Origin of the sequence: Glaciecola sp. 33A, from assembly GCF_002836745.1 — a bacterium.
Taxonomy (GTDB): Bacteria; Pseudomonadota; Gammaproteobacteria; order Enterobacterales; family Alteromonadaceae; genus Glaciecola.
In genome coordinates this window covers 115,343-173,013 of record NZ_PJAR01000040.1, presented here as the reverse complement: position 1 = coordinate 173,013, position 57,671 = coordinate 115,343, and the positions used below count along the sequence as shown (strand labels likewise).

Annotated in this window: 53 protein-coding genes and 1 tRNA gene (2 of these 54 running past the window's edge); 27 read left to right on the top strand and 27 right to left on the bottom strand. The window is 41.2% G+C overall.

What is annotated here, in order from left to right; translation table 11 throughout:
• The 8 genes from hscA to trmJ all read right to left on the bottom strand — a co-directional run.
• On the bottom strand, positions 1-1,819 hold the 5' portion of the coding sequence (hscA, locus tag CXF81_RS11015; protein ID WP_101181401.1) for a Fe-S protein assembly chaperone HscA. The gene continues 50 nt to the left of window position 1, outside the view; only the first 1,819 of its 1,869 coding nucleotides appear in the window; its start codon is at positions 1,817-1,819; the stop codon falls past the left edge of the window.
• A 27-nt stretch (positions 1,820-1,846) separates the two neighbouring features.
• Entirely contained in the window at positions 1,847-2,365 is a 519-nt protein-coding gene (gene hscB, locus CXF81_RS11010; protein WP_232771893.1) for a Fe-S protein assembly co-chaperone HscB, read from the bottom strand.
• A gap of 66 nt (positions 2,366-2,431) precedes the next feature.
• The gene (gene iscA / locus CXF81_RS11005; protein WP_006009705.1) at positions 2,432-2,755 is read right to left on the bottom strand and encodes an iron-sulfur cluster assembly protein IscA; all 324 of its coding nucleotides are present in this window, start codon (positions 2,753-2,755) and stop codon (positions 2,432-2,434) included.
• A 70-nt stretch (positions 2,756-2,825) separates the two neighbouring features.
• Complete coding sequence (iscU, locus tag CXF81_RS11000) at positions 2,826-3,209, bottom strand: Fe-S cluster assembly scaffold IscU (protein WP_101181400.1); 384 nt, start codon at positions 3,207-3,209, stop codon at positions 2,826-2,828.
• Positions 3,210-3,393: 184 nt separating this feature from the next.
• Positions 3,394-4,617, bottom strand: a complete 1,224-nt coding sequence (locus CXF81_RS10995; RefSeq protein WP_101181399.1) for an IscS subfamily cysteine desulfurase — start codon at positions 4,615-4,617, stop codon at positions 3,394-3,396.
• 11 nt (positions 4,618-4,628) lie between these two features.
• Positions 4,629-5,117, bottom strand: coding sequence for a Fe-S cluster assembly transcriptional regulator IscR (gene iscR, locus CXF81_RS10990; protein ID WP_101181398.1), 489 nt, complete (start codon positions 5,115-5,117; stop codon positions 4,629-4,631).
• Positions 5,118-5,306: 189 nt separating this feature from the next.
• Complete coding sequence (cysE, locus tag CXF81_RS10985) at positions 5,307-6,128, bottom strand: serine O-acetyltransferase (protein WP_101181397.1); 822 nt, start codon at positions 6,126-6,128, stop codon at positions 5,307-5,309.
• Positions 6,128-6,859, bottom strand: coding sequence for a tRNA (cytosine(32)/uridine(32)-2'-O)-methyltransferase TrmJ (trmJ, locus tag CXF81_RS10980; RefSeq protein WP_101181396.1), 732 nt, complete (start codon positions 6,857-6,859; stop codon positions 6,128-6,130). The genes cysE and trmJ overlap by 1 nt, the downstream gene beginning before the upstream one ends.
• Positions 6,860-7,291: 432 nt before the next feature.
• Here trmJ and suhB point away from each other — a divergent pair, with 432 nt between their 5' ends.
• Entirely contained in the window at positions 7,292-8,065 is a 774-nt protein-coding gene (gene suhB / locus CXF81_RS10975; protein ID WP_101181395.1) for an inositol-1-monophosphatase, read from the top strand.
• A 79-nt stretch (positions 8,066-8,144) separates the two neighbouring features.
• Here the strand turns inward: suhB and secF are convergent, their stop codons facing one another.
• The 6 genes from secF to CXF81_RS10945 all read right to left on the bottom strand — a co-directional run bounded on the left by secF (position 8,145) and on the right by CXF81_RS10945 (position 14,427).
• Entirely contained in the window at positions 8,145-9,089 is a 945-nt protein-coding gene (gene secF / locus CXF81_RS10970) for a protein translocase subunit SecF (protein WP_101181394.1), read from the bottom strand.
• A gap of 9 nt (positions 9,090-9,098) precedes the next feature.
• A complete protein-coding gene (gene secD, locus CXF81_RS10965) occupies positions 9,099-10,946 on the bottom strand; it encodes a protein translocase subunit SecD (protein ID WP_101181393.1) in 1,848 nt (615 codons plus the stop codon).
• Positions 10,947-11,006: 60 nt separating this feature from the next.
• Positions 11,007-11,342 (bottom strand): preprotein translocase subunit YajC, encoded by a 336-nt coding sequence (yajC, locus tag CXF81_RS10960; protein WP_101181392.1) that lies wholly within the window; start codon positions 11,340-11,342, stop codon positions 11,007-11,009.
• A gap of 83 nt (positions 11,343-11,425) precedes the next feature.
• The gene (tgt, locus tag CXF81_RS10955; protein WP_101181391.1) at positions 11,426-12,544 is read right to left on the bottom strand and encodes a tRNA guanosine(34) transglycosylase Tgt; all 1,119 of its coding nucleotides are present in this window, start codon (positions 12,542-12,544) and stop codon (positions 11,426-11,428) included.
• A gap of 210 nt (positions 12,545-12,754) precedes the next feature.
• Positions 12,755-13,795, bottom strand: a complete 1,041-nt coding sequence (gene queA, locus CXF81_RS10950) for a tRNA preQ1(34) S-adenosylmethionine ribosyltransferase-isomerase QueA (protein ID WP_101181390.1) — start codon at positions 13,793-13,795, stop codon at positions 12,755-12,757.
• 374 nt (positions 13,796-14,169) lie between these two features.
• On the bottom strand, positions 14,170-14,427 hold the full coding sequence (locus CXF81_RS10945; protein WP_101181389.1) for a DUF6471 domain-containing protein: 258 nt from the start codon (positions 14,425-14,427) through the stop codon (positions 14,170-14,172).
• Between the two features lie 203 nt (positions 14,428-14,630).
• On the opposite strand from CXF81_RS10945, the gene CXF81_RS10940 reads away from it, so the two are divergent.
• The 12 genes from CXF81_RS10940 (at position 14,631) to CXF81_RS10885 (ending at position 25,802) form a co-directional block, all read left to right on the top strand.
• The gene (locus tag CXF81_RS10940; protein ID WP_101181388.1) at positions 14,631-15,026 is read left to right on the top strand and encodes a DUF2170 family protein; all 396 of its coding nucleotides are present in this window, start codon (positions 14,631-14,633) and stop codon (positions 15,024-15,026) included.
• Between the two features lie 26 nt (positions 15,027-15,052).
• Positions 15,053-15,733 carry a PspA/IM30 family protein gene (locus tag CXF81_RS10935; protein WP_101181387.1) on the top strand — a complete coding sequence of 227 codons (681 nt, stop codon included), beginning with the start codon at positions 15,053-15,055 and terminating at the stop codon, positions 15,731-15,733.
• A 72-nt stretch (positions 15,734-15,805) separates the two neighbouring features.
• Positions 15,806-16,855, top strand: coding sequence for a potassium channel family protein (locus CXF81_RS10930; RefSeq protein ID WP_101181386.1), 1,050 nt, complete (start codon positions 15,806-15,808; stop codon positions 16,853-16,855).
• A 28-nt stretch (positions 16,856-16,883) separates the two neighbouring features.
• A complete protein-coding gene (locus tag CXF81_RS10925) occupies positions 16,884-17,537 on the top strand; it encodes a YjfK family protein (protein ID WP_101181385.1) in 654 nt (217 codons plus the stop codon).
• A gap of 10 nt (positions 17,538-17,547) precedes the next feature.
• Positions 17,548-17,964: a DUF350 domain-containing protein gene (locus CXF81_RS10920; RefSeq protein ID WP_101181384.1), complete on the top strand. Its 417-nt coding sequence runs from the start codon at positions 17,548-17,550 to the stop codon at positions 17,962-17,964.
• Positions 17,965-17,978: 14 nt separating this feature from the next.
• Positions 17,979-18,596, top strand: a complete 618-nt coding sequence (locus CXF81_RS10915) for a DUF1190 domain-containing protein (protein ID WP_101181383.1) — start codon at positions 17,979-17,981, stop codon at positions 18,594-18,596.
• A complete protein-coding gene (locus CXF81_RS10910; RefSeq protein ID WP_101181382.1) occupies positions 18,597-19,772 on the top strand; it encodes a glutathionylspermidine synthase family protein in 1,176 nt (391 codons plus the stop codon).
• A gap of 25 nt (positions 19,773-19,797) precedes the next feature.
• Complete coding sequence (locus CXF81_RS10905) at positions 19,798-20,361, top strand: rhomboid family intramembrane serine protease (protein WP_101181381.1); 564 nt, start codon at positions 19,798-19,800, stop codon at positions 20,359-20,361.
• A gap of 79 nt (positions 20,362-20,440) precedes the next feature.
• Entirely contained in the window at positions 20,441-21,142 is a 702-nt protein-coding gene (locus CXF81_RS10900; RefSeq protein WP_101181380.1) for a VC0807 family protein, read from the top strand.
• 58 nt (positions 21,143-21,200) lie between these two features.
• The gene (locus tag CXF81_RS10895) at positions 21,201-21,881 is read left to right on the top strand and encodes an ABC transporter ATP-binding protein (protein ID WP_101181379.1); all 681 of its coding nucleotides are present in this window, start codon (positions 21,201-21,203) and stop codon (positions 21,879-21,881) included.
• 1 nt (position 21,882) lies between these two features.
• Positions 21,883-24,438: an ABC transporter permease gene (locus tag CXF81_RS10890; RefSeq protein ID WP_232771892.1), complete on the top strand. Its 2,556-nt coding sequence runs from the start codon at positions 21,883-21,885 to the stop codon at positions 24,436-24,438.
• A complete protein-coding gene (locus CXF81_RS10885; protein ID WP_101181378.1) occupies positions 24,426-25,802 on the top strand; it encodes a lipocalin-like domain-containing protein in 1,377 nt (458 codons plus the stop codon). The genes CXF81_RS10890 and CXF81_RS10885 overlap by 13 nt, the downstream gene beginning before the upstream one ends.
• Positions 25,803-26,064: 262 nt before the next feature.
• Here CXF81_RS10885 and CXF81_RS10880 read toward each other — a convergent pair whose 3' ends face one another.
• A complete protein-coding gene (locus CXF81_RS10880) occupies positions 26,065-27,417 on the bottom strand; it encodes an alkaline phosphatase (protein WP_101181377.1) in 1,353 nt (450 codons plus the stop codon).
• Positions 27,418-28,225: 808 nt separating this feature from the next.
• On the opposite strand from CXF81_RS10880, the gene CXF81_RS10875 reads away from it, so the two are divergent.
• The 8 genes from CXF81_RS10875 to CXF81_RS10840 all read left to right on the top strand — a co-directional run bounded on the left by CXF81_RS10875 (position 28,226) and on the right by CXF81_RS10840 (position 39,908).
• Positions 28,226-29,827, top strand: a complete 1,602-nt coding sequence (locus CXF81_RS10875; protein ID WP_101181506.1) for an isocitrate lyase — start codon at positions 28,226-28,228, stop codon at positions 29,825-29,827.
• A gap of 290 nt (positions 29,828-30,117) precedes the next feature.
• Positions 30,118-31,071, top strand: coding sequence for a LysR family transcriptional regulator (locus CXF81_RS10870; protein WP_101181376.1), 954 nt, complete (start codon positions 30,118-30,120; stop codon positions 31,069-31,071).
• A gap of 115 nt (positions 31,072-31,186) precedes the next feature.
• The gene (locus CXF81_RS10865) at positions 31,187-33,460 is read left to right on the top strand and encodes a malate synthase G (RefSeq protein WP_232771891.1); all 2,274 of its coding nucleotides are present in this window, start codon (positions 31,187-31,189) and stop codon (positions 33,458-33,460) included.
• A gap of 338 nt (positions 33,461-33,798) precedes the next feature.
• Entirely contained in the window at positions 33,799-35,376 is a 1,578-nt protein-coding gene (gene leuA, locus CXF81_RS10860; protein ID WP_101181375.1) for a 2-isopropylmalate synthase, read from the top strand.
• 1 nt (position 35,377) lies between these two features.
• Positions 35,378-36,466 carry a 3-isopropylmalate dehydrogenase gene (gene leuB / locus CXF81_RS10855; protein ID WP_101181374.1) on the top strand — a complete coding sequence of 363 codons (1,089 nt, stop codon included), beginning with the start codon at positions 35,378-35,380 and terminating at the stop codon, positions 36,464-36,466.
• Between the two features lie 20 nt (positions 36,467-36,486).
• Positions 36,487-37,887, top strand: a complete 1,401-nt coding sequence (gene leuC / locus CXF81_RS10850) for a 3-isopropylmalate dehydratase large subunit (RefSeq protein WP_101181373.1) — start codon at positions 36,487-36,489, stop codon at positions 37,885-37,887.
• 1 nt (position 37,888) lies between these two features.
• Entirely contained in the window at positions 37,889-38,488 is a 600-nt protein-coding gene (gene leuD, locus CXF81_RS10845) for a 3-isopropylmalate dehydratase small subunit (protein ID WP_101181372.1), read from the top strand.
• Positions 38,489-38,648: 160 nt separating this feature from the next.
• Positions 38,649-39,908 carry an HD domain-containing phosphohydrolase gene (locus CXF81_RS10840; protein WP_101181504.1) on the top strand — a complete coding sequence of 420 codons (1,260 nt, stop codon included), beginning with the start codon at positions 38,649-38,651 and terminating at the stop codon, positions 39,906-39,908.
• A 65-nt stretch (positions 39,909-39,973) separates the two neighbouring features.
• Here the strand turns inward: CXF81_RS10840 and CXF81_RS10835 are convergent, their stop codons facing one another.
• Both CXF81_RS10835 and CXF81_RS10830 read right to left on the bottom strand, forming a co-directional pair.
• Positions 39,974-41,137: a general secretion pathway protein GspB gene (locus CXF81_RS10835; RefSeq protein ID WP_101181371.1), complete on the bottom strand. Its 1,164-nt coding sequence runs from the start codon at positions 41,135-41,137 to the stop codon at positions 39,974-39,976.
• Positions 41,130-42,041 (bottom strand): ExeA family protein, encoded by a 912-nt coding sequence (locus CXF81_RS10830; protein ID WP_101181370.1) that lies wholly within the window; start codon positions 42,039-42,041, stop codon positions 41,130-41,132. The genes CXF81_RS10835 and CXF81_RS10830 overlap by 8 nt, the downstream gene beginning before the upstream one ends.
• Before the next feature lie 201 nt (positions 42,042-42,242).
• Here CXF81_RS10830 and srmB point away from each other — a divergent pair, with 201 nt between their 5' ends.
• Genes srmB through hemW form a run of 3 tightly spaced genes read left to right on the top strand, consistent with a single transcriptional unit; the run spans position 42,243 to position 45,298 of the window.
• Positions 42,243-43,502, top strand: a complete 1,260-nt coding sequence (gene srmB / locus CXF81_RS10825) for an ATP-dependent RNA helicase SrmB (protein ID WP_101181503.1) — start codon at positions 42,243-42,245, stop codon at positions 43,500-43,502.
• Positions 43,503-44,108, top strand: a complete 606-nt coding sequence (locus CXF81_RS10820) for an XTP/dITP diphosphatase (protein WP_101181369.1) — start codon at positions 43,503-43,505, stop codon at positions 44,106-44,108.
• Positions 44,105-45,298 (top strand): radical SAM family heme chaperone HemW, encoded by a 1,194-nt coding sequence (gene hemW, locus CXF81_RS10815; RefSeq protein ID WP_232771890.1) that lies wholly within the window; start codon positions 44,105-44,107, stop codon positions 45,296-45,298. The genes CXF81_RS10820 and hemW overlap by 4 nt, the downstream gene beginning before the upstream one ends.
• A gap of 117 nt (positions 45,299-45,415) precedes the next feature.
• On the opposite strand, the gene CXF81_RS10810 is transcribed toward hemW, so the two are convergent.
• From CXF81_RS10810 to CXF81_RS10770, 9 genes are all read right to left on the bottom strand, one after another.
• Positions 45,416-47,059 (bottom strand): long-chain-fatty-acid--CoA ligase, encoded by a 1,644-nt coding sequence (locus tag CXF81_RS10810; RefSeq protein ID WP_101181368.1) that lies wholly within the window; start codon positions 47,057-47,059, stop codon positions 45,416-45,418.
• 73 nt (positions 47,060-47,132) lie between these two features.
• Complete coding sequence (locus tag CXF81_RS10805) at positions 47,133-47,891, bottom strand: SDR family NAD(P)-dependent oxidoreductase (protein WP_101181367.1); 759 nt, start codon at positions 47,889-47,891, stop codon at positions 47,133-47,135.
• A 508-nt stretch (positions 47,892-48,399) separates the two neighbouring features.
• Positions 48,400-48,933, bottom strand: coding sequence for a DUF1566 domain-containing protein (locus CXF81_RS10800; RefSeq protein ID WP_232771889.1), 534 nt, complete (start codon positions 48,931-48,933; stop codon positions 48,400-48,402).
• Positions 48,930-50,633 (bottom strand): DUF1566 domain-containing protein, encoded by a 1,704-nt coding sequence (locus CXF81_RS10795; protein WP_198556381.1) that lies wholly within the window; start codon positions 50,631-50,633, stop codon positions 48,930-48,932. Before CXF81_RS10795 ends, CXF81_RS10800 begins: the two co-directional genes overlap by 4 nt.
• 113 nt (positions 50,634-50,746) lie before the next feature.
• Positions 50,747-51,241, bottom strand: a complete 495-nt coding sequence (locus tag CXF81_RS10790; RefSeq protein ID WP_101181366.1) for a hypothetical protein — start codon at positions 51,239-51,241, stop codon at positions 50,747-50,749.
• A gap of 3 nt (positions 51,242-51,244) precedes the next feature.
• Positions 51,245-52,231 carry a response regulator gene (locus CXF81_RS10785; RefSeq protein WP_101181365.1) on the bottom strand — a complete coding sequence of 329 codons (987 nt, stop codon included), beginning with the start codon at positions 52,229-52,231 and terminating at the stop codon, positions 51,245-51,247.
• Between the two features lie 194 nt (positions 52,232-52,425).
• Positions 52,426-53,157, bottom strand: a complete 732-nt coding sequence (locus CXF81_RS10780; RefSeq protein ID WP_101181364.1) for an LrgB family protein — start codon at positions 53,155-53,157, stop codon at positions 52,426-52,428.
• A 9-nt stretch (positions 53,158-53,166) separates the two neighbouring features.
• Positions 53,167-53,583: a CidA/LrgA family protein gene (locus CXF81_RS10775; protein ID WP_101181363.1), complete on the bottom strand. Its 417-nt coding sequence runs from the start codon at positions 53,581-53,583 to the stop codon at positions 53,167-53,169.
• A gap of 20 nt (positions 53,584-53,603) precedes the next feature.
• Positions 53,604-53,933: a hypothetical protein gene (locus CXF81_RS10770; protein WP_101181362.1), complete on the bottom strand. Its 330-nt coding sequence runs from the start codon at positions 53,931-53,933 to the stop codon at positions 53,604-53,606.
• A 290-nt stretch (positions 53,934-54,223) separates the two neighbouring features.
• On the opposite strand from CXF81_RS10770, the gene CXF81_RS10765 reads away from it, so the two are divergent.
• The 3 genes from CXF81_RS10765 to CXF81_RS10755 all read left to right on the top strand — a co-directional run bounded on the left by CXF81_RS10765 (position 54,224) and on the right by CXF81_RS10755 (position 57,105).
• Positions 54,224-54,300: transfer RNA gene (locus CXF81_RS10765), tRNA-Ile, on the top strand.
• 904 nt (positions 54,301-55,204) lie between these two features.
• Entirely contained in the window at positions 55,205-56,173 is a 969-nt protein-coding gene (locus CXF81_RS10760; protein WP_101181361.1) for a retron St85 family effector protein, read from the top strand.
• Positions 56,170-57,105 (top strand): retron St85 family RNA-directed DNA polymerase, encoded by a 936-nt coding sequence (locus CXF81_RS10755; RefSeq protein ID WP_101181360.1) that lies wholly within the window; start codon positions 56,170-56,172, stop codon positions 57,103-57,105. Before CXF81_RS10760 ends, CXF81_RS10755 begins: the two co-directional genes overlap by 4 nt.
• 376 nt (positions 57,106-57,481) lie before the next feature.
• Here the strand turns inward: CXF81_RS10755 and CXF81_RS10750 are convergent, their stop codons facing one another.
• Positions 57,482-57,671, bottom strand: the 3' portion of a protein-coding gene (locus CXF81_RS10750) for a replication endonuclease (protein ID WP_101181359.1). The gene runs 1,502 nt beyond the window's last position; 190 of the gene's 1,692 nt are visible here — the last part of the coding sequence; the start codon falls outside the window, past its right edge — the gene reads right to left on this strand; its stop codon occupies positions 57,482-57,484.

Below are 57,671 nucleotides of genomic sequence, written 5' to 3'. Positions count from 1 at the left end.
CCATCCGTCTAGCTGCAAAGTCTTGGCTTAATTTATCAACAACATCAATCGCCTGTTTAATAGCATCAACATCATTATTTGTTGCACACAGCCCCAAGCTCTGCAGAGCGTGATCTATCGCTTTTCTTTCGTTGTCCGATAATAATTCATCACCATCTTCAGCCAACGCTCCATGCATAGCTTCAAGTACTCGACTCGCATCAACTTGTTGCTCTTTTAACATTCTTGCTTGCATATCTTGTTTGGCGTTTTGCATACTAGATTGCAACATATCCAGTATTTCTGATTCTTCCAAACCATAGGAAGGCTTAACCTGCACTTCAGCTTTTACACCACTTGATTTTTCCATCGCAGTTACGTTTAACAAGCCGTCAGCGTCAACCTGAAAAGTAACTCTTATATGAGCCGCGCCTGCGGTCATTGCGGGGATACCTTTTAAAGTAAACTTAGCCAGCGAACGACAATGCTCAACCAATTCACGCTCGCCCTGTAATACATGCACCAACATCGCTGTTTGGCCGTCTTTGAAGGTAGTGAATTCTTGCGCTTTTGCAACTGGAATAGTGGTATTTCGAGGAATAATTTTCTCTACCAACCCGCCCATCGTTTCAATGCCTAAAGACAACGGAAGAACATCCAACAACAGCATATCACTGTCAGGCTTATTACCAACCAAAATATCGGCCTGTATACCTGCGCCGATGGCCACCACTTTATCTGGATCGATCGATGTCAGTGGTGCTTTTTTGAAAAATGCTTCAACTTGCTGACGCACAAGCGGTACTCGTGTCGAGCCGCCAACCATGATGACTTTGTCCACTTCCTCAAGACTAACACGAGCGTCTTTTACCGCTCTTTTACACGTACTGATGGTTTGCGTTACTAGCTCATTAATTAGTTGATTAAACTGCGCTAGCTGCATACTAACTTGTGTACTTTGCTCTGCACCTAGCAATTGAATCGACACAACGCTACTAGCGGCATTACTCAAGGATTCTTTTACTTCCTTACCCGCATTCATTAAGCGGCGATAATTTTTTTTCTCTGCAACCGCATCTAAACCAAGTTGTTGCGCTAAATGGCTGGCTAGCAGGTGATCAAAATCGTCTCCGCCTAGGGCTGAATTACCGCCTGTTGCAAGTACCTCGAATACACCTTTATTTAAACGTAGAATTGAAACATCAAAAGTACCGCCGCCCAGATCATAAACCGCAATAACGCCTTCTTCTTTGCTATCCAAACCATAAGCAATGGCGGCCGCAGTTGGCTCATTTAGCAAACGCAGTACATTCAGGCCCGCTAATTGCGCTGCATCTTTAGTACCTTGGCGCTGAGCATCATCAAAATAAGCAGGAACAGTTATAACAGCACCCGTAATTTCTTCACCCATCCGCGCCTCAGCTCGCTTTTTCAGTGCGCTTAAAATATGTGAGGAGATTTGAATTGGGTTTAACTCGCCTCTGGGCGTAATAAACCGCGGAGATAGTGACTCAGCAACAAATTGATAAGGTAATTGATCCCAATGAGCAGTCACATCCGCTAAACTTCTGCCCATGAATCGCTTAACTGACATAATCGTATTTGCAGGATCTGCATTTGAGTTATCTCTTGCATGATAGCCAACATCAATTGATGCTTCAGAATAATGCACCACCGATGGCAATAGATGTCTTTCCTGTTCGTCGGCCAAAGTCACGCATTGACCACTTTTTACAGCACTCACTAATGAATTGGTTGTACCTAAGTCAATTCCAACTCCTATTTTACGTTCATGCGGAGCTGCACTTTGGCCGGGCTCGGCAATTTGTAATAATGCCATATAACTTAAAACCTTTTAATTTATTTACTAACTATCCGTTATCCGGTCTAGTTTTGTTTCGATTTCGTCAGCAAGTTTAACCATAAACTTCATCTTGCCTAACTCTTGCGCTGCTGCTTGGTTATCTTGCTCGTTATTATGTGACAAAAAAGCTAAAATTATTTTTTCTTGCTTAACCAGAATTTCATGGTTGTCGACAACCAGTTTTTCTAGCGCTTCTGCCGAAGTAGCGTCGTCTAATGTTTCACGCCACTCCATTTGCTCCATTAAAAATTCAACGTCACCCACCGTATTTTGTTCACTAGGCAGCTCAACACCACGTACTATTAGTAAGTGTTCACCTCTAGATATAGGTGATTTAAGCACCGAATAGGCATCGTTAACTTGAGAGTTTTTGGTGAGATACATGCGCTTTTGTTGTTCACTTGCACTAGCAAAGCGATCAGGATGTGTCAATTTTTGAAGTGTTTGATAGTGCTCTTTGAGTTTTTTCAGGTCTATCTCGAACTGTTCAGGAAGGTTGTATAGCTCAAAGTAATTCATCATACAGAAGCCTTGCTTTGGAAAACGAAGAAAGCGCTAACCGAAAAAGATTAGCGCTAAAAAAAAGAGTTATACGTTGAAGCTTTCGCCACAACCACATTCGCCATTAGCATTAGGGTTGTTAAATTGAAAACCTTCATTTAGGCCCTCTTTACCAAAATCTAACTCGGTACCATCAAGGTATGCCAAGCTTTTGCCGTCGATAATGATGTTGACACCATTGTCTTCAAACATTTCATCCCCAGGATTGAGGCCATCAACAAATTCAAGTACATAAGCTAAGCCAGAGCAGCCAGTAGTCTTGACACCCAAACGCAAACCTAAGCCGGAACCACGGCTGTCTAAAAATGATTTTGCGCGAACGGCTGCAGCGTCAGTTACCTTAATACCCACTCAGATACTCCTTAATTTGTGTCATTAATATTTGTTGCTAGCAATCCTGATTAAAAACCAAACGGCAAAATTAAGCGCTATGCTTCTTTTTGTAATCTGCAACCGCGGCTTTGATAGCATCTTCTGCCAAAATTGAGCAGTGAATTTTTACTGGAGGTAACGCTAATTCTTCGGCAATATGAGTATTTTTGATCAATACGGCCTCGTCAATGCTCTTACCCTTTACCCATTCGGTGACCAAAGAACTTGAGGCAATAGCAGAACCACAACCATAGGTTTTGAACTTTGCATCTTGAATAATGCCGTCCGGGCCTATTTTAAGTTGTAGTTTCATTACATCACCACATGCGGGCGCTCCAACCATACCTGTTGCAATAGTTGGGTCGTTCTTATCAAATCCGCCAACATTACGAGGATTTTCGTAATGGTCAATTACTTTTTCACTATAAGCCATGGTTTTTACCCTTAACGTTTTGCGAAATATAAACACTTTTCAGTGTAAAGATATTTTATATTTCGCGATTTTAAACTAATTAAACTATTTTTTGTACATAAGCAACCAATTACTATTACCTAAATACCCAATATTTATGTTTCAACTAAGACGCATAACCTGCTCATCATCTTTAATCACGAACTTAGTGAGAGGCCCATTTAACGGTGCTCAAGTCGATACCTTCTTTATACATATCCCAAAGTGGCGACATGTCGCGAAGTTTATCAATTGCGTTGTGAATAACGCCAATCACGTAGTCTATTTCTTCTTCAGTAGTAAAACGCCCCAAACTAAATCGAATTGAGCTGTGCGCCAATTCATCATTCAGACCAAGTGCACGTAGAACATAAGAAGGCTCCAAACTTGCAGAAGTACATGCAGAACCTGAAGATACGGCCATGTCTTTTAGTGCCATTATCAACGATTCTCCTTCCACATATGCGAAACTTACGTTCAAGTTATGCGCAACACGTTGAACTGCGTCGCCATTTAAATAAACAGCCTCCATGTCTTTTACGCCGTTATAAAGTTTGTCACGCAACATTTTTATACGTTCGTTTTCGCTTGCCATTTCTAGTTTAGCTAGACGAAAAGCTTCACCCATTCCAACTATTTGATGGGTTGCCAGTGTACCAGAACGCATTCCACGCTCATGACCGCCACCGTGTATTTGAGCTTCAATACGAACTCTTGGCTTGCGCGACACATACAACGCGCCAATACCCTTAGGACCATAAGTTTTATGCGCACAAAATGACATTAAATCGACGTTTAATTCTTGCAGATCAATAGGTATTTTACCTGTGCTTTGAGCTGCGTCAACGTGGAACAAAATCTTACGTTCACGACATATCTTACCGATTGCACCTATGTCTTGAATTACACCAATTTCATTATTAACGTGCATAATACTAACAAGGACAGTGTCATCGCGCATTTCAGCTTGAAGTTTGTCTAAGTCTACTAAACCACTCGGTTCGGGCATCATATAGGTAACTTCAAAACCCTCACGCTCAAGTTGACGGGTCGTATCGAGCACTGCTTTGTGTTCAGTCTTAACCGTAATAATATGCTTGCCACGCTTCTGATAAAATGTAGCTGCGCCTTTTATAGCAAGGTTATTTGATTCTGTTGCGCCCGATGTAAACACGATTTCGCGTGGATCCGCATTCACAAGATCCGCAATTTGATTTCTCGCAATGTCTACCGCCTCTTCAGCAACCCAACCAAAATGGTGAGAACGTGAAGCTGGGTTACCGAAATTGCCTTCATTGGTTAGGCATTCTTTCATTTTTTCGGCGACACGAGGGTCAACTGGTGTGGTTGACGAATAATCTAAATAGATTGGTAACTTAATATTGCTCATTATCGCTCCGATTAAAGTTGCATACTGATTTCAATTTCGCTGACTAAATTTTTTGCCGTCGCTTTAGTCTCATCTTGGCGATCGGCCACTTCTTTCACTTCGTTTGTTTTCATTAACTCGCCAATACTGATACCATTTAAAAACTGACTAATCCTATCACTGAGGTCTTGCCATAAGGTATGTGTTAAGCAACGTTCACCACCTTGGCAATCAGCCAGTCCTTTACACCGTGTCGCGTCTATGGACTCATTTACAGCACGAATTACTTCGCCAACTGCAATATCGTTTGCTGGGCGACCTAGCTTATAGCCGCCGCCGGGACCTCTGACGCTGGACACTAATTGTTCTTTACGTAAACGAGCGAACAATTGTTCTAAATAAGATAACGAAATTTCTTGTCGTTCTGAAATATCGGCCAACGACACGGGTCCGTTGCGAGAATGCAAAGCTACGTCGAGCATTGCGGTGACTGCATAACGACCTTTTGATGTCAGCTTCATATGTCCCTCATTTCGGTTAACAGCCAAGCGGCATGCAGTTGGGATCGAAATTGTATATACCTGAGTAAATTTGTCAAGTATATACCCTAGCATTTTACTAGGTTATTATTTACCGCCTTGATTTTAAATGAAAAAAGCTACCTTAAGGGCAATTAAATAGACTCGATGTAGCGGCATCAAATAGTGGGATCAAATAGTAGGATCAAAGGCTTCCTCAGCCGCTTTTTTTAACACCGGTGAGATGCCGGTATCAGCAAAGTCTGTCACGTCTAACTTTGGAATTGAATCACTACAAACATCTCCGCCGAGTGATTGAATAACCCGACACATTTCTTCTACTTTAGTGTCCATTTGGTGAACATGTTCAAGCATAATTCCCATTGCATTGGCTACAGGGTCAGGATTTTCTTCACTCACCGCATAGGCATCAAAGCCATATATTTTTGCGATAGCTTGGCGCTTGTGCTTGGTTTTTATGGTCGGTTCATGAGTATTTTGTTTTTGCAGTAAATTGCGCCCCGGTATGCCAACGCACGTTGCGTTTTCAGGCACGTCCTTGACCACCACGGAATTTGAACCGATGCGAGCATTTTTGCCAACAGTAATAGGCCCGAGTACTTGCGCCCCTGCACCCACGACCGAATTATCCTCAAGTGTGGGATGGCGTTTGCCTGCTTTCCAACTGGTTCCGCCCAATGTGACCCCATGATATAAAGTCACATCATTGCCAATTACAGCGGTTTCACCAATCACGACACCCATGCCGTGGTCAATAAACACTCTGCGGCCAAATTGTGCACCCGGATGAATTTCAATGCCGGTTAAAAAACGTGAAATATTGGATAGAAAGCGCGCGAGCCAGTTAAGCTTCCATTTCCATAATTGGTGACTGATACGATGCACCCATATTGCGTGCAAGCCTGGGTAATTGAACAACACTTCCATCGTGTTCCTAGCCGCAGGATCTCGATGGAATACACTTTTAATATCTTCACGCATTAGACTAAACATTACTTTTTGTTTCCACTCGCTTTATCTATTGAAGCCAACATACCACGTAAGATATTTAACTCTTGAACTTCGGGCCTAGCCCTAGTAAATAATCGACGCAGCTTTGTCATAACCATACCGGGATGATTGGCAACGATGAAATTGACATCTTTTAAGGTTTTTTCAAGGTGCACATAAAAACGCGCTAAGTCTTCATTTAGCGGATATTCACTTTTAACCGCTGACGCATATTGCAGTGCCTCTATATCAAGATGATTAACTCTGATCTCATAACACAGCGTTTGTACCGCAGCAGCAATGTTCAATGAGCTATACTCTGGATTAGCTGGAATACATACGTGAAAGTGACATTGTTGTAATTCGTCATTGCTTAGACCGTTATTTTCGCGCCCAAATACCAACGCAACCGGGTAAGTATCAGCTTCAACAACTAATTTATGGCCACATTCTCTGGGCGTTAACATGGGCCAAGGTAACGTTCTTGAACGTGCAGAAGTGCCCACTACTAAGCCACAATCACTAACTGCTTCTTCAAGCGTGCTCACTATTATTGCGTTCGCCAGCACATCGCCCGCGCCCGCTGCTAAGGCAATTGACTTCCCATCTGGGGCCGAAATGGGGTCGACTAAATACAGTGAGTTAAGCCCCATTGTTTTCATCGCGCGAGCCGCTGAGCCAATATTACCGGTGTGACTGGTATTAACTAAAACAATGCGAATATCTGAAAGCATGAACGTATTCCGTTTAATAATAGCGTAATAAAAAATAGAGAATGGCAAAGAAATCCCATGCCGCTTTAAAACTAAGTGCACATTAAACGCTGCCTAAAGACCATACAAGGTCGGCACTCTACCTATTCGTCTTGCACATTATTTAAGCGCGCAAAGTTTATCACAACCAACAATAACTGTCTTTTGCAAAAAAGGAATAAACTTTAAACATCACGATCTCTTTGGCGCATAAAACAGATGCCGTGTGATATCACTTGCTGCGACTGCGCATACTTCTAATGACGTGCCATGAAAAACACCAATAGACCCATTCATAGGTTTCTGTTAACATACGCGCGATTTTTTAGGCATGTTCTCGACTCAAAAGCACTAAAGGTGCACTTTTCGGCGGCGTGACTCAACTGTTCTTTTTACAACTTGGTGGTTCTAACTATGCATCCTATGCTCAATATCGCTGTGCGCGCAGCTCGCTCAGCAGGAAACGTGATCGCTCGTGGATTTGAAACTTTCGACGACCTACAAATCGAACAAAAAGGCGAAAATGACTTCGTAACTAAAATTGACAGGGAAGCTGAACAAACCATTATTTACAAAATCAAGCAATCATATCCTGACCATACTTTTGTAGGCGAGGAAGGTGGCATTATGGCCGGTGACGATGACTATAAATGGATCATTGACCCACTTGATGGAACGACTAACTTCATCAAAGGTATTCCTCACTTTGCGGTCTCTATTGCGTTACAGTATAAAGGTCGCTTAGACCAAGCGGTTGTATTTGATCCTATTCGCGGTGAATTATTTACAGCAAGCCGAGGTAACGGCGCACAACTAAACGGTCACCGTATCCGCGCAAGTCAGGCAAAAGAGTTAGGTAATACAATCTTAGCCACTGCCTTTCCGTATAAGAACAAAACGTCGTTAAACGAATATATGTCAGGCTTTAATAAAATATTTGCTGAATGTGGGGATATACGCCGCGGTGGTTCTGCAGCTCTGGATATGGCTTATGTTGCTGCTGGTCGCTTTGACGGCTACTGGGAACGTGGCATTAAACCTTGGGACATCGCCGCTGGTGAATTGTTAGTGCGCGAGTCTGGCGGACTAGTCACTGATTTTGCGGGTGGTAATGACCCACTGTTAAGCGGTGAAATTGTCGCTGGCAGCCCTCGTGTTGTTCAGGCTATCGTTAAAAGACTTAAATAATATAAAAAAACCCGCTCTACAGAGCGGGTTTTTTTGTTAGTAAGTTCTTTGTAATTGATAATAAAGGAAACTTTATTGCCTATACAGGATCTTGGTCTTCCCCTTCTTTGATAATTTCTGTCGGTATTAAATCATCCCTGCTAATACCTAAAGCCAAGCCGACCGCACTTGCAATATATACTGAAGAATAGGTACCAACGATAACACCAAATAGCAATGCGGTTGCAAAACCGTGGATCAGAGCGCCGCCTTTATAAAATAAAGCGACTAGTACTAAAACAGTTGTCAAAGAAGTAATAATTGTCCGATTCAAGGTTTGCGTCAACGAAATATTAATAATCTCCACTGGCTCTTCTTTACGTATTTTTCTGAAGTTTTCACGTATCCGGTCTGACACGACAATCGTATCGTTAAGCGAATAACCAATAACGGCTAAGACGGCAGCTAATACAGTCAGGTCAAATTCAAGTTGTAACACAGAGAATAAACCCAAGGTCAAAATAACATCATGCGCCAACGCCGCAACTGACCCTAACGCAAAGCGATATTCAAAACGCATTGCCACGTAAATCAGAATACAAATCAGAGCAGCAAGCATGGCCAAACCACCTTGTTCGGTTAACTCATCACCCACATTTGGTCCAACAAATTCAATGCGACGCATGTCGACTTTAGTGCCATCGGCACGCAACGTCGCCAATACTTGATCACCAATTTCAACTGCCTTCACACCTTCTCTTGGTGCAAGGCGAATTAACACGTCTTGGCTGCTACCAAAGTTTTGCACCATAGCATCCGTGTAGCCTGCATCGAGCATAATCGTTCTGACTGCTTCGAGATCAGCTGATTGTTCATAACCGACCTCAATCAATGTTCCACCGGTGAAATCGAGACCCCAATTTAATTGGTTGACAGCAAGTGAAAAAATTGAGCCTATTATCAACAAGGTTGAAAAAATCATCGCTGGGAAACGCCACTTCATAAAGTCGACGGTTTCCTTTAGTCTTAATAATTGAAATCCCATTTGACTCTCCTATATCGCTAACTTGGTCACACGTTTACCGCCCCATATGCTATTAACTAGCAAACGAGAAACGACAATCGCGGTGAACATTGATGTAGCGATACCTATCATCAACGTAATTGAAAATCCTTTGATTGGACCTGTTCCTACAGCGAACAAGATCAAACCAGCAATGAACGTAGTAATGTTCGCATCCAAAATAGTAGAGAACGCATTGTCATAGCCAAAATGAATTGCTTGCTGCGGACTCCTGCCGTCGCGCAATTCCTCTCTAATTCTTTCGAATATAAGTACGTTAGCATCAACAGCCATACCGACGGTCAGAACAATGCCCGCCATACCTGGCAAGGTTAATGTGGCACCTGGTATCATCGACATAATTCCAACGATCATGATCAGATTTAATAACAGCGCGATATTAGCAATAACGCCAAAAGCACGGTAATAAATAAGCATGAATACAAGGACTGCGGCCAAACCCCAAATGATTGCGGTCATGCCTAATTGAATATTTTCTTTACCTAAACTGGGTCCGACCGTGCGCTCTTCAACTATTTGAATTGGCGCAATCAATGCACCCGCTCTCAACAGTAGCGCCAACTCTCTTGCTTCCGTTGGTGAATCTAGGCCGCTAATTTGGAATGAAGAGCCTAATTGTGCTTGGATAGTTGCTACACTGATGATGTCTTCTTTCTTTTCAAAAACAAGCTTACCGTCTGCGTCACGTTCACCCGTAGTTTTGTATTCAATAAACACCGTGGCCATTAGCTTTTTAATGTTTTCTTTTGTCGCCTGTGACCACTTTGCGCCGCCTTTTGAGTCAAGGTCAATGCTCACGTTGGGCACGCCATATTGATCAACACCACTATTTGCGTCAATAATGTGCGAGCCTGTTAGCATCACTTGCTTTTTCAACAGATACGGCTGGCCGTTTTTATGATAAATAACCTCAGAGCCTGCCGGCGCTCTTCCGCGCATTGCATCACGCACATCATTTATCTCATCCAGCATGCGAAACTCAAGAGTCGCTGTCGCGTTCAAAATCTCTTTTGCCTTCGCTGTGTCTTGAATTCCAGGTAATTGCACAACTATGCGTTCTTGACCCTGTTTTTGAACCAGGGGTTCTGCGACACCAAGTTGATTTATTCTGCTGCGAATTATCGTCACATTTTGGCTTACAGCAGCGTCGCGAATTTCAGCTAAGCGTTCTTCCAAAAATGCGGCCCTGAGTGTCAAATCATCACGCTCAGTGATGCTCAAAGCTCGGAACTGATTACGCAGGTAAAATTGCGCTTTTTCAAGCATTTCACCGTCGCGAAATATGACGTCTACTGAATCAAGATTTTGTACAACGGCGCGATAAAATATTCTTTCTTCACGTAGCTGTAACTTAAAATCGCCGACGACGTCTTCGTAAGCTTTAGTTGTTGCGCTGTTCATATCAACTTCCATTAGGAAGTGAACACCGCCGCGCAAGTCCAATCCTAATTTCATTGGACTAGCACCTACGGCATTTAACCAATCAGGTGTGTCCGGCGCTAGGTTCATCGCAACAACGTAGTCATCATTGTCAAGTTTGCTATCAATTAACTCTCTGGCAATAAGCTGTGTATCTGAATCCAAAAGACGAACTAAGATGCGTTCATTTTCAAGTTCAATACGTTTGATTGCTATGCCCTCTTCTTTCAAAGCGACCTCAATAGAGGTTTTCAACTCTTCGCTTACAAAGGCATTGTTACTTGCAGAAATTTGAATAGCGTGATCTTCACCATAAATATTAGGCATTGCATATAACGATGTTATTGCAACAACGAATATGACTAAAATATATTTCCAAAATGGAGTTTTATTTAACACAACGGGACCCTACAAAAGCACAATAGCAGTCTAGACGCTATTGTGCTTTTTGTTGAAAGTTTAAATTGACTTCATTGTGCCTTTCGGCAAAACGGCACTAACTGCTGATTTCTGTACAACGATGTTATTCGATTCATTGAGTGCGATTTCAATGAAATCTTTATCATCACCCACTTTCGTGATTTTGCCCACTAAACCGCCTTGCGTTAACACTTCATCACCTTTTGTAAGAGACGAAACAAGGTTTTTATGTTCTTTTACACGCTTCGCTTGTGGGCGATATAAGAGAAAATAGAAAATCAAACCAAAAACAGCCAACATAATTAACATGCCGAATTCACCACCCGGCTGACCTGCAGAGTCCTGTGCGTATGCACTAGAAATTAAAAAATTCATATAAATCCTCGTTTATTTCGTTTTTATTGTTGTTTTATTTTCCTGTTTAGTGAATACGACATTCATAAAACAAAATGCTAGTGCTAGTCCTCTAAGAGCGGAACTGGCAATCCTTTTTGCGCATAAAATTGTGCCACAAAGTCAGCTAACTCGCCGGCAACAATTGCGTTGCGCAAACCATCCATAATTCGCTGATAATATCTCAAATTATGAATAGTATTTAATCTTGAACCAAGTATCTCATTGCATTTATCTAAGTGATGTAGATATGACCGAGAATAATTTTTACAAGTGTAACAGTCACATTTCTCATCTAAAGGGCCGGTATCAGTCTTGTGCACCGCGTTGCGAATTTTTACAACGCCATCAGTCACAAACAAGTGACCATTACGCGCATTTCTTGTTGGCATCACGCAGTCAAACATATCAATACCGCGACGAACCGCTTCAACGAGATCCTCGGGCTTACCTACGCCCATTAAATAACGTGGTTTGTTTTCTGGGATTTTCGGCGCTGTATGATTGATTATGCGGATCATATCAGCTTTCGGTTCACCCACTGACAATCCACCGATAGCGTAGCCATCAAAGCCAATGTCCTCCAGTCCAGCTAGAGACGTGTCTCGCAAATGCTCATACATACCACCTTGAATAATACCAAACAATGCCGATGGGTTTTCTGCATGGGCATCTTTACTGCGTTGAGCCCAACGCAGAGACATCTCCATTGAATCAGCCGCTTCTTTTTCAGTTGCAGGATACGGTGTACACTCATCAAAAATCATAACGATATCAGAGCCTAATTCGCGCTGAACTTGCATTGACTTTTCAGGTGTCAGTAAGATTTTTTCACCATTAATAGGAGAACGAAAAGTGACACCATGCTCAGTGATTTTGCGTAAATCACCTAATGAAAATACTTGGAAGCCGCCGGAGTCAGTGAGAATGGGTTTATCCCAATTCATGAAATCGTGTAAATCACCGTGCTGTTTGATGATGCTCGTGCCGGGACGCAGCATTAAATGGAATGTGTTTCCAAGACAAATATGTGCACCAGACTCATCAAGTTCTTCTGGCGTCATGCCTTTTACGGTGCCGTATGTACCAACGGGCATAAACGCCGGAGTTTCAACGACACCACGTTCAAATATGAGTTGGCCGCGACGGGCTTTACCGTCTGTAGCCATTAAATTGAATTTCATTTATTAACCTAACCTTGGTGATTCAGTGCACTTGCCATGCCAAAATACGACTGAATCCAACGTTTTCCAAGCTTTGAACATGTTGTAAAAATAAGGGCAACAATGCATATAAGAATGAATAACGCATAATACTTTGTTATACAGTAAACAAACATACGGGCTGCTTACTGTGAATTTGCGCGCGCAGTATAACAAGAAATAGCGTTGGGCTCACGTATTTTTGCGCTCTATAAACATCGCATCACCATAACTAAAAAAGCGATATTCCTCTTGTATTGCTTGGGCATAAGCTTGCATGACATTATCGCGTCCAGCAAAGGCACTAATCAACATCATTAATGTCGATTCAGGCAAGTGAAAGTTTGTCAGCATGGCATCGATCACTTTAAAGTGATAACCCGGATATATAAAAATATTGGTATCCGACATAAATTCGCTGATCAATTCACTGCTAGCCGCCTGAGCAGCTGATTCTATGGAACGCACAGAAGTGGTTCCAACCGCAATCACACGTCCGCCAGCCGCTTTAGTTGCGAGCACTTTGTCAACCACATCTTGAGATACTTCAGCGTATTCAGCATGCATTTGGTGTTCTTCAATGTTATCAACCCTAACTGGTTGAAAAGTACCTGCGCCAACATGCAAAGTAACAAAGGCTAACTCAACGCCTTTTTCTTTTATTCTATTTAAAATCTCAAGGTCAAAATGCAGACCCGCCGTTGGCGCCGCAACGGCACCTGGCCTTTCATTATATACCGTTTGATAGCGTTCTTTATCGGCTTCCTCATCGGGTCTATCGATATAAGGAGGTAACGGCATATGACCAAACTCTTCAAGTAAATCAAATACATTTTTTTCAGTCATAAACTTAATATGAAAAAGTGCATTGTCTCGCCCAAGCATTTCAATTTGTAACCCACCTTCCATCGTGAGTATTGCACCGGACTTTGGCGACTTACTCGACCTAATGTGCGCCATTGCGCTGCCATCATTGAGTATTCTTTCAATGAGTACCTCGACTTTCCCACCAGACATTTTGGTTCCATGTAATCGTGCAGGAATGACTCTGGTGTTATTAAAAATCAATAGATCGTTTGGCTGTAGCAACCCTAAAATGTCAGTAAACTTTTTATGCAAAACTTCCCCAGTATTACCGTCTAGCTGCAGTAAGCGACTTTGAGTTCGTAGCTCTGTTGGATGTTTCGCAATTAAGTGTTCAGGTAAATCAAAATAAAAATCTGATAGCTTCATGGTTCTCTCAAAATCGCTGAATGTCTTTGTCAGTAAGGCGCAAAGTAATCAATCTCGCACCTACCGTATAATATAGAATACCTTCCACTTAGCCCTAATACTTAAAACGCCTGATATTTTTATTCCTTTGGCGTATTCTAATAGTAAGTTCAGAATTAAGTGACGTTCTCCCAAACTAACTTATTACCCAGTTATGCTGGGTATTTTTTTGCCTGTAAATCAGGCTTTGACCAGTTTTTCTGCCTTACAGCCCGAAGAGCGCAACACGAAGGTAATTTTTAAACGCCTCATACGCGCCCTCGATTACGCGCTTTACTTACGCGCTATTAATTACGCGATTAACAAGCACGCCTTTTTCGCTTTGATTCTGGAGTCTATTGCATGTCAGCCAGTATTTCTTCAATATCTTCATACTTAATTTGTTTAATATTGAGTACAAAGACAATTTGTAGCAATAAGTCTGCTCCTAAAATACCCTTATTTATTTTGTTTCGCAGGTTATCTGCGCTTTGATCAACGCCCACAGCGCTCAGTTTATCGCTAAGATCCTGATACTTAATCCCCTTTTTAGATAATTCCGTCTTTAGTAAACGCTGAACCAAGTTGCGCCAGTCACTTGTTTTTGGCTTCATAATACACCTATATATAAGTTACTTTTGTAATGTATAATTCACATTTAAACATTATTTGACCCAAATGTGAAAAAAATATTTGACTTTATTTTTACCTTGTGACTATACTTATGTCAAGTTCGAGGTCAGCCATGTTGTTGAATCAATATTAAGGGTCTATTATAGATGACGACATGGTAAAACACACTTTTAGGAGAAGATGAATGACGTGGGAACTATCACAACTAGCAGAAATTATTTCTGCTCAAGAGGGATATGTAGTTACACACGAAGCAGATTGTTTGCTTATAGCAAATGAAGATGGAATTGATGCCTGGTTGGCAATTAGCGGTGAACAAATACTGGTTGAATCTTTATTGTTCTCGCTAGACGAAGTGAAAGACTCAGCGGCGTTGAACGAGGAGATTTTAAGAACGCATATGATTTTTCCGTTAACCACAATAGGCATCTCTTCAGTTGCAGGAAATCAGTACTACACAGCTTTTGGCTCCTTAAGTGGCCAATCAAAAGAAGAAAGTGTGTTGATCGAAATTTCGACATTATTTCAAAACGTAGAAGCATTTTTAGATGCTTACCAAGATTTTTTAAAATCTAACTAATTAATTGTAAATAACCGGAGATTACCATGTCAGTTTGGAAAAAATTATTTACTGCCGTAAAAGGTACCGCTACTGAAGCAGCGCAAGCGGTTGTTGATACTCAAGCGATTAAAATTCTTGAGCAAGAAATTCGTGAAGCTAAAGATGAACTGCGAAAATCAGACCATGCACGTACACAAATTTTAGCAAAGTGTAAATTATCGCAGCAAAAAGTAGATGGACTAAACAAGTCTATTGGTGAATATGAAGTTCACGCCAGAAAGGCGATTGATACCGACCGCCAACTAGCGCTTGACTGTGCTCAACGTGTATCTGAGTTGCGTGGCCAAGTTGAAACAGAGCAAGCTTATTTGGATCAGTTCACGAAGTCAGAAAAACAACTTGGGGGCAACATAAACCAAGCAAAAAACAACTTACGTCGTTTGGAGCAACAAGTGGATATGATTAAGGCTACGGAATCTGTACAACGGGCTCAAGTGGCCGTTTCGTCTAGTCATTTAGGCGCTAACAGTAAGATGAAAACAGCAACTGAATCACTATCTCGGATTCAAGAGAAGCAGACATTGCGAAGTGCTGAACTTGAGGCCGCTGAAGAACTTGCGCAAGGCGATTCCTCCGATGATCTTGAAAAACGATTGGCTGGAGCAGGTATTAAAGGCGGTTCAGCATCAGCTGACGACGAACTAAGCCGTATACTTGGTAAGTAAGTTAATTGGAAACGGCAGCCTTAGGGTTGCCGTTTTTCGTCGTATCTTAGATTTAAAGGAAAATACTCATTCATGTTACATTGGGTAAGACTCAAAAAACTATGCGTGAAATACTTTTCCGAGCTGCGTTGGTACACTTTAGTAGCAGCGCTTTTATTTTATACAGTCTCCAGTTGGATATTGCTTTTCTTAGCAGGTGAACGTGCCTTTCTAAACGCATCTGACTATTTTTATTGGCTTGTTGTTACCGGCTCAACTGTTGGCTATGGTGATATGTCGCCGTCAACACCGGCAGGTAAGCTAATTGTTGCGTTGTATGTTATTCCGCTTGGGTTAAGTATATTTGCTTTGATCATTGGACGCATTGCGTCATGGGTAAGTGATCAGTGGAGAAGAGGAGCAAGAGGTTTGAAACCGTTAAATGTCTCTAATCATATTTTAATTATCGGTTGGAATGAAAAACGCACTGAACAATTATTAAAATTGTTGATAAAGGAAAAGCGGGATATGCCGGAAAATCCGGATATTGTGCTGTGTGTAAAGGCAGATATTGAAAATCCGCGCCCATCAGAAATTGAATTTGTGCATGTCAGTTCATTTAATCGGGATGAGGATATGGACCGAGCATGCATCGCAACGGCAAAAACAATACTCATCGATAATCCATATGACGACCTCACCTTAACGACAGCGCTATATTGCTCTAAGCGTAACCCTAAAGCGCACAAAGTGGCGTATTTTGAAGATGAAAACTTAGTCGGCTTATTGCAACAGCATTGTCCTGAAGTTGAGTGCACGCCGAGCGTTGCAGTCGAAATGCTCGCAAAGTCAGTATCCGATCCTGGTTCTAGCCTCTTACATCATGATCTATTGGATGTAGAAGAGGGTCAGGCGCAGTTTTCAGTCGAATTACCGGGTAATGTTAGTGACTTGAGTGTTGAAAAGCTGTTCATAGGTCTTAAAAGACAATATAACGCAACATTCATCGGCTATTCGTCGCCACAAAGGGTCAATCAAATATCCGTTAATCCGAATTTCGACGATGTCGTAAAACCTGGTAACAAGGTGTTTTATATAGCAGAACATCGTATCAATAATATTGATTGGAATAGCCTGAACTGATAATAAATAAGAGCTGAAGGAGTTAACTATGTTTGGCAGATTATTTGGAAGAAAAGATAAAGAGCAAGCACATAAACCTGACAGTCCAGAAATCTTGGGCTTGTATTTGGGCGGTTCATTCGAACTCGACCCACTCAAACTAAAATTAATAGAACCAGCCCTCAAGGTAAAAGGTGCTGCAAGCAAGCACCTTATTCAAGCTGTTGGCAAAGTCATACTTGATACTGGCGGCACCATGTTTCGTTTTTATACTGATGATGATGCTTTTTTGCAAGTAATTACTGATGGTGGCGAAACAGAGAATCACATTACCGACGTCAAACTCTGGTACTTTTACGATACCAAGACAGTTGGTTCTGAAACTCAATGGCAAGAATTAATTAACAATGGCATTTCACAGCCCGTGTATTCCTTGGATGGCGACGACTATGAGCGCGTTTGGGATGCAGTTGGCGAGGTATCACCTCCGGTGGCAATGACCGAAACCACTTTCGAACAAGACGGTGATGTTACTACAACAGATCAATTTGTAATGCTTTATGAGAAATCTATTTCAGAAGATGATGTGGAAGCTATGTTAGTATCGGGTGAAGAAAAGATCGTTGGTAATAACCATGACAGATGTTTGGTCATTAGCACCGGTTTTAACTTGTCACCTGCAGATATAATAATAAACGGTTAAGGAAAATAAAATGGACGCAGTACTCAACTCAATCGCCGGATTACAGAATTTCGCTTTATATTTTGTTATCTCTATCGCCCTATTCTTTGTTTTCAAAATTGTCTATGCTTTTGTAACACCGCATGACGAATGGAAATTGGTAAAAGAAGAAAAAAGTACCGCCGCTGCTATTGGTTTTGGTGGCGCAATGATTGGTTTTGCCATTGCATTGTCCGGTGCAGTTAAGAATTCAGAGTTTTTACTCGATTATGCTATTTGGGGTGTGGTTGCAATTGTCGCACAACTGCTCGCATTTGCACTTTTGCGTTTTACCTTCATGCCAAAAATTGCTGAACGAATTCAAAATAATGAAGTATCCGCAGGCGTCATGTTAGGCGCAATGTCAGTTGCTGTAGGCTTGCTTAACGCCGCTTGCATGAGCTACTAAGGAGTAATCCAAATATGCAAACTAACAGTAATCAAAAACGCAGTAGTAACATTGACCTCTCGAGAATGCGCAAGGCATTTTCATTAAAACCGTTGGCTTTGGGTGTTGCCTCTGTGTTGCTCAGTGCTTGTTCTGGTGGAAAAGAAGAGGCCGTCGTATTTAAGAATGTCAATGACTGTGCCGATGCGCTGCCTACTATGGCGCAAAAATGTGAAGCAGCATACAAAGGTGCGTTAGCTGAAGCGGCTAAAACAGCCCCTAAGTACAACAGCAAAAATGATTGTGAATATGAATTTGGTCGCAATCAATGCCAGACATATAACAGTAATGGCAGCTCGATTTTCATGCCCTTGATGGCCGGTTACATGATAGGTAACATGATGTCGCCTCGTCCATATTATCAACCCATGTTTACTTCCTATTCTCGTTATTCATCCTATCGGAATAACTGGGTTGGAGCCGATGGCCGTAACTTTGGTGATTCGAGGAGGAGCAAGCTCAGCGTAAGTCCGAGTGCATTTGATAAAAAACCAGCTATTACTCGCACAATAAGTCGCGGCGGGTTTGGTAGCAGTGTGCGTGCAAAAGCCTCATGGGGCAGCAGAAGTAGCGGCAAAGGCTGGGGTGGCTAAGTGCTGCGACTTCCCATTGATGCGAGAAAAAACTGGCAACAAATGGCGCGTGATTACGGATTTCATTTCCATACTATGCACGGACAAGCTTACTGGGATGAAACCGCTTACTATCAATTTACATTAGAGCAGATAGAAAGAGACCTTGAGTCTCCAACTGAAGAAATCCACCAGATGTGTTTACATGTGGTGGACCTTGTCTCTAAAAGCGAAGAGAGACTGACTCAATTTGCTATACCGAGTGATTACTGGCAAGCAATTGCAGATTCGTGGCAAGCAAAAGAACCCTCTCTTTATTCAAGATTAGACTTGGTATACGACGGACGGTCGCCAGCCAAGCTGCTTGAAAATAATGCAGATACCCCCACCAGTTTGTACGAATCAGGTTTTTGGCAATGGTTGTGGCTTGAAAATAATGTAGACAATAACCAACTCAACAAACGTGCTGACCAATTTAATTCATTGCAAGAAAAGCTCGTTAATCGCTTTAAAGTGATTGCTGATTACTACGGCATTAACTATCTTCACTTCGCTTGTTGCAAAGACACTGATGAGGACCGAGGTACGGTTCAATATTTACAAGACTGTGCTAAAGAAGCAGGTCTCGATGACTACTTTGTTTACATTGAAGATGTAGGACTTGCAGAGAGCGGTGAACTCACCGACTTGCAAGACCAAATTATGTCACATTGCTTTAAACTATATCCGTGGGAGTTTATGCAACGTGAAGAATTTGGCCCTCACGCCTTAAAAGCAAATACTGGCTGGATCGAACCTATATGGAAAAGCGTTCTTTCAAATAAAGCATTGCTACCCCTGTTGTGGCAGGAATTCAAAGGACACCCTAATTTATTACCTGCTTTTTTTGAATCTGATATGGCCAGTATGAATGCGCTACCAGACGTAAAAAAATGGGTTAGAAAACCACTTTATTCTCGTGAAGGTGCAAATATTGATATTTTAGAGAATGGTAAAATGAGCCTCTCATCCGACGGTCCCTATGGCGAAGAGGGCTTTATTTATCAAGCGCATACGCCGTTGCCGAAATTTGCTGATAACTATACCTTAATTGGATCGTGGTTGGTCGATGATGAAGCTGCAGGTATATCGGTACGTGAAGACAAGTCGGCTATTACGCAAGACCTGTCGCGCTATATGCCACATATTATTTTGTAATTTTTAACCAGTAGGATAAATCACATTGAGTGCAGTCAAATCACCAACCTCTTTAAAACGACAACTTATTTGGGTTAGCTATGTCGTTGGTTTTTTAACGGTGATTGAAGCGGTCAACATGCTCAGTGGTCGCTACTTTAATCAGTTTAGTATTTATCCTAGAGAGTTAAGCTACCTAGCCTACATTTTTACAGCACCATTTTTACATGCCAACTTTGCTCACTTTGTATCCAACTTAGTGACCTTAGCTATATTTTCATTATTATTGCTACAATTTGGAGGTAAGCGCTTTATTACCGTGTCTTTTGGGCTCATCGTAATAACCGGCTTACTGGTATGGATGTTTGCTCGGACATCATTTCATTTAGGTGCAAGTGGTATTATTTACGGGTATTTTGGTTACTTAGTATTGGCTGGATTTCTCAGTAAACGCTTCTTTCAAATCATTATCTCGGTGGTTGTTGCATTTTTCTATGGAGGGATGATTTGGGGCGTTTTACCCAGCCAACCCTACATATCTTGGGAGTCACATTTATTTGGTTTTATCGCAGGTCTATGTTTAGCTTGGTATTTACGAAATCATTCGTAATTTGAAGCAAAATCAGCGTGACATTGTCTCGTTTCTTTTTGTACAATTCCATAAATTTTAAAAGAGCAGTCTAATCTACATGTCTGAAACAGCACAAAAACAAACTAAACAAACCGGTTTTTTAGGCAACTTACTATTTAATATTGCTGTCCCGGTTCTAGTAATGAGCTATTTAAGTTCAGACGAGTACCTAGGCCCAGCTTGGAGTATTGTTTTAGCGCTTGCTTTCCCCTTAATCTTTGGTCTGTATGACCTAAAACAGACTAAAAAAGTCAACGCTTTTTCGGTCTTGGGCATTGTTAGCGTGCTGCTTACAGGTGGGATTAGTTTGCTTAAACTTCCCGCTGAATATATTGCGATAAAAGAAGCCGCTATTCCAGGCTTGATTGGCTTAGCCGTCATTATCACGCAGTACAGCAAAAAACCCTTAGTAAAAGCACTGATCCTTAACGAGCAATTGGTTAACTGGCCAAAACTAAATGAAACTTTAGAGGAAAAAGGCGTAACAAGTGAGTTTAATAGCAAGGTTGCAGTTAGTTCATACATTGTCGCAAGCTCGTTTTTCTTATCTTCGGTATTAAATTATTGGCTGGCTAAATGGATATTGGTATCCGAACCAGGCACCACTGCTTATACAGAAGAGTTAGGGCGAATGACTGCGCTAAGTTACCCCGTTATCGTCATTCCTAGTATGATTTTGCTAATATTTGCATTGATGTATCTGTTTAAACAAATTTCTAGTGTCACTGGCGAGCCTATTGAAAGCTTTCTGCATCAGTAGTCTTTCACGGTTCGGTTAACGTATACTTAGGCATCAATGAAAATTAGATGCCTTTTTTATGATAGCCCTAAAAAATTTAAAGAAAAGTTATACTGATGCGGGTGAGCAACACACCATTCTCAACAATATCAACTTGACCATAAACGCAGGTGACAGCATCAGTATTCAAGGTGCCTCAGGGTCAGGAAAGTCGACTCTTTTACATCTTTTAGCTGCGCTGGATAAACCCGATAGTGGGGAAATACTGTTAAACAATTCACAACCGCTAAATCAAGGTAACGACATTACCCAGTTCACTGAAAAGCAAGCGGACGCATATAGACAATTTAGAGTTGGGCTTATCTTTCAAAAGTTCAATTTAATTGACTGTATTACAGTAATGGAAAATGTCACGCTACCGGCCAAAATAACCGGTAAAGTACAAGGCGAATATATTCAAGAATTGTTGGACGCTCTGGATATTCACCGTCATATAAATAAACTCCCCAGCCAACTTTCTGGCGGCGAACAGCAGCGAGTTGCTATTGCCCGAGGATTATCGCATCAACCACCTCTTTTGCTCGCAGACGAACCGACAGGAAACCTGGATAGTAAAAATTCAGACCTTGTTAGTCATCTATTAGTGAATACTTGCAAGAAGCTTAATACCGCGCTTGTGATGGTAACTCACAGTCAAAAAGTAGCATTGTTAACTCAGCAGCAATGGTATTTAGACGATGGTAGGTTGACTCAAATTTAATATGAAATATTGGCCATTTCTTTTTGTTTTATTAAAAAGCTATCGTAATAGCAAATTTAGCCTGAGCATGATGATGGTGTCCCTAATTATTGCGGCTGCCGGCCTAAGTGCGGTGCTGGTAATCAATAGTAGCGCTAAACAAAGCTATAGTAGTGAGCAACAATTTCTAGTCGCAAACGTCACATATACCATTACGTCGACTTCATCCAAGCTAAAACTCAGCAAGCAGGACTATTCAGCTTTAAGAGTAAAAGGCCTTAACCAATTGGTTGCCGTGGCGCAAACAAGGCAGCATGTATACGTAAATAACCAACGTATTACACAAAGACGTATCGATTTCACCGGCATAGACACTTTTTCATTAATTACCCAACCTAGCTTTTCAACCCCAGTACCTTTAGCAGAGCAGAAAGATACCCCTGCAAATTCTGATAATGAGACAAGCAAAGCAACAGATGAAGCCAATCAACTGATTAGGCAATTAAGCTTTAATGAACCCACAGCCATACTGCACCCGCAGTTACTTGAAATGCTAGACGAGGGAATTAGTGCGAACTTTAGCCAACAGTTTACGACGCAATCTGGCAAGCCTTTAGCAGAATTTGTCGCATTTGAAAGCGCCGTGTTAGGTAATGATATCATTATGGACATTGCCGAATTATACCGCCTTTATCCTAGCGCCGAATTGTCGATGTTATTAGTCGTTGGGGACTTAACAAGGGCTCAAGAGGACGCACTTCGGCAGCGCTTACCAGATAACCTCAAATTAACCAGTTCTAATGGCGGTGAGCAGGATTCAGAACTCACCAGCAGCTTCCACTTAAACTTAATGGCAATGGCATTACTGATGTTTGTTGTCTGCCTTTTTATTGTGGTCAACGCCGTTAATTTACTATTAAATTCGAGATTAACGTGGCTTAAAATTTGTCGACAATTAGGTATTTCTAGACGACAACTGTTTGCTGTGCAGTTAATTGAAATTGTATTGCTTACTCTTTTAGCCAGCTTTATTGGGGTTTTATTGGGTATCGAATTAGCAAAATTGGCCTCACCTACCGTACAAGCAACCCTTGAAAATTTGTATTCGGTAGAGGTAGGTTTCGGTGAAGTATCCATTCTTGGATTATTCATCCAAGTATTTGGTATTTGCCTGATTGGCAGTGTCTGCGCAACCTTTATTCCATTAAACAAATTAAATCATCAGTTGGCGCAAACCAAAGATGTGCCCTTATCACTTACTCAACAACGTTTTTGGAATGGCGCCATTTGGCTTAGCTTCGGCCTTTTTGCAGGGACCGCCTACGTCATATTAAATCATGCGCAAGCGCTTTGGTTATTGCTTATCGCCACCGCATTAGTAATTTTATCTGGCTGTTGCTTATTGCTAGCCAATTACCCAAGTATGCTCGCGTTTATTCAACGCTTTATTCCTGACCGGTTTCCATTGTTGCAGCTCAGTTCCAAACAAAGTTTGGCACTATCAGGAAAAACCAAGATTGCGTGTTGTGCGTTTTTTATCGCCGCTACCAGTAACATTGGAATGAATTTAATGGTCGACAGCTTTCGAGGCGCGACCGCAGGGTGGCTTGAGCAACGTTTGGCAGCGAACTATTATGTTTATAATAGCGGTGAGCCTAACATCGCTGAGTTGGCCAAGAACACAGGTGTGAATGTTTCCCAACGATTAGAAAACTATATTTCTTTTCAAGGCAAAGAGATACAGCAGTTTAGCTATCCTACTGATGAGTCTAACCAGCAGGCCATGGCGTTTTATGAGCAAAGCGAAAATGCAAATTTATGGCAGCAATTTGAGCAAGGTAAGGGTGTTTTAGTTAATCAACAGTTTGCGTTTGGTTTTAAGTATAAGGTTAATGATGTAATCGAGCTTCCACATCCATCCACAAGCGAACTATCGTCGTATACTATATTAGGCATTGTTTATGATTTTGGCAGCCCTTACGCCCAAGTGTTAATGCCATTCGACATGTTTGAATTATCAAAATCAAAATGCTGTATCTTTGCATTGCAAGGCACCGAGAGTAAAATTGATTTACTAAGAGAAAAAATGCTCGCACAAGGACTCGATCCAGACATGCAATTACTAAAAACCGAAGACTTACTGGCATTGTCAATGCGAGCTTTTGACGACACCTTTATTATTACCGATGGATTAAACGTCGTCACACTGCTTGTTGCCGCATTATCACTGGCATGCGCTATTATTGTTCTGATGAATGACATTCGGCCACAAAATATGTTGATCCGAAGTATGGGAGTGTCGGCATTCAAGACCCAACTACTGGCTTTATTTCAATACTTATTATTGTGTTTTATTGCATTAATATTCGCGACTCCTTTTGGTATATTATTGAGTTGGATATTAATTGTCGATATCAACTATCAGGCTTTTTCATGGACCTATCCATTGATTATCAACCCACTGAAGATACTTCAAATATATGCAACAAGTTTATTGGTTGTGGCTACCGTTATCGCGATCCCCATTGTTCAAGCCGGAAGAAGGCCACTGATTGAGGATATCCGATGGGTAAATTAATCAAGCTCTTTACATCACTTTTTACATCACTTTTTACATCACTTTTTACATCACTTTTTAGCTTGCTTACCGTTACGTTGCTTGTTGTAACCGTATTTGCGGTGATCGTGTTTGCTAGCGGTGGTACCGATGAGGCATCGAGTAATATCAAGGCGCTGTTTTCTAACCTAAAAAACACCGAGCTAGCCGCTGGAGATGAAACTTCGCAACAACCGTTTGGGAGAGGTTTCAGCGCATCTGATCCACAAAACTTAGGTCAGGTTGCCGATCCAAATTATGTCATCACGTTTCCCAAAGACCATTATTCGCATGATTCATTTGACATCGAGTGGTGGTATTTAACTGCAAACTTGCAAGATGATGAAGGCAACGATTATGGTTTGCAATGGACGCTGTTTCGCTTTCGAAATCCAAATGTAAAGCTTAATAAAAGCCAGCAAACAAGTCTAAAGCATAGCATTGATGACAATAGCTTACTGTTTGAAGACAACCCCAAAGCAGAAGAATCAGATTGGAGCAACGAACATATTTATATGGCACATGCTTCTGTTCATAGTATATCCAAACATTGGTTTTCAGAGAAGTTTGCGCGAGGAAATGTCGGTAATGCGGGTGTACAACAAACACCATTCAAATTATTTATTGATGATTGGCAATGGCAAAGTCCCACTGCAGGATTATTGCCCTCGAACCTGACTTTTACCACTAAACTAATTAGTAATAATGCAAGTGGTAATAGTGCAAATGACAAGAGCGTAAACAGTAACACCGATTCTTATCTCAATGTTCAACTCAATTTATCCAACACGGGTCCTTTCGTTTTGCAAGGGCAAGGTGGTTACAGTATAAAGTCGGCTAATGGCAAACACGCGTCTCACTACTATAGTGCACCCTTTATAGAGGTTGAAGGAACATTTACACAGCGTGACAGTGGCAAGCAGATAGCGGTCAATGGTAATGCCTGGTTTGATCAAGAATGGACTTCGCAGTTGCTTGATCAAGCGACCTTGGGCTGGGATTGGTTGTCACTACACCTAGACAATGGCGATAAAATTATGGCCTTTCAAATGCGTTTGCAAGACCAAGCTGATTATATTACCGGCACATACATTAATGCTAATGGCTCAACAACAGCCTTAATGCCATCCGATATAGAACTGAATGCACTTGAGTTAACATCTGTTGGTAACAAAAAACTGCCGTTGTATTGGCAACTCGAGGTTAAAAGTAAGGGCGTAAAAGTTAGTATTAAAGCAACCAAGAACGACCAATGGAACCCAGCGTTAATTGCTTATTATGAGGGTACTGTTGCTGTTAGCGGGACTCATAGCGGTAAAGGGTTTCTGGAATTAACAGGTTATTAATAGAGTTTCTATCAATAAAGAAATTGTCCCGCACCATCAAAAAAAATACGTGTTATGCATTGATATATTTACCAAACAGCACTACTTGTTTGCGTAGGAGTCGCGAATTGTTCGCTAGCGATAGCAAGAAGAAACACGCGACGTATTTTGTTATTCGTTGGCACCAACATTGCGATTATTACGGGTAAATATATAAACTATTTTCAAGCCACCCGCCGCTTGAACAACGAATTAAGGCGCTTGAACAAGCGCCTTAAAATACCTATTCGGTATCGCCTAAAAACTCGAACATCTTTTTAGCTATATCAGTGTTATTCAAGTTACCAGCAAATGCTTGTGAACCTAAGCCAAACGCATAAACTTCGACATCAACGCCGGTATGACCTGACGTTGTCCAACCCGTATTGGTGCGTTTATCTAAGATAGACTTTAATACACTCTCGCGCTCTGCAGGCTTCATATCACTTGACATACCACTGATAAGATTTTTTTCATCACCATTCAATGCAAAGCCAAACATGTCTTCAACATATAAGGCCATATCCTCTTCATCGGTGATTTTTTCAGACATGACTGTTACCGATGCCTTCATGTTTTGAATAAATTCAGGACTCCAACGATAGTCGCCATCCGCACCTATTGTTAGACCCCCTGTGCTGTGATCAGCAGTAAGCACAACCAATGTGTCTGGATGCATATCGACATAGTTTTTCAGCAACTTTATCGTTTGTTCTAAGTCTTCCATTTCGCCCATCGCTGAAGCGATATCATTAGCATGCCCTGCCCAATCAACTTGGCTCGCCTCGACCAGTAAAAAATAACCATTAACATTCTCTAATTGCGATATCGCACTTTCGGTTAATACCGAGAGTCGATGAGGATTAGTGTCATCTAATGCTTTAGACAATCCTTTATCAGCAAACAAACCCAAGGTTGGTCTACCTTTTGGTAATGCTAACAAGTCAGTGTAGGAATCAGCATATTGATAGCCTAGGGCCTTAAATTCACTAACCAGGTTACGGTCATCACGAATAAAATAGCTCCAACCACCGCCTAACATTACATCTGCGACATTCTTGTTGTTGATACGATCATCAAGAAAAGAATCGGCGATTTCATTATAATTATTTCGAGATTCGTTATGTGCAACATATGCCGCAGGTGTTGCATGCACAATTTGTGAAGTCACTGCGACGCCTGTCTTTTTACCTACTTTTTTAGCACGTTGTAGAACACTTTCTAAGGGGTTTTTATCGACATCTAAGCCAATTGCACCATTATATGTTTTGATGCCAGCAGACAGTGCAGTTGCACTCGCTGCTGAGTCAGTTATATAACCAGACACGGACGCTGGGTAGGTTCGTGCTGTCCCGACTAAGAAAGGATCAAACGCGGTAAGCTCAACCATTGGTGTATTTGGATCATCTTTATATAAGCGATAAGCAGTTGTGTAAGCAGGTCCCATTCCATCAGAAATGACCATAATAATGTTTTTCGGGGTGGTTACGTTTGTTTGAACATCACCCATATCTTGTTGTTTGGTGGCTGTGCAAGCTGCGCTAAACAGGGTAACTGCCGCAACCATACTGATTGTATAAAGATTTTTTGTGACCATGTGACTTAATAACCTCTGAAAAATTCACAACACCATGAATTTATTGTGCTTTACCACTCAATTTACAATGTCTATATAAAGGGACAGCGGAGAATTGTATAACTCCAGTGAACACTTTTGCTGCAAAGAAAATACCGATACTTCGGCTCGAATAACAAACATCCTAACTTATCCCTTAAATATAACGCTTATCATGCTCAAATGCCAAACACAAAATTGCTTTCTTTATGGCACTAAACATCATGTTACTGGGCATCAGGTCGGTAAATATGAGTATTATTAACATGCTTTTTTTGCCTGATGTGGCTCTAAAATTTATCAGTTAATGAGATAACTTTACATTATCTAACAGACTAAAAGGACCGATCCCCCGCTTTTAGTACATCACTCAAAACTATAGGCATTATCATAAGACTTATTCGGCGCTCAATTATATTGATTTACTACGGATATAAATACAATTAAAAAACATAATATTCATAGGCTTATAATTAATACCGACTGTAGGCTCACCCAACCGGTAAACCCTCTATTCATATAGTGAATAACTAAAATAAGTTTCATACTGTTTTTTTATTCATCATTGCAACATAGGATGGATATGTATTCACCGATAAGCAGGTGACTAAGCGAAGTTACTTACTCTGCTTAAAAGCTTAAGTTACCCACTTTAAACAAGAGCAATCGGCAAGTTTTAATAAGTAACTGATAATAGCGAACAAAATTAACGACGCGGTGTAGTGTCACCAATTTCAATATCTTCACACAACATGAAGATGGTTAAGAAATGGCAAAAGAGGAAAACAATATGTCACAGTATCAACAAGACTTAGAAAACATGGCGAAATTAAAAGCCTCTCAAGGCACAGCATGGAATGCAATTAGCCCTGAATATGCAGCGAGAATGAAAACCCAAAACAGATTCACAACTGGGTTAGACATCGCAAAATATACTGCCGGCATTATGCGCACCGATATGGCTGAATATGACGCCGACTCAAGCCAATATACGCAATCTCTCGGCTGCTGGCATGGTTTCATAGGCCAGCAAAAAATGTTATCAGTAAAAAAACATCAAGGCACAACAGCTAAAAGCTACCTTTACTTATCAGGCTGGATGGTCGCTGCATTGCGTTCCGAGTTTGGTCCATTGCCAGACCAGTCAATGCACGAAAAAACGTCAGTTCCGTCGCTAATAGAAGAATTGTATACATTTTTACGTCAAGCCGATGCCAGAGAGCTAGGTAAGCTTTTTGACCAACTTGATAAAAACAGAGCTCAAGGCCTAGATACACATGATATTCAAGCGCAAATAGATAATTTTGAAACTCACGTGGTTCCCATTATTGCTGACATTGATGCTGGTTTTGGTAATGAAGAAGCTACCTATTTGCTAGCCAAGAAAATGATTGAAGCCGGCGCTTGCTGTATTCAAATTGAAAACCAAGTGTCTGACGCTAAACAATGCGGCCATCAAGATGGTAAAGTAACCGTTCCACATGAAGACTTTTTAGCCAAGATTAATGCTGTACGATATGCATTCCTTGAGTTAGGTGTCGATGACGGCGTTATTGTTGCGCGCACAGATTCCTTGGGCGCAGGTTTAACTCAGAAAATCCCAGTGTCAAGTAGTGAGGGCGATCTAGCTGCTCAGTACAATGCCTTTTTAGAAACAACGCCAGTCAACTCCATTGATGAATTAAGCAACGGCGACACTGTTATGAAATTGGACGGTAAGCTGGTTAAACCGCTACGCTTACCAAATGGACTATATAAGTTTAAAGACAACACCGGTTTTGATCGTGTAGTACTTGATTGTATAACGTCACTACAAAACGGTGCTGACTTGTTATGGATTGAAACTGAAAAGCCACATGTTGGTCAAATTGGCGACATGGTTCGAGCAATCCGTGAAGTAACACCGTCAGCTAAACTGGTTTACAATAATAGCCCGTCATTTAACTGGACATTAAGTTTCCGCCAACAAGTATTTGATACATGGCTGGAAGAAGGTAAAGATGTCAGCGCTTATGACCGTGCTGCTTTGATGTCAGCGAGTTATGACAACGCTGAAATTGCGCTGGAAGCTGACGAAAAAATACGCACATTCCAAGCTGATGCTGCACGTGAAGCTGGTATTTTCCATCACTTAATTACATTACCGACTTATCATACTGCAGCGTTATCGACTGACAACCTTGCAAAGGGCTACTTCGGTGATGAAGGCATGTTAGCTTATGTTAAAGGTGTTCAGCGTCAAGAACTTCGTCAAGGTTTAGCTTGTGTTAAACACCAAGCAATGGCTGGTTCTGACTTAGGCGACACACACAAAGAATATTTTTCAGGCGAACAAGCATTAAAAGCGTCTGGTGACGACAATACGATGAACCAATTCGATGTTGTTGATTAATATTCTTTTTTTTAAACATAGGGTTTGATGTGACGCAACGTTAACATCGAACAAAACAACGACTCTTGTTCAGCGCCCTTCGGGGCGTTTTTTTGTCTTTAGATGTTAAAAATCGATGATACAAATCAAATTAATCACGATTCCCCTACCAAGGTATTATCAATCTTTTGTCGTTTGTGGTTGTATGATCAATAAGAAATTATTATCATTTACGTGAATGAGCTTTACAACTTAATTTCACTTCTGAATTTGTACACCCTTTTTATACCATTGACATTGGAATTAACATATTGAATATCGCAAAAGTCGACCTGAATCTATTAGTTTACTTAGATGTTTTATTAAGAGAAGGCAGCGTCACCAAGGCGGCTAACCAACTTAGTATTACCCAACCAGCGATGAGCAATGGCTTAAAGCGACTGCGAGATTTATTTAAAGATCCATTGTTAGTCAGAACTAGCGATGGCATGACCCCAACCAAACGCGCGTTGGAATTACAGCCCATTATTCGTGACGTATTGAGTAAATTAGAGTCCTGCATTCAACCTGACATTGAGTTTAGTCCTGCAACGAGTGTACGTACGTTTAGAATTATGACCAGCGATTACGCTGAATCAACATTGCTGCTTGAACTCATTGGCAGACTTGCAGTTTTAGCACCCAATATTAGCTTAGATCTGATAACACCAAGTGATGTGACATTTCACGATGTAGAGCAAGGCAAAGTCGACATGGCGATAAATCGCTTCGAAGAATTACCTCTGTCGTTCCATCAAAAAGTTATTTGGTACGATTCATTTTCATGCGTTATCGGCAGTGACCACCCCATGAGACATAATTTTGATCTAGCAGCTTATTTGAAAGGTCAGCATATTTGGGTCAGTAAAACAGGCTTTGGCGTTGGCGTTGGCATTGACCCCAACGAAGTTCAAAAGCTAGGTTGGGTTGATGCTGAGCTTACTAAAATAGGAAAACAGCGAGAAATCCGAGTTTTTACACGTCATTATCACGCAGCACTGCAGTTAACTAAAACACAAAACCTGATAGCAACATTACCCACTAAAGCAGCCAAAATATTTAAAGATGATCCCAGTATTATTGTTGTCGAGCCTCCTTTCGATATTCCGCCCATTGCATTGAAGATGGCTTGGAGTGCTTTATTACATCATGATGCCGGACATATTTGGTTACGAAGACTAATTACTGACGTAGCCAACGTAATGAATAGTGAGCCACAGCCCTAAAGGGAATATTAGCAGACCCGCATTCACAGTATCTATAACAAACATATTATACATAAACTAAAAAACTGCCGCGATATTCCCTAAACTGTATTAAACAAAATAACGGAGTATGCCAATGTCAACGATTTCAGCAAAGACGACAAGTCCATCTGGTAACAACGGAACCAGCGCATCACGTGTTAATGAGCAGACGACTGCACAAAGATACGTGACAAAAGGCAAACTATCAGTGGCCAGCGAATTGCTTGATTTTATAGAATCAAGTGCGCTGCCCAATTCGCAAATTGAGCCAACCGTGTTTTGGCAAGGTTTCGAACAAGTCCTTGAAAACTTAATGCCACTAAACAAAGCATTGTTGAGAGAACGTGAAACCTTACAACAACAAATTAATGATTTTCATTGTAATGAGCCGAACGCGTCGGCTGATGAATATAAAACTTTTTTGAGCAACATCGGTTACTTGCAAGCAGCCCTTACTCCTAGACCAATAGCAACAAAACATGTTGACCCTGAAATAGCCACTATGGCTGGGCCACAGCTTGTTGTGCCAATTAACAATGCTAGATATGCACTGAATGCCGTTAATGCTCGCTGGGGGAGTCTTTATGACGCATTGTATGGCACTGATGTTATTTCAGATGCTGATGGTGCAGAAGCAAAAGGTCAATACAACCCGATCCGTGGTAATAAGGTAATTTTAAAAGCCAGAGAGTATCTTGACAGCATTTTACCATTGGTTAGCGGCAGCCACGTTGGGAGTCTGCAATACCAACTCAATGATAGCGGCTTGTTAGTCACACTAGCTGATGGCAATAAGACGACGTTACAAGACCCAACTCAGTTGGTTGGCTTTCAAGGCAAAATAGACAACCCGCTCGCGATCGTCGTCTGTCATAACGGCTTACATGCCGAAATACAGTTTGATAACTCGCACCCCATCGGTAAAACAGATCCGGCCACAGTAAAAGACATTGCGCTAGAATCCGCTTTAACAACTATTATGGATTGTGAGGATAGCGTGGCAGCTGTTGACGCTGAAGATAAAACATTGGTTTATCAGAATTGGTTAGGATTGATGCAAGGAAGCTTACAGATCCAACTTATCAAAGGAGATAAAACCTTTACGCGAAGCATGAATCCAGACCGTGAATATCAAACGCTGGCAAATGAACGCATTACACTTTCAGGTAGAAGCCTAATGTTTATTCGCAACGTTGGTCACTTAATGACCAATAACGCCATTTTATTTGAAGGTGAAGAAATTCCGGAAGGTATAATGGATGCGATGATTACATCGTTAATTGCTAAACATGACTTGCTTAACAATAGCATGTTTAAAAATGCCAAAGAAAACAGTATTTATATTGTCAAACCGAAAATGCATGGTCCCGATGAAGTTGCCTTTACGAATCGATTATTTAGCAGCGTAGAACAAGTACTCGATTTGCCCAAGAACACCATAAAAATAGGGATTATGGATGAAGAGCGCAGAACCAGTCTCAATTTAGGTGCCTGTATTGAAGCCGCGAATGAGCGTGTCGTATTCATTAATACGGGTTTTTTAGACCGTACGGGTGATGAAATACATACGTCTATGCTAAAGGGTGCATTTGCACCTAAAGCGGAAATAAAGGCACGTCCTTGGCTGCATGCTTACGAGCTAGCTAACGTAGCTACAGGACTCAATTTTGGGCTATCTGGTAGAGCACAAATCGGTAAAGGTATGTGGCCAATTCCAGAACAAATGGCCAACATGATGGCTGTTAAAATTGGACACCCACAAGCTGGCGCAAACACGGCATGGGTTCCCTCTCCTACTGCAGCCACGTTACATGCCTTACATTACCATCAAATTAATGTATTTGAGCAGCAGAAAAGCATAATAAATGATAAGCAAAACTCGCATTTGACTTACATCGATAGCATATTAGAAATCCCTTTAATGGCCGAAGATGCAGAATTAAGTTCACCACAAGTCACACGAGAGCTTGATAACAATGTACAGGGTATTTTGGGATACGTGGTGCGTTGGGTACATCAGGGTATCGGTTGTTCAAAAGTACCCGATATAAACGGTGTTGGTTTAATGGAAGATCGCGCAACGTTAAGGATAAGTAGTCAACATATTGCCAACTGGCTTGAACATGGGATCGTAACTACTCAGCAAGTTAATGAGTCATTACAACGAATGGCAATACTAGTTGATAGTCAAAATGAAAATGATGCCGAATACATTCCGATGTTGCCTGACTTAGCCGATTCAATTGGGTTTCAAGCTGCCAAGGACCTTATCTTCTTAGGCAAAGAACAGCCCTCAGGTTATACCGAGCCATTGTTACATGCTCGTCGTAGAGAAATGAAGGCTAGACTTAAAAACCTTAAGATATAAAAATAACTTACATAAAAGGTCTGCTTTTATGTAATTGAACTGTTGACCCAACTGGTTTACCACAGTAGAGTTGGAACATCGAAAGAAAATTCTTTAAAAAGGGGCAGATATGAAAATTTTATCATCAAAAAATCAATATTCTTTGATTTCTATGCTGCTGCTATTACTCTTGGCGAACTTATTGCACGGGTAAGTTTTATAGTTAATATACAAAAAAACCCGTGCAAAGCACGGGTTTTTTGTTTTATACCCCAGTAAAATGTGGATCAGATTCGAATAAGTGCGTCGCTAATGTCGCGATAACAAGCAACCGGTCAAATGAATAAAAGGCAAATACCATGACTAGAGTCAAGCAGGGCAATCAGCAAGTCATTATTTTTGACACCACCTTACGTGATGGAGAGCAGGCACTACCCGCGAGCCTGAATGTAAAAGACAAGCTACAAATTGCGCTGATGCTCGAAAAACTCGGCGTTGATATAATAGAAGCTGGTTTTCCAGTTTCATCACCTGGTGATTTTAAAGCCGTTCAGTCAATTGCAAAGGAAATCAAAAACTCGACTGTTTGTGGTCTATCCAGAGCACTAGAAAAAGACATTGATGCCTGTGGCCAAGCATTAAGCGTGGCTGACCATTTTCGTATACATACCTTTATCGCAACATCTGATATCCATGTGAATACAAAACTGCGCAAATCACAAGATGAAGTGGTTGAAATGGCGGTCAACGCGATTAAACATGCACGTAAGTATACTAACGATGTCGAGTTTAGCTGTGAAGATGCCGGCCGAACGCACATTGATTATTTGTGCCGCATGGTTGAATCGGCTATTAACGCTGGTGCAACGACAGTTAATATTCCAGATACAGTGGGCTATACAACACCAACCGAGTTTGGTGGCATTATTAGCAACTTATTTAATCGCGTTCCGAATATCGACAAAGCCATTATATCTGTGCATTGCCACAACGATTTAGGCCTAGCGGTGGCTAACTCATTAGCGGCCGTAGAACAAGGTGCTCGCCAAGTTGAATGCACGGTTAATGGAATTGGTGAAAGAGCGGGCAACTGCTCGCTTGAAGAAATTGCGATGATCCTACAAACCCGCTATGCCATGCTTGGTTTATCAACAAACATCCAGTCGCAAGAGATTTATAAAGCCTCAAAGTTGGTCAGTAACCTGTGCAATATGCCAGTGCAAGCAAATAAAGCAATTGTGGGGGCAAATGCATTTAGTCATTCCTCAGGTATTCATCAAGATGGCGTGCTTAAAGGCCAAAATACCTATGAGATCATGACGCCAGAAAGCGTTGGAATTAATAAAAATCGACTTAACTTAACGTCGCGTTCGGGCCGACACGTAATCAAGCATCGTTTAGGCGAACTTGGTTATCGAACAGATGAATATGACTTGGATGCTATTTACGATGCTTTTTTACGTTTAGCTGATAAAAAAGGACAAGTGTTTGATTACGACTTGGAAGCACTTCTGTTTTTCGACCAACAAAAACATGACCATGCTCATTATCACTTAGATTATTTGCAGGCTAACTCAGGTCGTAACATAATCCCAAGCGCGACGGTGCGCCTGAAAGTGGGCGACCAAATTATCACTGAGTCTGCGGTAGGAAATGGTCCGGTGGATGCTGCATATAATGCTATTATGAAGGTAGTAAAAGACCATAAGATTGACATTGTCGATTTTAAATTGGATTCAAAAGGTGAAGGTGCTGATGCACTCGCTCAAGTGAGTGTGGTTGCAGAATATAATGGCCGACGTTTTAATGGTATTGGCCTAGCTACCGATATCGTCGAGTCAGGTGTTCGCGCATTAATATTTGTATTAAACAATACTTACCTAGCCGACCAAATTGACGAACAAAAACAACAACAAGAACATATTACCGGAGTTTAGAATGGCCACATATCATATTGCAGTTTTACCCGGGGACGGTATTGGTCCTGAAGTGATGGAGCAAGCGAATCGTGTTTTAGACGCGGTATGCCATAAGTTTGATATTACACTAGAGCGCACAACTTATCCGGTAGGTGGCTTTGCGATTGATCATCATGGTGAGGCACTACCCAAGGCAACCCTTGAAGGTTGCGAACAAGCTGATGCGATTTTGTTTGGTTCAATTGGTGGCCCTAAATGGGACAGCCTGCCTTTAGAGCAGCGCCCAGAGCGCGCCGCTTTGTTAAAGCTGCGCAGCCATTTCGATCTATTTAGTAATTTACGTCCAGCAAAAATTTATGCAGGACTTGCGCATTTATCCCCATTGCGCATTGATATCGCACAGTCAGGCGTGGACGTTTTAGTCATCCGTGAACTTACCTCAGGTATATACTTTGGCCAGCCTAAAGGGCTTGAAGGCGAAGGTGAAGAGCAGTTTGCTTTCGATACCATGCGTTATTCAAAACGTGAAATTCGTCGTATCGCTATTAGTGCATTTGAAGCGTCAATGAAAAGAAGTAAAAAAGTCACCTCTGTAGACAAAGCAAATGTGCTGGTATGCAGTCGGCTATGGCGTGAAGTGGTTGAAGAAGTCGCAAACGATTATCCACAAGTCACGCTTGAACATATTTACATTGATAATGCGACAATGCAGCTTATCTGCGATCCGGCGCAATTCGACGTCATGTTATGTTCCAATTTGTTTGGTGATATCATTAGTGACGAATGCGCAATGTTAACCGGCTCAATGGGTCTATTACCCTCGGCTAGTATCAATGGCGCGGGCTTTGGTATGTATGAACCCGCAGGCGGCTCTGCTCCTGACATTGCGGGCAAAGGTATTGCCAACCCAATAGCTCAAATTCTGTCAGCATCGATGATGTTGCGATACAGTTTAGGCGAAATTGCCGCAGCCGATGCAATTGATGCTGCCGTTGTTAAAACACTTGAAGATGGTGTGTTAACTGCAGAATTAATGCCTAAAAAAGAACGTAATAATGCTTGCTCTACCGCAGATGTAGGCACTTATATTTTACAACAAATCTCTTAATGTAGAGTTAAGGAAGAATCATGGCTCAAACTCTTTATGACAAAGTGTGGAATGCACACATCGTAGAACAACTGGGTGAAGACACCTTATTGTACATAGACCGTCATCTCATTCACGAAGTGACCACACCACAAGCCTTTGCTGGTTTGAATGAAAATAATCGCAAAGTACGTCGTCCTGACCTTACTTTTGGCACGATGGACCACAGTATATCGACACGTTCTTTAGCGCTTGATGCGTGTGGTCCGCAAAATAAATTACAACTACAAACGTTGGCAGATAATTGTGCAGCACACAACATCCAACTTTATCCGGTTGGTCACAAAAACCAAGGAATTGTACATGTCATAGGTCCACAACTTGGCCTCATTCATCCTGGTATGACGGTAGTTTGTGGCGATAGCCATACGGCTACACACGGTGCCTTTGGCGCGCTAGCATTTGGCATAGGTACGTCACAAGTTGAGCATGTGTTAGCCACTCAAACATTGAAACAAAGCAAAGCCAAGAGTATGCAAATCGAGGTTGCCGGCAAGTTACCGATTGGGGTCACAGCAAAAGATATTATCTTGGCAATTATAGGGAAAATTGGCCATGCTGGTGCAACTGGCTATGTGATTGAATATTGTGGCGAAGCGATTAGCGACTTGTCGATGGAACAACGCATGACCATCTGCAATATGAGCATTGAAGCTGGTGCGAAGGCCGGTTTAATTTCACCTGATCAGAAAACTATCGATTATCTAAAAGACAAAGACTTTGCTCCAAGCAACGCGTATTGGAATGATGCCGTTAGCTACTGGCAATCATTAACCTCAGATGCGGACGCTATATTCGATACCGTTGTGACTTTGCAAGCCAAAGATATTCAACCACAAATCACTTGGGGAACTAACCCAGGGCAAGTTATTGGAATTAACCAAGCAATCCCTTCGCCTGATGATTTTGACGATCCAATCGAAAAAGAGTCCGCCGTCAAAGCGCTCAAATACATGGGCTTAGAAGCTGGACAAACCTGGGATAACGTTAATATATCTCATGTCTTTATTGGTTCTTGTACCAACAGCCGCATCGAAGATTTAAGAGCCGCTGCAAAAGTCGCAGCCTCAGGTAAAGTGAAAAGTCACATAACCGCCATCGTTGTTCCAGGCTCTGTGGCAGTTAAAGAACAAGCAGAAAAAGAGGCATTAGATGTCATTTTTAAAGCAGCCGGTTTTGAGTGGAGATTACCAGGTTGTTCTATGTGTTTAGGCATGAATGACGATGTTCTGCAACCAGGTGATCGCTGCGCATCTACCAGTAACCGAAATTTTGAAGGGCGCCAAGGTCGGGGTTCAAGAACCCATTTGGTGAGTCCTGAAATGGCGGTTGCCGCGGCGTTAACGGGTAGTTTTGCAGATTCAAGACAGTTTGGAGAATAAGATGACAGGATTTACTGAATTAAGCGGCAAGGCCGCACCATTAGACCAAGCCAATATTGATACCGATCAAATAATCCCAAAGCAATTTTTAACAGGCGTCACCCGCTCAGGCTATGGTAAGCACCTATTTCATGACTGGCGCTATTTAGACTTACATGAACAGGAATTAAACCCCGAGTTTACTCTAACTCAAGAGAAGCATAAGGGAGCAAATGTGCTGCTCTCACGTGAGAACTTTGGCTGTGGTTCAAGCCGCGAACACGCTCCTTGGGCGCTAGCTGATTTCGGTTTTGGCTGCATTATTGCGACCAGTTTAGCGGATATCTTTTACAGTAACTGTATTAATAATCAACTTTTGCCAATTGCACTTTCAAGCAACATAATGGACGATTTGTTTGAACATGTTGCCAGTAACCCAGACGTGATTTTTCATATCGATCTGCCAAATCAAACGGTAAAGGTAGGTGAAAGCAGCTATAAATTTGAGATTGCGCAGCATCACAAACAAAATATGATCAAGGGCTTAGATGCGATTGGGCAAACTCTCGATTTTAACAAAAGCATCAGCGCATTTGAGAAAAAACGTGCCGCTTGGTTATAATAATCTAATCAGATTGGGTGAATTTTATACCTATATATAAATTTAGATATGCCGCAAAAGGCCGATGGTTTGCGGTAGTCATTAATTTTGCAATATGGGTTATAGCTTAAAGTTAACAAATCAATTACATTACGGTTATTCGAGATTCAATAGTATATATATGATTAAAACTATCTCCATTTCCGAACTAACTATAGGCATGTATGTCGAGAACGTGGTCAAGCAGAAAGGCAACGTCCGTATTAAAAGTAGAGGATTAATAAAAACTACCGCTATTTTAGATTCCCTTAAAAGCAAAGGAATATTGGAAATTGAAGTCGACTTTGATAAAAGTAAAATAGTAGAGCATGCTCTTGCTGCTCGAGAGCCGCATTTTGAAAATCACATTGCAGACCCTACTGTAAACGCCAACAACGTTTCGTCAAACGCGACAACCGCCTCGCCAATAAAAGAATATAAGCTGACCAGTATTGTGCATACTGGGCAACATCAAAAAGCATTACAAGACGCTGATAAATTGTACGTACAGGCAAAAAATGTACAAAAGGACTTCGTGGCGAAGTTACGCTCTGGCTCAACACCCAACATTGAACACTTGAGTAAGCTAGCTCAAGATATTATTGATTCGGTATTTGATAACGTTGATGCATTGTCTTGTCTACTCATGCTGAAAGACTCAAGTGAATATTTAGCAGAGCATGCTATCAACTGTGCAATATTATTGACTATGTTCGCTAGTTCAAGGGGAATGTCGCAAGCTGAAATTGAAGATCTAACCATGGCTGGCTTGCTAATGGATATAGGCATGGCATCCCTGCCCCGCGATTTACTAAACACAACCGCCGAGTTGAATGAAACCGACTGGGCTATAATGAGGAGTCATGTCGATATTGGTATCGAGATAGCCCAGCGCTTAAGTGATACACCACCTATCGTGCTCGATGTTATTGCAAATCACCATGAACGTGTTGATGGCAGCGGGTACCCCAAAGCAAAAACGCTTTCCGAGATCAGTGTGTATTCTCAAATGGCAGCGATTGTCGACTGCTATGACGCAATGATTTCGAACCGCCATCATCAATGCTCGGTTACTGCAACTGAGGCACTGCATCAATTAGAGAGCGATGAGACGCTGAATAGTGACTTAGTGAATGAGTTTATCAATACCATTGGACTGCATCCAGTAGGGTCATTGGTGCAACTACAGAGCCAACAGTTGGGTATCGTAAGTCAACGCAATAGTAAACAGCCACTAAACCCAATAGTCATGATTTTCTATAGCATGCAAACACAACTGCATACGGCAGTTCATCGAGTCGATTTGAACCAATCTGATGACTATATTTTAACTGGCGTTAGACCGGAAGAATTTAGTATGAATTTAGACAAATTTTTTAAGCGTATTTTTCTGCCACAGTAGCGCAAACAATTTATGTTGTGCAAGCAAGTGCACAGTTTGCAATACTGTTGCACTTTGCTGTTTACCTACCAGTCGGATAAAGCGTTCATGGTGAACACCTCATCTTTAAAAGACAAAATCACCTTTTGTGGTTCTATATTTACCAGCTGCAAGTCTTGTGCAATAAAGTCACCTTCGACTAGGCGTCTACCATTAACTCTAACCCAACGTTCCGGCCTATTCGATGAATACATATGAGCGCTGAATACCATTGCTGGAATTTGTGTTTGAATAGCAACAGAGAGCTGGTCAACTCTTGGCAAATCATCATAACTAGCGGCCAACGGATTAACCGGCGCCACATCTGAATTGTTATTCAAATCAGCAATCGCTTTATTTATTTTTCTTAATAACGCGGCAGATACATTTGAGTCGCTTTGACTTGAAATAGGCTCAATTAATTCGCCTTCAGCCTGTTTTTTTGTAATGCTATCTAGTATTTGTTGACTGTTATTACCACTCGGTAAGTAACCTAATACGATGGGCTCCGCTTCTTGCCCCGCTGACTTATTTGTTTGCTCTGGCGGCGGTGAATTTGTAATTTGAGAACGGCCCTCGACATTATCATTATTAGCGTTACTTTTTAACACTTTGGCATCTTCGTTTGAGGCATTGTTGCTCTGCTCATTCATCACTGCTGTTCGGTTATCATCATCGGAACTGACGTCCTGTGGTTTTCGAGGCGTGTTTACTGGTTGATAATCGATAACCACATAGTCTTTATCTTTATACAAAGCCAACCAGTGAGGAATGGAAGCGATGTTCCAACCAACACAAACACCACCGACGACTAACAGCAAGAGCAACGACATATTCTTACCATACAAATCCCAAGACGAAGGTAAGGTATCCATAGAGGGCATAAACAACGAACGATGGTACTGCGGACTGCCCTCATTATTGACTTTGGCAGACCGCCTTTCATTTTGCAGCAGCTGTTGTGTTGGTGTTAATTTAGTGACCGCTTCCTCAGCTTCAACTTCTATGTCGGCTGTTGTGGCATCAAGCAAGCCTAAACTCTGGCTCAAGTCGACTTCAACTTCAGTCACGCCCATGCTAGTTAAGCCCTTGATCATTTCAAGACTGCGGATCATTCCTACTGTTCGGATTTTAACCGGACCATGTTGACTAATTACTTTACTGACTAACATACCTGGCTGCAGGTCGGCCACCTTAAATAGTTTAAGCATACAAACCTCCCACAACTAAACCTAGAATGATGGAAGTAACAAAGCTACCTACAAAGATCCGTTTCCACAGCTCTTTTTGACGTTGTTGGACAATGTCATCGCCTAATACTTGATAGCTAGCACCAACCACGAGCTGGTGTGTAATAAGCGGTTTTTGCAGTGTGTAAGCTATCGTCATTGCGCGATCACATAACAAATTAATAACCCGTGGAATACCACCACTGATTTGAAACAAGCTACTTAAGGCCGTTGAAGTAAAAATACTTGGATTGCCACTCGCCACCTGCAGTCGATGAGCCACGTACAACACAACTTCAGCCTTAGTTAAGGGCAGAAGGTGATAGCGCGCAGTGACCCGCTGAGCCAGTTGTCTAAGTTCGTTTCGGCGCAATAGTTGTTGTAACTCAGGTTGACCTATTAAGACAACTTGCAAGAGCTTTTCTCGAGTCGTTTCTAAATTAGTTAACAAGCGCAATTGTTCGAGGACTTCGGGCATTAAATGCTGAGCTTCGTCAATAATAAGTACGGTATTGATCCCACTCGCGTGGTTATCAGCCAACTTATTTAAAATTTTATCAGTAAATATTTTGAGTGAACTGGTGTTAGTATCGTACTTAATGCCGAGCTCGTCACAAACTGTCGCCAGTAATTCTATGGCTGACAAGCTTGGGTTTAAAATAACCGCTGTTTGCGTGTCATCTGATAAATCTTGCAAAAGTTTGCGAGACACTGTGGTTTTGCCTGTGCCTACTTCTCCCGTCAGCATTACAAAGCCGCCTGACTCCTTCAAGCCAAAGGTTAAATGCGCCAGAGCTTCGCGATGCCGAGGGCTCATGAATAAGTAATCAGGATTTGGAGCAATTGAAAAGGGGTTGTCCGTTAACCCAAAATAGCTTAAATACACGTTATCTGCACTGTCATGATTGTTTTATAGATAACCTATCGAGTATCACTATTTAAGTCAATGTAAAAGGGCCTAGATTACAGTCTGTAATCTGGTATTAGTGCCAAGTTGAGAAAATACCTGATTGAGTAAAAACAAGCATACTCGTTATCACCGATTTGAGGTAGAATGTGGGCAAATACAAACAAAACAAAGTCATCCATGTTTGATCAATTAGATTTAGACGACGAACTCTGCAGAGCCATAAACGACATGGGCTATGAACGCCCAACTAGTATCCAGTCTTTGGTTATTCCACATGCAATGGAAGGTAAAGACATACTTGCAGACGCCCCAACGGGCACAGGGAAAACGGCCGCATTTCTGTTACCGGTTTGCCAATATTTACTCGATCATCCGCGTAAAGACGATAGCTCGACAAGAGTGCTTATACTGGTTCCTACAAGAGAGCTGGCTAATCAGGTATTTGAACAAGCAAAAGCAATTACAAAATACACACATTTAACCTGTGGCGTGATTACTGGTGGCATCAACTATGGCACCGATCGCGAGACACTTGCTGGCCATTGCGATATTTTAGTCGCTACACCTGGTAGGTTGTTTGAGCATATTGAACAAGAAAGTTTTGATTGTCGTGACATCGAATCGCTTATTTTAGATGAAGCGGACCGCATGTTGGACATGGGCTTTTCTTCAATCGTGCATCAAATTGCAGGTGAAGCTAGGTGGCGAAAGCAAAGCATGTTGTTTTCTGCAACGCTGGAAGGGAAAGGCGTACGTAATTTCGCAGAGGAACTGTTGAAAGACCCAGTAACACTTTCTGCCGATCCTTCCAGAAAAGAAAAGAATAAAATTATTCAGTGGTACCACCTAGCTGACGATTTAAACCATAAAAATGCGATATTGGTTCATCATCTGCGCAACACTATTGAGTCTTGTATCGTGTTCGTTAAAACACGCCAGCGCTTGCACAACCTCAAAGATTTTTTGTTTAGCCAAGATTTTAGCGTAACCTACTTACAAGGCGAAATGCCGCAAGATAGGCGTAATTCTGCATTAGCCAGTTTCAAAGCAGGTGAAGTAAAAATTCTTATTGCGACCGACGTTGCTGCCAGAGGTATTGACGTGCAAGACATCAGCCACGTTATTAACTTTGACATGCCAAGAGGCTCAGATCTTTACGTGCATCGCATTGGACGCACTGGACGCGCGGGCGCAAAAGGCACTGCAATTTCGATTGTTGAAGCGCATGACTTTGAAAAAGTCGGCAAGGTAGAGCGTTACACCAAAGAGCCCTTCAAGGCGAGAGTCATTGAAGGCTTGCGTCCAAACAATAAGGCGCCAAAAGTAATCAAAAAACAAAAAGTAAAAACACCTGGAAAAGGCAAAAAGGTCAAAGCCAAGGGCAAGTTTAAGAAGAAAACAACTAGACCATCATCACCTAAATCAAAAGAGGCGTAGATGAGTATAAAACAAATCGTCTTAGCGACAGGTAATAAAGGCAAAGTGGCCGAATTTTCGACTCTGTTCGATGGTTTTTCAATTAAAGTATCACCGCAATCTGAGTTTAATGTCGAGGAAGTACCAGAGACGGGTACCACGTTTGTTGAAAACGCAATTATTAAAGCTCGGAATGCCGCAAAAGTAACAGGATTGCCAGCTATTGCAGACGATAGCGGCTTGGCAGTCGATGCTCTTGGTGGTGCTCCGGGTATTTATTCGGCTCGCTATGCCGGCAAAAGTGCGAATGACAATGATAATATCAATAAACTCTTAGGCGCATTAGCAAACGAAACTGACAACCGCAAAGCTCGTTTTTTATGCGTACTCGTATTTATGCAGCATGAGCTCGACCCTACCCCGATCATATGTCAGGGTGAATGGCATGGCGAAATTAGTACAACACGCCAAGGTGTGGGTGGCTTTGGTTATGATCCTGTCTTTTGGGTGCCCGAGCAAAACTGCAGTGCGGCTGAACTAGATAAAAACACTAAAAATAGCATTAGCCATCGCGGTAAAGCGCTGGTGCAATTAATGCAGCGCATGAAGGTAGTATTGACCCGTTGATCCAGGAACACACAAACACAACAGGCTTACCTCCTCTGAGTTTATATGTGCACATACCTTGGTGTGTGCAGAAATGCCCCTATTGCGATTTCAACTCACACAATTTGAAAGGTGGTCTACCCGAGTCTGAATATATTAGTCATGTATTGGACGACTTAATGGAAGACCTTCCGCTTATTACCAACAATGGACAACTACGTGAAGTGTCGAGCATTTTTATTGGCGGTGGCACACCGAGTTTATTGTCTGTTGCTGGAATGCAGAGACTGTTGGATGGTATTGCAGCAAGAGTTCCATTGGCCCCCAGTGCAGAAATTACAATGGAGGCGAACCCCGGTACGGTTGAGGCCGAAAAGTTTATTGGTTTTGAAAAAGCGGGGATTAACCGCATTTCAATTGGTGTTCAAAGTTTTGATGAGCGGCACTTAAAAGCACTCGGTCGTATCCACGATTCAATGCAAGGTAGAGCTGCTGTTGAACTGGCGAAACGCTTAGGATTGCGTAGCTTTAATTTAGATTTAATGCATGGCCTTCCAAACCAGAGTGTTGCAGATGCAATGCTGGATTTACAAGAAGCCATTACACTAGCACCACCTCATTTATCATGGTATCAACTTACTATTGAGCCCAACACCGCGTTTTATTCGAAACCGCCGACACTGCCTGATGACGATATTCTATGGGAAATTCAAGAACGTGGTCATCAACTGCTGACTGAAGCGGGCTATGAGCAATATGAAATATCAGCCTATGCAAAACAGGGTCAACAGTGCCAGCATAACCTCAACTATTGGCGTTATGGCGACTATCTTGGTATTGGTTGTGGTGCGCATGGCAAAATAACCATGCCCCCCAATACACCGGCATTACCCGCACACGCCATCATGCGCACGGTAAAGGTCAAGCATCCAAAAGGCTATATGGATTTCACTCGCGCTTATATGGACAAAATAAGCCAGGTTGAAATTGACGATCTTGCATTTGAGTTTTTTATGAATCGGTTTCGAATCATGGAAGCTTGCCCCAAAGCACAGTTTGCAAAAAATACGGGGCGAGAATTAACTACCACTGAATTAAAACACTTAGAAAAAGCCCAAACCATGAAACTGATTAGCAGTAATGACCAAGAGTGGCAGCTTACTGCGACCGGCAAGCGTTATCTGAATAGCTTATTAGATTTGTTTGTATAAATCATTGGATATGAGCTATGTGTGTAAGCTATGTGTACAAGCAATGAGTGCAGTGCAACTTTGAGTTTACAAAAAAAAGGCGCTTGAGCGCCTTTTTAAACTAAATAATACTTATGCCTACGCGGGAAACTGATAATTTTCTAGGGTTTTTCTCAACGCTAGCTTATTCAATTTTCCTGTCGCTGTATGAGGTAATTCGTCGACAAACACAATGTCATCTGGCATTGATAGCTTGTGAAGTTTGCTTTGTAAAAACGTTATTATTTGTTCACTTGATACGCTTGTATCTGCTTTACGCACCACTACTAGTAGTGGACGTTCTGTCCATTTAGGATGATAACGTCCAATGGCCGCTGCTTCGGCTACATCTGGATGACTCACGGCCGCATTTTCAATCTCGATTGAACTGACCCATTCACCGCCGGTTTTTATAACATCTTTAGTGCGATCGGTAATTCGCATATAACCTTGCGGGTTAATAGTAGCGACATCACCCGTATCAAACCAACCAAGTTCATCCACTGGGCAACCTTCTGAACCAGGTATTTGAGATAGACCATAGTAACCACTTGCTACCCAAGGACCTTTTACTTTAAGGGCTCCAAAGGCAACGCCATCCCATGGTAATTGCTGATTATTTTCGTCCACAATACGCATTTCAATACCAAATACACCCCGCCCTTGCATGCATTGTAGATCAAATAATTCGTCTTGCGTTAATTCTTCCATACCTGCTTTTTTGCAAAATATAGTACCCAGCGGGCTCGTTTCAGTCATGCCCCAACCCTGCACAACCTCAACGCCATGTTGTTGTGCAAATCGTTCGATAATGGTTCTAGGACAAGCAGCGCCGCCGACAGTAACGCGAGTCATGGTGGGTATGGTTTTACCTGTTTTCTCTAAATAATCGAGTAATCCAAGCCAAATAGTGGGTACCCCTGAACTAAACGTAACTTTCTCGGTTTCAATCAAGTTTTGTAGTGCTTCTCCATCGGCCATTTTGGGCCCCGGCATGACCATTTTAGAGCCCGCCATTAATGAAGCATAAGGTGATCCCCACGCATTTACATGGAACATAGGCACGATAGGAAGCGTGGTCTCTTTATACGACGCAGCCACTGCATCGGGCATGCTGCCGCATATCGCATGCAACAAAGTGGAACGATGGCTATATACCACGCCTTTTGGGTTACCCGTGGTGCCTGAGGTATAACACATGGCGCTGGCCGTATTTTCGTCAAACTCAGGCCAATCAAAGGCAGAGGACTGTTTACTTAAGAGTGTTTCATAACACATGGCGTTAGGTAAGGTTGTATTAGGCATATGGGCTTCATCAGTTAAAATAATGTAGCCTTCAACCTTAGGAAGATGATCTTTTAGTGCTTCAAGCAAAGGTACCACTAATAAATCCACAAAAATAAATCTGTCTTCTGCGTGATTGATGATGTAATTCACCTGCTCGGGAAATAATTTAGGATTTATTGTATGACAAACCATGCCACTGCCTGATACGCCGTAATAAAGTTCAAGGTGGCGATAATCATTCCAGGCTAACGTACCGATACGATCACCAAATTTAGCACCCAGCTCAACTAACGCATTGGCCAACTGACGGCTACGATTGGCGAAATCTTTGTAAGTATGTCTATGTCTTGGGTTATCCGCAGTGACAGAAACAATCTCCGAATCCGGAAAGTTCTTATCCGCATGTCTAAGTATTGAGGAGATCATTAACTGGGAATTCATCATCAAAGCTTGCATATTTTTTCCTGTAAATTATGTGTTATATCCATTTATCATATTTGCTTAGCACGTCGCTTTTTATGTAAAGCTGCTACCAAGCCGTCACACCGCCATCAATAGCGATAGTTTGTCCTGTCATATACGAATTACCCGGGGACAAAATCAGTAACATGGCGTTCACCACTTCCTGTGGTTTAGACAAGCGTTTCATCGGTGTGCCTCTTGCTAATTGCGCTTGTCCTTCTTCTGACGCAAATTCACCTAAAATAGCGGTCGGACTGTAGAAGGGACAAATGGCATTGCAACGCACGCCTTTTCTGGCATATTCCACAGCGGCTGTTCTGGTCAAGCCTACTACCGCGTGTTTGGCTGCGGCGTAAGCTCCGCCTTTTGGTGCTCCGCCTAAACCTGCTAACGAACTGATATTAAGCACGTGCCCTTCGCCTTGCTTAAGCATCGCTTCAATTTGATATTTCATACCAAACAGTACACCATTTACGTTCACGTTAAATTGACTATGCATAGTCTCTGCAGTCAATTTATGTAAAGGCGTCAAAGCGTGAGCAATACCCGCATTGTTGACGCCAATATCCACTTTGCCAAATTTCTGTAAGGCACTATCGACCATACTTTTACAATCTTGTTCTTTGGAAACATCACATAACATCGAGATTGCATTGTCTTGGTCTGGTAAAGAGGCAAATGTTGCATCTACGTTTTGTTGATTGATATCACTTATCACCAATTTACATCCGCGTTTGGCGAGTCCTTGCGCTAACAAACGGCCAAAACCGCCACCAGCACCGGTGATCAATGCTACTTTTCCGGTAAAATCTAGTAATTCATCCATCAAATTGTTCCTATTGTTTTTAACTACAAATTTAAACAAGGCATTTATAAAGGTGAGTAATACTTCAGCTACTGGTTGGCCTTGATCCTCTTGTAATATTTTGCGATATAATTATGGCCCACTTGGTTCGCCATGTAGTATTAATGTAAACTAATTGTTATGTAGAACACCAAAAGTGGTGTGAAAAGTCAACTTGCCCAAACTAATGCGGGATTATCTATTTAGTGAATAGACGGGGTATTTAGCCCTGTTGAGCTAGCTAATCTGTGTTTATTTTGTAAAATAAAATCACTAACTTAGAATGAATTGGGAGAGGGCTTAGTGGCAGCTACTGCTGTTTTGGCAGAATAATCTGCGCTTCAACGTCAGCTTGCTGCGAACGTTGTACTGAACTTTCAATGCTTGTAAGGTGTTTTTTTAGCGTAACTGTATCGAGCGCCTATTTGTACTAGTAGATAGAGACTAAATTCAAGATCTAATGACTATATTCAGTTTGACCCTAGTCTAGCTAGCGCTCAGAAGGTAAGGCGGTTCTGACTAATCTCACAAACACCGTTCTGTTTTTCTCTTTAATAGAATTACTGCTATTAAAAAATGCCACAACCCAAGCTCGCTCAGCATCAGTCATAGAGGGTGTTGACGTCCAAAAATCGTCAGGAGGGGTGGCTGGAAACAAGTCATTATTGATAGAAGGTCTTGTGCATGAGCGCTCTGTAATCGAGCTCAGCTCTTTAATATTTGGCAAACGCCAATTGCTAGAAGCATTAAATTCATAGCCAACACTTAACGCTAACGCCTGCTTCCAAGTGTAGGGTTCAGCCTCACCAGCGCAGGTTTCGTCAACCCACTTCTGCCCTATCGCGCAACGCATCCAGATTAAATTAGTGCTTGAATGCAGCAATTGCCCATTCTCGAGCTCCAAGAAGTTTGTATCTGGCGCACTAATAGGTGCTGTTGACAGACAGAATTGCTGCGCATTCGCCGCACTAACAAACCCAACAACGCAAAATAGTGCAGTATTAAGCATTACATTCTTGATCATCGTCCAGCCCTCACCAACTTAATCCGCGCTTGCGTTGATTTATTAATAAAATTATCTACCCCTGTGTCAAAATCAAGTGCCCAAGAACTTTGCGAACCGCTCTCATTAACACCATCAACATTAGGCATGTAAGTCCAATACCACAACGCAGCGTCAGGGGCAGTTGTTCCCATGTGTGGAAAGTATTCACTTTCAATTAATGGTGGCTGTAACTTGCCAAAATGAACCAGCGATAGCAGCTCATCGTGACTCGGTAATCGCCAATCAAAAAAGCCACACAAGCCTTGTGCATTTGCGGCATCTACAAAGGCTTGTGTATTGCAATTGCCTGAAGCCAGATTACAAGCGCTGCTACCGGCATTAAAATGACCAGCGAACCCCCCATTATCGACAAATGAATACCAAGTAAAGAGCTGCTCAGCAGCATGTAAATCATCCGCAATATCGGTCTTATTTTCCCAAATCAATCCGGTAATATTGTCGCGGACGCAACTCCAATCAGGTGTATCTTGATCAACTTCGTCACCATTTTGATTTAATCGCGTAAAATCAAATCCAAGCTCCCCCCTACCCGCCTTGTCTGAAAAACCACTACTGGCCATGCGATCATATCCATTGTGGGCATCCTGGCCGGCAAACTCGCCTTGATAAGTCGTGAGATTTTCATTGTTGCTGCCGTTTAAGCTAACACCCGTATCGTTCAACGTAGTTTGAGTTTGTGGTTCAACCAGCATGGTTTGCATTTTGGTCCGTTGATTCCCGTAATTATCCGTGATCAAAAGTTGATAAATAATCTCTGTTTGTTGCAACACCAACGGTGCAATGCTGTACGTTTTCATCGAATTGGGATCACCAATAATAGGGGCTAGCAGAGAGTCAGACGTCCACAACACTGAAAATGGTTGAGCACCGCTGGCGATGCTTGACGCTTGACCACTTAGCAATAATAGCTCACCAGAAAAGACGGTTTGAACTGGGCCAATAGATAACTCAGGAATAGTGTCAGATTCACTTAATAATCTCAGTGTTTTATCTACGCTTGAGATTGCTCCTTCTTGATCTGTGACCTGTAATCGAATAGTAATGTCGGCAGGTTGCGCAAGCAAAGGTGTTTGAAAACTAAGACTTGCTTCCGTTAAAGTAGGTCCTGTGAGCACATCAGGACCGGCAATTTGTTGCCAAAGATAGGCAGATATTGATGCCGTAGAGTTTTGCGGATCGCTGTCATTGCTGGTGCTACCATCGAGCATTACCGTGGTTAATATTGGATAGGTATCGATTTCATAAAGGTCTATGCTAGGCGCCAGTATCAAGGCTATAGGGAGCACATTGACCGGATTTACCCGCATTGTAATATGGTCAGTTCCGGTGGTGCCATTACTATCGGTCGCGGTTAATGTGAGTATATAGTCGGTTACCTGCGTGACGCTAGGTATCACGACGAACGAGGTCGCTACTGTGGCCGATGCGTCTGATTGCTCGAAGGTTAAGGTTGGCGTGGCAGTCCAAGCATAGGTAATACCACCAGCAGTGCTAGTGGCGATGCCATCTACGGTGACAGTTACCTGTTCGTTAACCTCTATATTTTGACCCGCATTAACTAACACATTCGGTGTTTTAGGTCGCACAGCATCACCACCGCAAGCTGCAACAGCGCACACAGCTATGAAAACAACGACATATTTAGACCAATAATTCATCACTTAATACCAGAAATTGTTTAGCCTATGCGCATCAATCGACGCTAAGCCATGAAATAATGATAAGAGAACAGCAAGGATTAGACCAACAAAACAATGTGACTGAAAAAGTGCTATTTACTTCGCTGGTTGTTTTGTTGCATTTCGTTTTGTTGCACCTGCAAAGCAAGTAGCTGCTTTTTCGCGGATGCTGCATCTGTCATGTCATAAATCATCATACAAACGTGATCAACCTCACCCGTAGCAGACACTAACGCAGAAAATGAAATATTCTGGTACATAAAAAGCTCAGTACCGGTGATGGGACGAAAGTTTCTGAATTTAAATAAATAAGGACGCTGTTCCCATGTTACAAAAGCGCGTATACGCAGTTCGAACACGGCTTTTACTTTACGCTTAAACCATTCTTCAGAAATATAAGGAAAAAGTGAGAAAAGTGTTTTGCCTCTCACATCACTTGGCAGCATGGCGCTGTGTGCTTCCATAAAGCCATTCCACACTTTGATTTCAAAATTACTATTAAGAACGACAATGCCCACATCGACTGTTTGCAACATGTCCATCATCCAATGAAATTCAATTATCTCGTCAAGTGCGCTATTACTCATGACTTAATCCTCTAACCAATGGGCTAATTTTGAATTCAACGTTTCTAACGAATCTTCAGTGAACAATAAGATTAAATCACACTGCACGTTGTATCCTTCCAAACCATAGCTTAGTTCTATAGCGAGCGTTTTTCGCCAATTGCCTTTATTTGCTTTGATCAGATCTTCAACACTCTGATGTTGCCCTAAAACAATGGGGTGGCCTTGCCTAAATTGCATATCTAGCTGTTTGGCGAAACCAGCCAGACAGGAGCCAATAAGGATACTGGCAACATCCATCAGTATTTCTAGTTGTAATTGATCGTCAACATCTTCTTTAATATTTAGAATTTTAGCAACATCACCAAAACTAGAATCACTCAATATACAGAGTGCTTCACCGCTGATCCCATCACCAAGAAATCCTTGGCATACACCAGAAGTTTGTTCGTGTAATTCGATATCGGACAACATCATATGCAATTCGGAAACTTCAATTAAATTCACGTTGGGGATAGGTAGCTTAACAAAAACATTCATTATTCTGGCAAGATGATCACCCGCCTGTCCCATTGCGACATTAGTGACTTCTTGGTAACAATCACGCAACGCTTCATCTAGACCTTTGGTGGTAAATTCTTCGGCTAGTGCAAGCACATTATGTTTGCGCAATACGGCCGCGAGTTCGCCTGAACTAACCGGTTTTTGAATAAAATCGACTGCACCTAGTGCCAATACTCGGGCTTTTGCCTCTGGTTGAATATCACCAGACACGACGATGGTTTTAGTTAATAATTGCTGTTTTTTAATTGCTTTTAGGGTTTCGTAGCCGTCCATAACAGGCATGTTGAGATCAAGTAACAATATCTGACCTTTGCCTTCGACTAGCGCAGCTATCGCTTCTTTGCCATTTTTAGCAAAATAGATAGCCACATCCCAGTCTTGCGGCAAGCACTTAGCAACTTGCTTTCGTGCTACAAGGGAGTCATCACATATTAGGACTGAAATCATGTATGGGCCCAGCAAAAATGGCGGTTAAAAGACGAATCAAGTTATGTTGGCGTTTTCTAGCTTCTCGCCCATTATTTATAACGGCTTAGCGACAGAATTCTTTAGAATAGCCAGCAAAACGACTAACGATAACAAAGGACCATGCCCAATAAATAACAGCATCTCAAACATTGCCTAAGACTAACAGTAATCTTCTATGCAAACAAAATAGGTAACAACAATGCCGTGAATATACCATTGAGACACAAGCCTAGAGTAGCAAAAGCGCCACAGGTTTCGCTGATACTTAGCGCTTTGGACGTGCCGACAACGTGAGCCACTGAACCGAGTGCTAGCCCTTGTGCATATTCAGAATCAGTTTTGGTGAGCATAATTAACCAAGGTCCAAAGGTCGCTCCAACGATACCAGTTAATATAACAATAACCGCAGCAAGTGCTGGTGTGCCGCCAATTAGGTCAGCTGTACCCATTGCTAATGGGGTGGTGATAGACTTTACCAGTATGGTCATTTGTAGTTGCAATGGCGTGTCTAATGCATAAACAGATAACCACGCAATAGTGGGCGCTAGACTCCCACCGATCAGAATAGGCGCTAACACTCTGAATCCGAGTTGTCTTAATACCGGTAATTGATTGTAAAGAGGCACGGCTAACGCCACAGTCGCAGGCCCTAACAACAGCTCAAACAGCGTTATGCCGCGCTTGAACTCAGTCACGTCGATAGCAGCAAAATGTAAGATAAAACCAATAATAAGAGTACTGATGGTCAAGGGATGTAACAAGGGATTCTGATTTGACCAAAAATACAGCTGTCTAGTCAATAAATACACACCCAAGGTACTCAGTAAGCAGGCAGCCATAAAACCATTATCTTGTGACCAGAGTGGCGAAAATTGAGCGACAATTTGTTGCAATGCTGGTGTCACAAGTAAGCCTTATTCGTCATTGTCTTTGCCTTCATTAGTTATCGATGCAGTTTCTTTCTCTGCGGTTTTTACACCGGACAAAATACGCTGACTTAACCAAAGTGTGATACCTAAACTGACTATAGTACTCAGTAAAACTGCAATAATTAATGCAATATAGTATTGCACAAACAAGTCTCGATAAAGCAAGACAGAAATGAGTGCAGGTAACAAGAAAAGCCCCATATGAGCAAGCAGTGGACGAGCGGATTGAGTGATGGCGGTAGGCACTTTGCGCTGCGACAATAGGAAAATAAGCAGAATAAAAATACCAATGAGCGCGGGTGGTAATGGGATCAAAAAATAGTGAAAACAAAATAGGGAAATAAAATAAATACAACAAAGCACAGTGAAACCAACTATGCCACGCACCCAGTCTCGATTCATATTGGCAAGTCTACTTAATACTAAAAAGTGCTTTCTTGATGGATAGTAATAAAATAATCGGTTCCAGCTTTAGTGTAGTCAACTTTATATTCTTTATTATTTAACGTTTGAATAAACAACATAGGACGATAATCACTAAAGTTTTCTGAAGAAGAAATATCAACCTTTGCCATATCCATGCGCTTTGCATCCAGCTTATTTTCAGGGATCTTGCCATCATAGATTTCTATCTCGTTATACATAACGAGTAGTACAGGATCGCGTCTGCCGTTTACGATAAGCAAATCAAGCTTTCTCAACTTGTGTATAAGCGTATTACGGCCACTAATTAAATATGGTTTGTCAGCCATTTACAGCTCCTAACAATTTAAAAATAGGCATCTCTTGCAGAAATATAGCAAAACAAGGCTATGTATGCACGTCCAGATAACTGAGATCGTGCATATAACGAGCATATATGTCATATATCGACTTTTTTTTAAAAAGTTTTACCTCTTTAATGACAACACTACAAAAAAAATTTATACTTCACGCCGCTTTTCAGATGGCAACTTAGCTTTTTGCTAAAAAAAGGTGACTTAAAACGATTGAGTTACTTAACGGCACAAGAAAGAAAAGCAACTACACGTTTTCAAAATGTGGCCCCTTAGCTCAGTTGGTTAGAGCATACGACTCATAATCGTCAGGTCCCCTGTTCGAGTCAGGGAGGGGCCACCATTCTATAAAGACCTCCAAACGATAGTATCCACTAACTAAAAACTTAAAATTCATTAATTTATAGCGTTTTTATAGCGATGCGTTAGATAACTGGAATGATGCAAATTAACACTCTGGTGTCCCTCGAATTCTCTTGGGTTTATAATTTATAGACTTAAAGAATTATTCAGTATTACCAAAATACCTAAACTCAACATTTTATTGCACTACAAATTATCGCGGACGAATTTATTGAGTTTACTAAATTCGAAACAAGTGTTTCATAATCGTGCCATTAGATAACCAGACCATTCTTTATTGGCACGATATATAGCACTTTGCACCTAGACCATAATATTTATAACAACAAACAAAACTTTAATAATTTGGTACACAAATAGGTATAAGAAGTATTTACGCTGCATAGTTAAAACGGAACAAGTTATGTTAACTAGGAAAAAACACTCAATACCTTATTAAGCTTTATTACCATTACCTTTCATGCGGACTTTAAAAAGCCATCAATATTAAGGTGAGTCCCATGAAGCAAATCAACTACAATTACAATTACAATTACAATTACAATTACAATTACAATTACAATTACAAAAAAGTTTATTCTCTCATCCCAAAGTAAGATTCACTGAAAATAATATTTCAAACAAACTTTTATTTATTCATTTACGCTTGATAATTAAATCTAGCTTCATTACTATCAATGTCTCTTTAGCGTTTAGAGTCGGTTTACGACTTAGTCGGGCGATTAGCCAGACACAAATTTATTGAGTATATTGGATGCGTTAGGAAACTTTCTTTCGGTTCCTGCTCGCAAGCTCACTAGGATCCGAAATAAAGTTTCCTAACGCCTACTAAGTAAAGAGATAACTTGTAAGTAAGGAAAATAAATTGTTAAGGACAATATTGTGTGAGTAAGGTATTTGAAGATGCAATAATTGAGCAATTCAATAACCTTTCCCAAGAAAATTTTACCGTTTTAAATCACATAAAAAAAGTTTTTTTATGTGGTGGCATAATAGATATTAAGAACGAAACAACCCCTTCATATAGAGATCGCTTTCTTCGACATACTGCAACAAATTACCAAGAGCTCCACGACAACATAGTCTTAGCAGAAACATTCAAAGACTACTTTAAAGATAATATGTACCCTGACTTGCTTGTTTTCGAAGAAGAAATAGCAAACATCTCTTCTCTTGTAGTAATTGTATTAGAGAGTCCTGGTGCACTAGTTGAGTTTGGCATGTTTTGCAACAAACCAGAGCTATTTAAAAAGTTGCTAGTCATTGCAAATGAAGATGACATTGGAGATGAAGACTCTTTTATTTATCTCGGTCCAATACAATATATCGTAAAGAAAGATCCTAAATCAGTAGCTAGGTACAGTTGGTCTAAAACTGTTAGTAAAGAGGATTTTAAGGATCTTAATGACTTATGCGGGATAATTTCTGAGCATCAGGAAAATAGTCCAAAAACGAGCAAATTTAAAAAGAATAACTCAGCTCACATGTCTTTGTTAATAGCTGAAATAATCAAAAGTTGCTTCCCTATTTTATTTGGCGAAATCGAATATGCTTTGATGTCTATTGGCTTAGACATCTCTCAAAACAAAGTGGCACGTCATATTTATATGCTCCGAAAGCTAAATATTATAGGAATTAAGTATAACGGTAATAGTCACGGTTTTTACTATCCTTTAGACGCAGACCAAAAAGTGGTAAATTTTGGGAAATTACCGGATGGTAAAGTATTAGACTCAATGAAACTCAGAATTTCAATACTAGGTTCCCTTTCTAAAGAGGACGATTATTTATCAAATAGACGAAAGAATGTGCTGAAAACCATCCTTTTAGAGTTTAAAAAGGAACTAATATGAGTATCTATGTATTTCTATCTGATTCACTATTAATAAGTGAGAGTGATTTAGAAAAATTTTCTTCAACAGCCCCCTATAGATACAAGGTATATGATATACCTAAGAGAAACGGTAAAGGCTTTAGAACGATTGCTCACCCATCAAAAGAATTAAAGCTTATTCAGCGCCTATGTGTTCAATATTTAGAAAACAAATTATATGTAAACGACGCTGCAACAGGGTATAGAAGAGGCTTAAGTATAAAAGATAACGCAGCCGCTCATTCGAAAAATAAATACCTTTTGAAAATGGATTTTGAAGATTTCTTCCCCTCAATTAAACCACTATTATTTTTTTATATTTGCAAGCAAAGAGAAATTAAATTCACCGTAAAAGAAAAGGCTTTTTTAAGATATATTCTTTTTCGTAAAAGTCGAGGTGAGGATGTATTCAGATTAAGCATTGGAGCACCTAGCTCTCCTTTAATTTCAAATTTTGTAATGTCCACATTTGATGAAATAGTTTTAAAATATTGTATTAATAATAAAATTACCTACACAAGGTATGCTGATGACCTTGCTTTTTCAACAAATGTTAGAAATTCACTATTCGATGTTCCTAAAACAATTCAAGAAAGGTTACATGACGCAACTAGAGGAACGATAAAAGTAAACAGCTCCAAGACTGTATTTTCATCTAGAAAACATAACAGGCATATCACTGGAGTAACTTTAACAAATGATGGATTGCTGTCTTTAGGAAGAAAAAAGAAACGAGAGATTTCATCATTGGTTCATAAATTTTCTATTGGTACGTTAGAGCAAACTAAAATCTCAAATTTACAAGGGCAGTTATCTTTTGCATATCATATAGAACCAGAGTTTCTGATCCGGTTACAAAAAAAGTATGGTCAAGCAATTATTGATAAAATAAAAGGTAAAACTGATAAGTAGCTAATTATTTAGAAGAGCTTAACATTGCTTTTTGAATATAACTTTAATACTAATTTATTACCCCTTACTTAAAACAACGATTAGTAATATCTTCCACAAACTTTATTTTGTTAAATTACTCTTTTTAAATTATAAAATATAAGGTTTTGGTACAGTTATTTACAGAACTCCAAGTAAAAGCATCTCTGCCATTCTGGCATTCGACTAACTAAAGCCTAAAAAATTGATAGTGGAGTGTTTTGAGTCGGGCTAAAGCCTGTTTTCTAGCTAAAGCCTATTTTTAGGTGTTCTTGAGTTGTCAATAAGTGTTGTTTTATTACTTTTTTAGGCTTTAGCTTAATATTGGTTGAGTTTGGGCTTTAGCCTAAATGCGCTTTTAAGCCTTTTCTATTTTCCATTGGTAATGACGAGTGACAACCGCTTTACCTGCGAACCATAACCCTTTAACTTTGAGTATCAGCTCACCATCATAATAACTTTGTAAGCATTCGCCTGTTTGTTCATTAATATTCAAGTCATAATGCAATTGAATAGGTCTATTTTTTTGTTTGGTATGAATGCCGCCC

Bases quoted from the DNA above. Each gene is read 5' to 3' on its own strand.
- CXF81_RS10775 (WP_101181363.1), bottom strand. From the start codon at position 53,583: ATGAATCGAGACTGGGTGCGTGGCATAGTTGGTTTCACTGTGCTTTGT.
- CXF81_RS10930 (WP_101181386.1), top strand. From the start codon at position 15,806: ATGTTACATTGGGTAAGACTCAAAAAACTATGCGTGAAATACTTTTCC.
- leuB (WP_101181374.1), top strand. From the start codon at position 35,378: ATGGCCACATATCATATTGCAGTTTTACCCGGGGACGGTATTGGTCCT.
- leuA (WP_101181375.1), top strand. From the start codon at position 33,799: ATGACTAGAGTCAAGCAGGGCAATCAGCAAGTCATTATTTTTGACACC.
- CXF81_RS10895 (WP_101181379.1), top strand. From the start codon at position 21,201: ATGATAGCCCTAAAAAATTTAAAGAAAAGTTATACTGATGCGGGTGAG.
- CXF81_RS10840 (WP_101181504.1), top strand. From the start codon at position 38,649: ATGATTAAAACTATCTCCATTTCCGAACTAACTATAGGCATGTATGTC.
- queA (WP_101181390.1), bottom strand. From the start codon at position 13,795: ATGAAGCTATCAGATTTTTATTTTGATTTACCTGAACACTTAATTGCG.
- iscR (WP_101181398.1), bottom strand. From the start codon at position 5,117: ATGAAGCTGACATCAAAAGGTCGTTATGCAGTCACCGCAATGCTCGAC.
- CXF81_RS10790 (WP_101181366.1), bottom strand. From the start codon at position 51,241: ATGAGTAATAGCGCACTTGACGAGATAATTGAATTTCATTGGATGATG.
- hscB (WP_232771893.1), bottom strand. From the start codon at position 2,365: ATGATGAATTACTTTGAGCTATACAACCTTCCTGAACAGTTCGAGATA.
- CXF81_RS10865 (WP_232771891.1), top strand. From the start codon at position 31,187: ATGTCAACGATTTCAGCAAAGACGACAAGTCCATCTGGTAACAACGGA.
- srmB (WP_101181503.1), top strand. From the start codon at position 42,243: ATGTTTGATCAATTAGATTTAGACGACGAACTCTGCAGAGCCATAAAC.
- CXF81_RS10795 (WP_198556381.1), bottom strand. From the start codon at position 50,633: ATGAATTATTGGTCTAAATATGTCGTTGTTTTCATAGCTGTGTGCGCT.
- leuD (WP_101181372.1), top strand. From the start codon at position 37,889: ATGACAGGATTTACTGAATTAAGCGGCAAGGCCGCACCATTAGACCAA.
- suhB (WP_101181395.1), top strand. From the start codon at position 7,292: ATGCATCCTATGCTCAATATCGCTGTGCGCGCAGCTCGCTCAGCAGGA.
- trmJ (WP_101181396.1), bottom strand. From the start codon at position 6,859: ATGCTTTCAGATATTCGCATTGTTTTAGTTAATACCAGTCACACCGGT.
- CXF81_RS10995 (WP_101181399.1), bottom strand. From the start codon at position 4,617: ATGAGCAATATTAAGTTACCAATCTATTTAGATTATTCGTCAACCACA.
- cysE (WP_101181397.1), bottom strand. From the start codon at position 6,128: ATGTTTAGTCTAATGCGTGAAGATATTAAAAGTGTATTCCATCGAGAT.
- CXF81_RS10915 (WP_101181383.1), top strand. From the start codon at position 17,979: ATGCAAACTAACAGTAATCAAAAACGCAGTAGTAACATTGACCTCTCG.
- CXF81_RS10900 (WP_101181380.1), top strand. From the start codon at position 20,441: ATGTCTGAAACAGCACAAAAACAAACTAAACAAACCGGTTTTTTAGGC.
- CXF81_RS10940 (WP_101181388.1), top strand. From the start codon at position 14,631: ATGACGTGGGAACTATCACAACTAGCAGAAATTATTTCTGCTCAAGAG.
- CXF81_RS10785 (WP_101181365.1), bottom strand. From the start codon at position 52,231: ATGATTTCAGTCCTAATATGTGATGACTCCCTTGTAGCACGAAAGCAA.
- CXF81_RS10820 (WP_101181369.1), top strand. From the start codon at position 43,503: ATGAGTATAAAACAAATCGTCTTAGCGACAGGTAATAAAGGCAAAGTG.
- CXF81_RS10920 (WP_101181384.1), top strand. From the start codon at position 17,548: ATGGACGCAGTACTCAACTCAATCGCCGGATTACAGAATTTCGCTTTA.
- secF (WP_101181394.1), bottom strand. From the start codon at position 9,089: ATGGGATTTCAATTATTAAGACTAAAGGAAACCGTCGACTTTATGAAG.
- CXF81_RS10945 (WP_101181389.1), bottom strand. From the start codon at position 14,427: ATGAAGCCAAAAACAAGTGACTGGCGCAACTTGGTTCAGCGTTTACTA.
- CXF81_RS10935 (WP_101181387.1), top strand. From the start codon at position 15,053: ATGTCAGTTTGGAAAAAATTATTTACTGCCGTAAAAGGTACCGCTACT.
- CXF81_RS10755 (WP_101181360.1), top strand. From the start codon at position 56,170: ATGAGTATCTATGTATTTCTATCTGATTCACTATTAATAAGTGAGAGT.
- iscU (WP_101181400.1), bottom strand. From the start codon at position 3,209: ATGGCTTATAGTGAAAAAGTAATTGACCATTACGAAAATCCTCGTAAT.
- leuC (WP_101181373.1), top strand. From the start codon at position 36,487: ATGGCTCAAACTCTTTATGACAAAGTGTGGAATGCACACATCGTAGAA.
- CXF81_RS10890 (WP_232771892.1), top strand. From the start codon at position 21,883: ATGAAATATTGGCCATTTCTTTTTGTTTTATTAAAAAGCTATCGTAAT.
- tgt (WP_101181391.1), bottom strand. From the start codon at position 12,544: ATGAAATTCAATTTAATGGCTACAGACGGTAAAGCCCGTCGCGGCCAA.
- CXF81_RS10925 (WP_101181385.1), top strand. From the start codon at position 16,884: ATGTTTGGCAGATTATTTGGAAGAAAAGATAAAGAGCAAGCACATAAA.
- CXF81_RS10835 (WP_101181371.1), bottom strand. From the start codon at position 41,137: ATGCTTAAACTATTTAAGGTGGCCGACCTGCAGCCAGGTATGTTAGTC.
- CXF81_RS10885 (WP_101181378.1), top strand. From the start codon at position 24,426: ATGGGTAAATTAATCAAGCTCTTTACATCACTTTTTACATCACTTTTT.
- CXF81_RS10800 (WP_232771889.1), bottom strand. From the start codon at position 48,933: ATGATCAAGAATGTAATGCTTAATACTGCACTATTTTGCGTTGTTGGG.
- yajC (WP_101181392.1), bottom strand. From the start codon at position 11,342: ATGAATTTTTTAATTTCTAGTGCATACGCACAGGACTCTGCAGGTCAG.
- CXF81_RS10880 (WP_101181377.1), bottom strand. From the start codon at position 27,417: ATGGTCACAAAAAATCTTTATACAATCAGTATGGTTGCGGCAGTTACC.
- CXF81_RS10770 (WP_101181362.1), bottom strand. From the start codon at position 53,933: ATGGCTGACAAACCATATTTAATTAGTGGCCGTAATACGCTTATACAC.
- CXF81_RS10805 (WP_101181367.1), bottom strand. From the start codon at position 47,891: ATGGATGAATTACTAGATTTTACCGGAAAAGTAGCATTGATCACCGGT.
- CXF81_RS10875 (WP_101181506.1), top strand. From the start codon at position 28,226: ATGTCACAGTATCAACAAGACTTAGAAAACATGGCGAAATTAAAAGCC.
- CXF81_RS10810 (WP_101181368.1), bottom strand. From the start codon at position 47,059: ATGCAAGCTTTGATGATGAATTCCCAGTTAATGATCTCCTCAATACTT.